General features: G+C 71.2%; 50 protein-coding genes, 1 tRNA gene and 1 pseudogene (1 of these 52 running past the window's edge). 34 read left to right on the top strand and 18 right to left on the bottom strand.

Features of this window, described 5'->3' with window-relative positions:
* Both N5D62_RS10985 and N5D62_RS10980 read right to left on the bottom strand, forming a co-directional pair.
* A protein-coding gene (locus N5D62_RS10985) for an alpha/beta hydrolase (RefSeq protein WP_279757778.1) crosses the window boundary here: on the bottom strand, positions 1-398 show its 5' portion. The gene continues 442 nt to the left of window position 1, outside the view; only the first 398 of its 840 coding nucleotides appear in the window; the start codon lies at positions 396-398; its stop codon lies off the left edge, out of view.
* Positions 399-620: 222 nt separating this feature from the next.
* Positions 621-1,409 carry a helix-turn-helix transcriptional regulator gene (locus N5D62_RS10980; protein ID WP_279757777.1) on the bottom strand — a complete coding sequence of 263 codons (789 nt, stop codon included), beginning with the start codon at positions 1,407-1,409 and terminating at the stop codon, positions 621-623.
* 145 nt (positions 1,410-1,554) lie between these two features.
* On the opposite strand from N5D62_RS10980, the gene N5D62_RS10975 reads away from it, so the two are divergent.
* The 8 genes from N5D62_RS10975 (at position 1,555) to N5D62_RS10940 (ending at position 13,502) form a co-directional block, all read left to right on the top strand.
* Complete coding sequence (locus N5D62_RS10975; RefSeq protein WP_279757776.1) at positions 1,555-2,820, top strand: MFS transporter; 1,266 nt, start codon at positions 1,555-1,557, stop codon at positions 2,818-2,820.
* A 119-nt stretch (positions 2,821-2,939) separates the two neighbouring features.
* The gene (locus tag N5D62_RS10970; RefSeq protein WP_279757774.1) at positions 2,940-3,437 is read left to right on the top strand and encodes an RNA polymerase sigma factor; all 498 of its coding nucleotides are present in this window, start codon (positions 2,940-2,942) and stop codon (positions 3,435-3,437) included.
* Between the two features lie 110 nt (positions 3,438-3,547).
* Positions 3,548-4,717: a FecR domain-containing protein gene (locus tag N5D62_RS10965; protein ID WP_279757772.1), complete on the top strand. Its 1,170-nt coding sequence runs from the start codon at positions 3,548-3,550 to the stop codon at positions 4,715-4,717.
* Between the two features lie 246 nt (positions 4,718-4,963).
* Positions 4,964-7,834, top strand: a complete 2,871-nt coding sequence (locus N5D62_RS10960; protein ID WP_279757771.1) for a TonB-dependent receptor — start codon at positions 4,964-4,966, stop codon at positions 7,832-7,834.
* Positions 7,835-7,882: 48 nt separating this feature from the next.
* Positions 7,883-10,300, top strand: a complete 2,418-nt coding sequence (locus N5D62_RS10955) for a PKD domain-containing protein (RefSeq protein WP_279757769.1) — start codon at positions 7,883-7,885, stop codon at positions 10,298-10,300.
* A 50-nt stretch (positions 10,301-10,350) separates the two neighbouring features.
* Positions 10,351-11,118, top strand: coding sequence for a hypothetical protein (locus N5D62_RS10950; RefSeq protein WP_279757767.1), 768 nt, complete (start codon positions 10,351-10,353; stop codon positions 11,116-11,118).
* Between the two features lie 53 nt (positions 11,119-11,171).
* Entirely contained in the window at positions 11,172-12,665 is a 1,494-nt protein-coding gene (locus N5D62_RS10945) for a surface lipoprotein assembly modifier (protein ID WP_279757766.1), read from the top strand.
* Positions 12,666-12,788: 123 nt separating this feature from the next.
* A complete protein-coding gene (locus N5D62_RS10940) occupies positions 12,789-13,502 on the top strand; it encodes a tetratricopeptide repeat protein (protein WP_279757764.1) in 714 nt (237 codons plus the stop codon).
* On the opposite strand, the gene N5D62_RS10935 is transcribed toward N5D62_RS10940, so the two are convergent.
* The gene (locus N5D62_RS10935) at positions 13,490-15,622 is read right to left on the bottom strand and encodes a TonB-dependent siderophore receptor (RefSeq protein WP_279757763.1); all 2,133 of its coding nucleotides are present in this window, start codon (positions 15,620-15,622) and stop codon (positions 13,490-13,492) included. The two genes, N5D62_RS10940 and N5D62_RS10935, sit on opposite strands and share 13 nt — an antisense overlap.
* 159 nt (positions 15,623-15,781) lie before the next feature.
* Between N5D62_RS10935 and N5D62_RS10930 the strand changes: the two genes are divergently transcribed.
* Positions 15,782-16,252, top strand: coding sequence for a GNAT family N-acetyltransferase (locus N5D62_RS10930; RefSeq protein WP_279757762.1), 471 nt, complete (start codon positions 15,782-15,784; stop codon positions 16,250-16,252).
* Between the two features lie 30 nt (positions 16,253-16,282).
* Here N5D62_RS10930 and N5D62_RS10925 read toward each other — a convergent pair whose 3' ends face one another.
* On the bottom strand, positions 16,283-16,882 hold the full coding sequence (locus N5D62_RS10925; RefSeq protein ID WP_279757761.1) for a CHRD domain-containing protein: 600 nt from the start codon (positions 16,880-16,882) through the stop codon (positions 16,283-16,285).
* Between the two features lie 233 nt (positions 16,883-17,115).
* Between N5D62_RS10925 and N5D62_RS10920 the strand changes: the two genes are divergently transcribed.
* Entirely contained in the window at positions 17,116-18,252 is a 1,137-nt protein-coding gene (locus tag N5D62_RS10920; protein WP_279757760.1) for an acyltransferase, read from the top strand.
* On the opposite strand, the gene N5D62_RS10915 is transcribed toward N5D62_RS10920, so the two are convergent.
* Positions 18,239-19,345 (bottom strand): Glu/Leu/Phe/Val dehydrogenase dimerization domain-containing protein, encoded by a 1,107-nt coding sequence (locus tag N5D62_RS10915; protein WP_279757759.1) that lies wholly within the window; start codon positions 19,343-19,345, stop codon positions 18,239-18,241. The genes N5D62_RS10920 and N5D62_RS10915 overlap by 14 nt on opposite strands.
* 230 nt (positions 19,346-19,575) lie before the next feature.
* Here N5D62_RS10915 and N5D62_RS10910 point away from each other — a divergent pair, with 230 nt between their 5' ends.
* Genes N5D62_RS10910 through N5D62_RS10900 form a run of 3 tightly spaced genes read left to right on the top strand, consistent with a single transcriptional unit; the run spans position 19,576 to position 22,684 of the window.
* The gene (locus N5D62_RS10910) at positions 19,576-21,027 is read left to right on the top strand and encodes a PAS domain S-box protein (protein WP_279757757.1); all 1,452 of its coding nucleotides are present in this window, start codon (positions 19,576-19,578) and stop codon (positions 21,025-21,027) included.
* Positions 21,024-21,449, top strand: a complete 426-nt coding sequence (locus N5D62_RS10905; RefSeq protein ID WP_279757756.1) for a response regulator — start codon at positions 21,024-21,026, stop codon at positions 21,447-21,449. Before N5D62_RS10910 ends, N5D62_RS10905 begins: the two co-directional genes overlap by 4 nt.
* Positions 21,446-22,684, top strand: a complete 1,239-nt coding sequence (locus tag N5D62_RS10900) for a hybrid sensor histidine kinase/response regulator (protein WP_279757755.1) — start codon at positions 21,446-21,448, stop codon at positions 22,682-22,684. The genes N5D62_RS10905 and N5D62_RS10900 overlap by 4 nt, the downstream gene beginning before the upstream one ends.
* Here the strand turns inward: N5D62_RS10900 and N5D62_RS10895 are convergent.
* Both N5D62_RS10895 and N5D62_RS10890 read right to left on the bottom strand, forming a co-directional pair.
* Entirely contained in the window at positions 22,671-23,417 is a 747-nt protein-coding gene (locus N5D62_RS10895) for a 2OG-Fe dioxygenase family protein (protein ID WP_279757754.1), read from the bottom strand. The genes N5D62_RS10900 and N5D62_RS10895 overlap by 14 nt on opposite strands.
* Positions 23,418-23,523: 106 nt before the next feature.
* On the bottom strand, positions 23,524-24,561 hold the full coding sequence (locus tag N5D62_RS10890; RefSeq protein WP_279757753.1) for a CDP-6-deoxy-delta-3,4-glucoseen reductase: 1,038 nt from the start codon (positions 24,559-24,561) through the stop codon (positions 23,524-23,526).
* Between the two features lie 124 nt (positions 24,562-24,685).
* Between N5D62_RS10890 and N5D62_RS10885 the strand changes: the two genes are divergently transcribed.
* A complete protein-coding gene (locus N5D62_RS10885; protein WP_279757752.1) occupies positions 24,686-25,609 on the top strand; it encodes an SDR family oxidoreductase in 924 nt (307 codons plus the stop codon).
* Between the two features lie 19 nt (positions 25,610-25,628).
* Here the strand turns inward: N5D62_RS10885 and N5D62_RS10880 are convergent, their stop codons facing one another.
* Entirely contained in the window at positions 25,629-26,216 is a 588-nt protein-coding gene (locus tag N5D62_RS10880; RefSeq protein WP_279757751.1) for a rhomboid family intramembrane serine protease, read from the bottom strand.
* Positions 26,217-26,459: 243 nt separating this feature from the next.
* A tRNA-Leu gene (locus tag N5D62_RS10875) sits at positions 26,460-26,544 on the bottom strand.
* A gap of 102 nt (positions 26,545-26,646) precedes the next feature.
* Between N5D62_RS10875 and cysM the strand changes: the two genes are divergently transcribed.
* From cysM to N5D62_RS10860, 3 genes are read left to right on the top strand one after another with little or no spacing between them, the layout of a single operon-like run.
* On the top strand, positions 26,647-27,576 hold the full coding sequence (gene cysM / locus N5D62_RS10870; RefSeq protein ID WP_279757750.1) for a cysteine synthase CysM: 930 nt from the start codon (positions 26,647-26,649) through the stop codon (positions 27,574-27,576).
* 43 nt (positions 27,577-27,619) lie between these two features.
* Positions 27,620-28,147, top strand: coding sequence for an NUDIX hydrolase (locus N5D62_RS10865; RefSeq protein ID WP_279757749.1), 528 nt, complete (start codon positions 27,620-27,622; stop codon positions 28,145-28,147).
* Positions 28,148-28,205: 58 nt separating this feature from the next.
* Positions 28,206-28,433: a sulfurtransferase TusA family protein gene (locus tag N5D62_RS10860; protein ID WP_279757748.1), complete on the top strand. Its 228-nt coding sequence runs from the start codon at positions 28,206-28,208 to the stop codon at positions 28,431-28,433.
* 107 nt (positions 28,434-28,540) lie between these two features.
* Here the strand turns inward: N5D62_RS10860 and galU are convergent, their stop codons facing one another.
* Positions 28,541-29,410 (bottom strand): UTP--glucose-1-phosphate uridylyltransferase GalU, encoded by an 870-nt coding sequence (gene galU / locus N5D62_RS10855; RefSeq protein WP_279757747.1) that lies wholly within the window; start codon positions 29,408-29,410, stop codon positions 28,541-28,543.
* 84 nt (positions 29,411-29,494) lie between these two features.
* Between galU and N5D62_RS10850 the strand changes: the two genes are divergently transcribed.
* On the top strand, positions 29,495-30,469 hold the full coding sequence (locus N5D62_RS10850; RefSeq protein ID WP_279757746.1) for an NAD(P)-dependent oxidoreductase: 975 nt from the start codon (positions 29,495-29,497) through the stop codon (positions 30,467-30,469).
* On the opposite strand, the gene N5D62_RS10845 is transcribed toward N5D62_RS10850, so the two are convergent.
* A complete protein-coding gene (locus N5D62_RS10845; RefSeq protein WP_279757745.1) occupies positions 30,411-33,269 on the bottom strand; it encodes a valine--tRNA ligase in 2,859 nt (952 codons plus the stop codon). The two genes, N5D62_RS10850 and N5D62_RS10845, sit on opposite strands and share 59 nt — an antisense overlap.
* A gap of 357 nt (positions 33,270-33,626) precedes the next feature.
* Between N5D62_RS10845 and N5D62_RS10840 the strand changes: the two genes are divergently transcribed.
* The 5 genes from N5D62_RS10840 to N5D62_RS10820 all read left to right on the top strand — a co-directional run bounded on the left by N5D62_RS10840 (position 33,627) and on the right by N5D62_RS10820 (position 37,459).
* The gene (locus N5D62_RS10840; RefSeq protein WP_279757744.1) at positions 33,627-34,307 is read left to right on the top strand and encodes a hypothetical protein; all 681 of its coding nucleotides are present in this window, start codon (positions 33,627-33,629) and stop codon (positions 34,305-34,307) included.
* Positions 34,307-34,666 (top strand): 4Fe-4S binding protein, encoded by a 360-nt coding sequence (locus tag N5D62_RS10835; protein ID WP_347881811.1) that lies wholly within the window; start codon positions 34,307-34,309, stop codon positions 34,664-34,666. The genes N5D62_RS10840 and N5D62_RS10835 overlap by 1 nt, the downstream gene beginning before the upstream one ends.
* Positions 34,644-35,363, top strand: coding sequence for a response regulator transcription factor (locus N5D62_RS10830; RefSeq protein ID WP_279757743.1), 720 nt, complete (start codon positions 34,644-34,646; stop codon positions 35,361-35,363). The genes N5D62_RS10835 and N5D62_RS10830 overlap by 23 nt, the downstream gene beginning before the upstream one ends.
* Positions 35,360-36,589, top strand: coding sequence for a HAMP domain-containing sensor histidine kinase (locus N5D62_RS10825; protein WP_279757742.1), 1,230 nt, complete (start codon positions 35,360-35,362; stop codon positions 36,587-36,589). Before N5D62_RS10830 ends, N5D62_RS10825 begins: the two co-directional genes overlap by 4 nt.
* Before the next feature lie 315 nt (positions 36,590-36,904).
* Positions 36,905-37,459, top strand: a complete 555-nt coding sequence (locus N5D62_RS10820; protein ID WP_279757740.1) for a hypothetical protein — start codon at positions 36,905-36,907, stop codon at positions 37,457-37,459.
* A 37-nt stretch (positions 37,460-37,496) separates the two neighbouring features.
* On the opposite strand, the gene N5D62_RS10815 is transcribed toward N5D62_RS10820, so the two are convergent.
* Positions 37,497-37,799: a hypothetical protein gene (locus N5D62_RS10815; protein WP_279757737.1), complete on the bottom strand. Its 303-nt coding sequence runs from the start codon at positions 37,797-37,799 to the stop codon at positions 37,497-37,499.
* A gap of 298 nt (positions 37,800-38,097) precedes the next feature.
* Between N5D62_RS10815 and N5D62_RS10810 the strand changes: the two genes are divergently transcribed.
* The 6 genes from N5D62_RS10810 to N5D62_RS10785 all read left to right on the top strand — a co-directional run bounded on the left by N5D62_RS10810 (position 38,098) and on the right by N5D62_RS10785 (position 42,614).
* The gene (locus N5D62_RS10810; RefSeq protein ID WP_279757736.1) at positions 38,098-38,961 is read left to right on the top strand and encodes a MipA/OmpV family protein; all 864 of its coding nucleotides are present in this window, start codon (positions 38,098-38,100) and stop codon (positions 38,959-38,961) included.
* Between the two features lie 11 nt (positions 38,962-38,972).
* A complete protein-coding gene (locus tag N5D62_RS10805) occupies positions 38,973-39,656 on the top strand; it encodes a response regulator transcription factor (RefSeq protein ID WP_279757735.1) in 684 nt (227 codons plus the stop codon).
* A complete protein-coding gene (locus tag N5D62_RS10800; RefSeq protein ID WP_279757734.1) occupies positions 39,640-41,130 on the top strand; it encodes an ATP-binding protein in 1,491 nt (496 codons plus the stop codon). Before N5D62_RS10805 ends, N5D62_RS10800 begins: the two co-directional genes overlap by 17 nt.
* Before the next feature lie 106 nt (positions 41,131-41,236).
* Entirely contained in the window at positions 41,237-41,689 is a 453-nt protein-coding gene (locus tag N5D62_RS10795) for a helix-turn-helix transcriptional regulator (protein ID WP_279757733.1), read from the top strand.
* 78 nt (positions 41,690-41,767) lie between these two features.
* Complete coding sequence (locus tag N5D62_RS10790) at positions 41,768-42,181, top strand: VOC family protein (protein ID WP_279757732.1); 414 nt, start codon at positions 41,768-41,770, stop codon at positions 42,179-42,181.
* 13 nt (positions 42,182-42,194) lie between these two features.
* Positions 42,195-42,614: a DUF1801 domain-containing protein gene (locus tag N5D62_RS10785; protein WP_279757731.1), complete on the top strand. Its 420-nt coding sequence runs from the start codon at positions 42,195-42,197 to the stop codon at positions 42,612-42,614.
* Between the two features lie 81 nt (positions 42,615-42,695).
* Here the strand turns inward: N5D62_RS10785 and N5D62_RS10780 are convergent, their stop codons facing one another.
* Positions 42,696-43,544, bottom strand: coding sequence for a hypothetical protein (locus N5D62_RS10780; protein WP_279757730.1), 849 nt, complete (start codon positions 43,542-43,544; stop codon positions 42,696-42,698).
* 177 nt (positions 43,545-43,721) lie between these two features.
* Here N5D62_RS10780 and N5D62_RS10775 point away from each other — a divergent pair, with 177 nt between their 5' ends.
* Positions 43,722-44,990, top strand: coding sequence for a hypothetical protein (locus N5D62_RS10775; protein WP_279757729.1), 1,269 nt, complete (start codon positions 43,722-43,724; stop codon positions 44,988-44,990).
* Positions 44,990-46,147 (top strand): lipid A deacylase LpxR family protein, encoded by a 1,158-nt coding sequence (locus tag N5D62_RS10770; protein ID WP_279757728.1) that lies wholly within the window; start codon positions 44,990-44,992, stop codon positions 46,145-46,147. Before N5D62_RS10775 ends, N5D62_RS10770 begins: the two co-directional genes overlap by 1 nt.
* A gap of 57 nt (positions 46,148-46,204) precedes the next feature.
* On the opposite strand, the gene N5D62_RS10765 is transcribed toward N5D62_RS10770, so the two are convergent.
* Entirely contained in the window at positions 46,205-46,810 is a 606-nt protein-coding gene (locus N5D62_RS10765; protein ID WP_279757727.1) for an alpha-ketoglutarate-dependent dioxygenase AlkB, read from the bottom strand.
* Positions 46,811-46,813: 3 nt separating this feature from the next.
* Positions 46,814-47,344 carry a gamma carbonic anhydrase family protein gene (locus N5D62_RS10760; protein ID WP_279757726.1) on the bottom strand — a complete coding sequence of 177 codons (531 nt, stop codon included), beginning with the start codon at positions 47,342-47,344 and terminating at the stop codon, positions 46,814-46,816.
* 178 nt (positions 47,345-47,522) lie between these two features.
* On the opposite strand from N5D62_RS10760, the pseudogene N5D62_RS10755 reads away from it, so the two are divergent.
* Positions 47,523-47,843 (top strand): annotated as a pseudogene (locus N5D62_RS10755) (hypothetical protein); the annotation flags it as partial.
* Positions 47,844-47,865: 22 nt separating this feature from the next.
* Here N5D62_RS10755 and N5D62_RS10750 read toward each other — a convergent pair.
* Both N5D62_RS10750 and N5D62_RS10745 read right to left on the bottom strand, forming a co-directional pair.
* Complete coding sequence (locus N5D62_RS10750; RefSeq protein WP_279757725.1) at positions 47,866-50,613, bottom strand: TonB-dependent receptor; 2,748 nt, start codon at positions 50,611-50,613, stop codon at positions 47,866-47,868.
* Between the two features lie 161 nt (positions 50,614-50,774).
* Entirely contained in the window at positions 50,775-51,551 is a 777-nt protein-coding gene (locus N5D62_RS10745; RefSeq protein ID WP_279757724.1) for a phosphatase PAP2 family protein, read from the bottom strand.
* A 155-nt stretch (positions 51,552-51,706) separates the two neighbouring features.
* Here N5D62_RS10745 and N5D62_RS10740 point away from each other — a divergent pair, with 155 nt between their 5' ends.
* Positions 51,707-52,579, top strand: a complete 873-nt coding sequence (locus N5D62_RS10740; RefSeq protein WP_279757722.1) for a DUF6502 family protein — start codon at positions 51,707-51,709, stop codon at positions 52,577-52,579.
* Between the two features lie 107 nt (positions 52,580-52,686).
* Positions 52,687-54,858 (top strand): prolyl oligopeptidase family serine peptidase, encoded by a 2,172-nt coding sequence (locus tag N5D62_RS10735; protein WP_279757721.1) that lies wholly within the window; start codon positions 52,687-52,689, stop codon positions 54,856-54,858.
* A gap of 130 nt (positions 54,859-54,988) precedes the next feature.
* On the opposite strand, the gene N5D62_RS10730 is transcribed toward N5D62_RS10735, so the two are convergent.
* Positions 54,989-55,655, bottom strand: a 667-nt coding sequence (locus N5D62_RS10730) for a hypothetical protein (RefSeq protein ID WP_279757720.1), incomplete at its 5' end; no start/stop codon positions are given.

Below are 55,655 nucleotides of genomic sequence, written 5' to 3'. Positions count from 1 at the left end.
CCGCCGACGCTGTGGCCGAGCACGACGAAGCGATCCAGCCCGAGCTGGTCCACGACGGACAGGAACGCGCCGCGCGCCTCGGCCGCGATGAAGTCGGCTTCCGGCAACGGGCCGAGCGCGCCCGACTGCCCGAACCCCGCGCGGTCGTAGGCGACGACCCGCCGCCCGGTCGCGATCGCGAGCGCCTCGGGGAAGCCGCGCCACAGGCTCACGCTCCCGAGCGAGTCGTGCATCAGCACGATCGGCGCGGCGCCCGCGCCCGCGCCTGTGCGCGTCGAAGCCGCGGCCGTCGGCGTCCAGGATCGCGCATGGATCGAGGCGCCGTCGTGGTGCAGCGCGTGGTCGGCGATCTGGAGGGCAGCCGGGGAGGGGACAGGCTCGCGAGTCATGGGCGTCATGGAGAAGGTGTCGGAGGGGGCGATCGGCGCTCGGCGTGCGGCGTGTGGCGTGTGGCGTGTGGCGTGTGGCGTGTGGCGTGCGGCGTGCGGCGTGCGGCGTGCGGCGTGCGGCGTGCGGCGTGCGGCGCGCCAGTATGTCGCCAGACGCGGCCGCCTTCCGCGGGAGGGAGCGATGCCCGCCGCGCCCCGGTGCGCGATGCGGCCCGGACATGGGCCAGGCGCCTAGCCGCCGCGCCCGCTGGCGTAGAAGCTCGACGGCGGCGCGCCGAAGTGCCGCCGGAACATCGCCGCGAACGCGCTCTGGCTCGCGTAGCCGCAATCGAGCGCGATGTCGATGACGCGGCTGCCCTCGGCGATCCGGCGCAGCGCGTACAGCAGCCGCGCCTGCTCGCGCCACTGCGCGAAGCTCATGCCGGTCTCCTTCTGGAACAGCCGGTGCACCGTCTTGGCCGCGACGCCCAGCCGCGCCGCCCAGTCTTGCGCGGTGGCCGGATCGGACGGCTTGCCGGCCAGCGCCTCGCAGATCGCCAGCAGCCGCGGATCGGTCGGCATCGGCAGGTGCAGCGGCAGCGTGGACGCGCCGCGGATCTCATGGACCAGCAGCGTCATCAGCGCGCCGTCGCGGCCGGAGGCGGCGTGGTCGATGGGCACCCGCACCGCCGCGACCATCAGCTCGCGCAGCAGCGGCGAGACGTTGAGCACGCAGGTCCGCTCCGGCAGCCCCTCGATGCGCGCGGCGTCGATGAAGGCGGTGCGCATCCGCACGGTGCCGGACATGCGCACGCTGTGCCGCACGCCCGCCGGCAGCCACAGCGCGCGGTTGGGCGGAATCACCCAGAAGCCGGCCGCCGAGTCCACCAGCATCACCCCCTCGATGGCGTACAGCAGCTGGCCGCGGGGGTGGCTGTGCCAGGGCGTGACCTCGCCCGAGGCGTAATCCGCCTCCATCGCGATCGAGGCCGGCGCCACGTCGTGGAAATCCTCGAACCGTCGTGCGTTGTTCGCGCTCATGTCCCAAAGTCTACAAGTCGTGTCACATCGGCGAGCGACGGACTTTCCCCGGGGACCTAGTCTTCAGGCTTTCCCGCCGGCATCGCTTCGACGCCGGCTCGCTGTCCCACCGACGTCGCCCCGCGACCCGTTCCCGAGCCCAGGCATGACCACCGACACCGCGACCCTCGCCAGTCCCGACGCGGCTCCGACCGCCGCCGCGCCGCATTCCCATCCGCCGGCCCCGGCCCACGCGCACGGCTTCCTGCTGCCGATCGTCGGCGCCGCCGCCTTCGCGCACCTGCTCAACGACCTGATCCAGGCGGTGCTGCCGTCGATCTACCCGATGCTCAAGGCGAACTACGCGCTGAGCTTCGCGCAGATCGGCTGGATCGCGCTGGTCTACCAGCTGACCGCGTCGCTGCTGCAGCCCTGGGTCGGGCTCTACACCGACAAGCATCCCAAGCCCTACCTGCTGCCGATGGGCATGGTGGCGACCTTCGTCGGCATCGGGCTGCTGGCGTTCTCGACCTCGTACGAGATGCTGTTGGTGGCGTCGGCGGTCGTGGGCATCGGCTCGGCGACCTTCCATCCGGAAGCCTCGCGCGTGGCGCGCATGGCCTCGGGCGGGCGCTTCGGCACCGCGCAGTCCTGCTTCCAGGTCGGCGGCAACGCCGGCTCCGCGGTCGGGCCGCTGCTGACCGCCGCGATCGTGATCCCGCACGGCCAGTCCGCGATCGCGTGGTTCATGCTGGTGGCGGCGCTGGCGATCTTCGTGCTGTCGCGCATCACCGGCTGGACGCTGCGTCACGGCCAGGCCAAGGTGAAGAGCCTGGCCGGCGCGCAGGCCGGCGGGCTGGCCAAGCCCGAGGTGATCCGCGCGATCGTCGTGATCTCGATCCTGATGTTCGCGAAGTTCGTCTACATCGCGTCGTTCACGAACTACTTCACCTTCTATCTGATCCAGCGCTTCGGCGTGTCGGTCCAGCAGAGCCAGGTCTACCTGTTCATCTTCCTGGCCGCGGTCGCCGCGGGCACCTTCTTCGGCGGACCGGTCGGCGACCGCATCGGGCGCAAGGCGGTGATCTGGGTGTCGTTCCTGGGCGTGGCGCCGTTCGCGCTGGCGCTGCCCTACGTCGGCCTGGCCTGGACCGCGATCCTGGCGATCGCGATCGGGCTGGTGATGTCCTCGGCCTTCGCCGCGCTGGTGGTCTACGCGCAGGAGGCGGTGCCGGGGCGCGTGGGCATGGTCTCGGGCGTGATGTTCGGGTTGATGTTCGGCATCGGCGGCATCGGCGCCGCCGGCCTGGGCCACCTGGCCGACGTGCACGGCATCGTCTGGGTCTACGGGCTGACCTCGTTCCTGCCGCTGCTGGGCCTGGCCACCGCGTTCCTGCCGGACACCCGCAAGGCGGCCGCCGCTCGGGGGTGACCCCGCGGACGAGCCCGGGCTGAGCCCCGGGCGAACTGGACCGGCTTCGGCGCAAAGCCCCGCGACTTGTCGGCGATGAGAATAATTCTCAACAAAGTGGCTACAGTCGCGGGCGCACCATGCTGGCCGACCCGCACTTCGTCTTCATCTCCCACCGCCGGGAACTCCTGGCGTGGCTCACCCATCGGGTGAGGGACGCGCACACCGCGCAGGACCTGGTGCAGGAGCTGTTCGTGCGGTTCCTGGAGGCGGCCGCGCGCCAGCCGGTCCAGGACGCGCGGGCCTACCTGTTCCAGATGGCGCGCAACCTGCTGGCGGACCAGGCCCGCCAGCACGACGCCCGCAAGACCACCGCGGTGGATCCGCAGGACCTGGTCGAGGTGCAGGACGGCGCGCCCGGCCCCGACCGCGCCCTGGCGGGACGCCAGCGGCTGGTCCAGCTGACGCAGGCGCTGCGCGAGTTGCCGGAGCTGACCCAGCGCATCTTCGTGATGGTCCGCGTCGAGGACCTGTCCTACCAGGAAGCCGCGGACCGCCTGGACCTGTCCACCAGCTCCGTGCAGAAACACCTGGCCCGCGCGCTGGCCCACGTGATGCTGCGCGTGCCGGAGCATTGACAATGCGCTCGCCGCCGATGCCCCTCGCCGCATTACCGGATCCGGGGGGCTCGAACGTCTCCTGTGGCAGCCGCTGCGGCGGCATCCTTCCTCCCGCCCAAGGCCCGCGCGTGACTGACCCCCGTTCCACCAGCGACCCAGGTTCGATCCCTTCCGGCGAGACGGGGCGCGGTCCCGACTCCCCGGAGATCGCCCGGCAGGCCGCCGAATGGGTGATCCGCCGGCAGGGGGAGGCGCACTCGGCGCAGGACGAGCGCGCGTGGGAACGATGGCGGTCGGCGGACCCGGCGCACGTGGCCGCGTACGCGCGCGCCGAACGGCTCTGGGCGGAACTCGGCGGGCTGAAGGAGGCGCCGGACCTCGTGCCGGAGACGGCGCCGGCCGTTGCCCCCGCCGTTGTTCCCGGTGTCGCCCGAGTCGCCACGCCGCGCGGCGCCGTGCCCCGGCGCCGGACCGGCATCGCGCGCCATGTCTGGGGCGGCGGCGGCCTGGCGGCGCTGGCCGCGATCGCGGTGTTCGCCGCGACCGGCGGGGAGCCGATGCTCGCGCTGCGGGCCGACCAGCGCACCGCCATCGGCGAGACCCGCGACATCGCGCTGCCCGATGGCAGCCGCGCGCGGCTGATGGCGGACTCCGCGATCGCCGTGCATTACTCGGCCGGCGAGCGCCGCGTCGAGCTGCTCAAGGGCGAGGCGATCTTCGACGCCCGTCCGATCGGCGCCTCCGGCACCCAGGCCGGCGTCTCGACCGCCGCGATCGCGGCCGCGACTGCGACTGCGACTGCGACCCCCGCCGAGGCCGCGGGCGGGAGCGGCGCGGAGAGCCGGCCCTTCGTCGTCACCGCCGCGACCGGCGCCATCCGCGCGCTGGGCACCCGCTTCCTCGTCGAGCGGCTGGCGACGCACACCCGCGTGGTCGGCATCGAGCATCGCGTCGCCGTGTCGATCGCCGTTGCGCCCAACGCGCCGACGACCGTGTCCGAGGGGCAGGTCCTGCGCTACGACGCGACCGCCGTCGGCGCGGTCGAGACCGCGTCGCCGACGCTGCTGGACGCCGAGGCCCGCGGCCAGCTGGTCTTCGAGCACCTGCGGCTGGACGACGTCGTCGCGCGGCTGAACCGCCACTACCCCGGCCACATCGCCGTGCGCGGCGAGGCGCTCGCGCGGCGCGAGGTGAGCGGCGTGTTCCCCGCCGCCGATGTCGACGGCGTCATCGCGGCGCTGCGCGATGAACTCGGCCTGCGCGTGCTGCGCCTGCCGGGCGTGGTGATCCTGTACTGAACCCCCGCTGATCTCGACCGGCCGCGCCCGGGCGCGGCGGCGCGCTTCGCCGCGCCCCTTCGCGCCGTCGCGCGAACATCGCACAGTCGTTGAGATTCATTCTCATCTCCGCTACTCGATCCCCTGGCCTGAATCGTCTTCTGAGGCAGCACGGCGGAGCGGGCGCGCGACAGCAGTCGCCCCCGCGTCCGGACCGTTCCGCAATTCACAGAGGACACGATGGCGAGAAGGGCGAGGGCCGCGGCGATGTCGGCGACGCTGGCATTGGCGAGCACGGCGATCCATGCGCAGGGCATGGAAGCAGGGAGGACGGGCGCGCATGGCGCGGCGCCGTCGGGCGCGGCGAGGGCCGACGCGGCGGGCCATGGCGTGGCTGGCAACGGCGTGGCTGGCGATAGCGCGGCGGGCGCGGGTGCCGCCACGGCCTTGCGCTTCGACGTGGCCGCGGGCGACCTCGACCGCGCGGTCGTGGCGGTCGGCGCGACGGCCGGCCTGCGGGTGCTCTTCGACCCGCGCCGGCTGCAGGGCCTGCGCGCGACGGCGCTCGCCGGCACCTTCACGCCGGACGAGGCCCTGGCGCGCCTGCTGCGCGGCAGCGGCTGGCGCGCCGTCTTCACCGGACCGGCGAGCGTGCGGCTCGAACCGGGCGAGGCGGCGGACGTCCCGGCGCATCGCGCGGCGGTCGCGGGCGACGCGCAGGCAAGTCCTGACCCCGTTCCCGATGTCGTGCTGCCGACGGTGCGCACGCGCGGCCGGTCCGAGCGCGACGCCCGCGACGAGCGCTATCGGAGCGCCGGCTCGCTGCACGTGCTGCGGCGCGAGGACATCGAGCGCTCGCGCGGCACCTCGGTGGGCGACATCTTCCAGGGACTGCCTGGCGTGCTCGTCGGCGAGAACCGCAACAGCGGCGGCCTGGACATCAACATCCGCGGGATGCAGGGGCAGGGCCGCGTGCCGGTGCTGGTCGACGGCGCCCGGCAGGAGACGACCGTGTACCGCGGCTACTCGGGCGTGGCCTCGCGCAGCTACGTCGATCCCGACCTGATCGGCGGCATCCAGATCGACAAGGGGCCGGTGCTGGGCGCGCAGGGCGCCGGCGCGGTCGGCGGGCTCGTCAGCATGCGCACGCTCAACGCGGAGGATGTCGTCCTCAACGGCCGGGAAACCGGCGTGCGGGTGCGCGCGCAGGCGATCGGCAACAACAGCGGCTCGCCCATCGCGCCCGGCACGCCGGCCGGGCTGTTCACCGGCAACTTCAGCGGCGCGGCGCCGGTCTACCGCGCCGACTGCGTCGACCCCGCGATCTGCGTGCCGCCGATGCCGGCGAACTGGGGCTACCCCGGCGGCCTGGACCGCCCCGGCACCTTCAAGCCCACCAGCTGGGCCGGCAGCATCGCCGGCGCGTTGCGGCTGGCGTCGGTGGACCTGGTCGCCGCCTACGCGCGGCGCGAGCAGGGCAACTACCACGCCGGCACGCACGGGCCGTCGGCCTGGGTGGACCTGTCGGACCGGCGCAAGCTGCCGTTCTATACCGAGGTGCGGCCGGCGATCCGCGGCGCCTCGCGCTTCCAGGCCGGCGAGCGCATTCCCGGCACCAACTTCGAGAGCGAATCCGCGCTGCTCAAGGCCCAGGCCTACCTGCCCGACGGGCAGGAGCTCGAGCTCAGCGTGCTGCGCTACGACAGCCGCTACGGCGAGATCATGCCGTCGCAGATCATCCGCTTCGGCAACTTCTTCCCGGTCTCGCAGCCGCGCGACAGCCAGGTCGCCGCCCAGACCTACAGCGGCCGCTATCGCTGGCATCCGGACGAGCATCCCTGGCTGGACCTGCGCGCCGCGCTCTGGCACACGCGCACCCGGGCGACCAACAACAGTCCCGACGAGTCCAACACCGCCGAGTACACCTACAACAACGAACGGGAGCGCTATCGCCGCACCGGCCTGGAGCTGAGCAACACCGCGCTGTTCACGCATCCGGCGGGGTGGGGCGAGAGCGAAGCGCGCATCGGGCTCGGGCTGCAGCGCGAGACCGTCGGCACCACGGCGCTGAGCGCCAACAACAACACGGGCGGCCGCAGCGGCGATCGCCACGAGGCCAACGTCTTCGCCGCCTGGCAATACCGGCCGGTGGACAGCGTCACGCTCGACGCCGGGCTGCGCCATACGCGCTTCCGTGCCGCCGACGACCGGCCCATCGTCGTCACCGACAAGGCCAGCCCGTCCTGCGTCGACCGCGATGGCGATGGCGCCTGCGACCCCATCCCCAATCGCAACCGCCGCAGCGGCACCGCGCCCATCGTCAGCATCAGCTGGGAGCCGCGCGTGGGCCTGCAGGTCTACTCGCGCTACGCCGAGGCCGACCGCATGCCCAGCCTGTTCGAGAGCACCTCGGGCTTCTCCTTCGTGGCCAAGCCCGACGTGATCCTGCGGCCCGAGCACGCCGTCAACAAGGAGATCGGCGTGAACCTGATGCGCGACGGCGTGCTGCGCCGGTCCGACCGGCTGCGGCTGAAGGTCTCCCACTTCCGCAACCACGTGAAGGACTACCTGACGCGCACCTCGCCCAACCTGTGGGAATCGGACGGGCAGATCAGCACCAACTTCACGCTGCGCAACATCGACAGCGTGCGCTTCGAGGGCATCGAGGCGTCCGGCGGCTACGACGCGGGCGTCGGCTACGTGGAGGTCGGCGCCACGCGCTACACCCGCATCCAGGTGTGCCATGCCGGCAGCTACCGCGTGAACGCCTGCAACGACTACGGCGTCGCCAACAGCTACATCAACAACATGGTGCCGCCGCGCTGGCACGGCAGCGCCACGCTCGGCGCGCGGCTGCTGGATCGCCGGCTGACCGTCGGCGCCCGCGCCACGCTGATGGGCCGTCGCACCCGCGCGCCGGCCTTCAACGACGACACCGCGCAGGGCCTGTTGCCGGTGGTGCCGTGGCACGGCTACCGCGTCGTCGACCTCTTCGCCGGCTATCGCGCCAGCGAGCGGCTGAGCATCGACCTCAACCTCGACAACCTGACCGACCGCTACTACCTCGACGCGCTCGGCCTGGGCCTGATCCCCGCGCCCGGCCGCACCGCGCGGCTCAGCGTGACCCTGCAGTTCTGACCGCCGATGTCCGCATCGCCCCTTCCTCCGTCCATGACACCGACCCCCATGACTTCCTCCCTGCGCACCCTGATGGCGAGCCTCGCCGGCTCGGCCGCGCTGCTGCTCGCCGCCTGCGGCGGCGGTGGCGGCGGCGGCGACGCCGCCCCGACGCCGCCCGTCGCGATCGTCAAGCCCAGCCAGGCCAGCGCGCCCATCGGCACGACGATCACGCTGGACGGCACCGGCAGCACCACGCCCAACGGCGGCACGCTGAGTTACGCCTGGACGCTGAGCACCAAGCCCGAGGGCAGCGCGGCCGTGCTGTCCGACGCCGCCGCCGCGGCACCGACCTTCGTCGCCGACAAGCCGGGGGACTACGTCGTCGACCTGGTCGTGAAGGACGCCAAGGCCGGCAGCCTCGCGTCGCGCGTGACGCTGAAGGTCACCAACCCCGATCCGGTCGCGGTGGTCTCGCCGGCGAGCCAGTCGGTGCTGCAGGGCACGACGGTGATCCTGGACGGCAGTGCCAGCCTGCCGCCGACCGGCGCCGCGGCCGCCGACCTGCGGTATGCGTGGACGCTCACCGAGCAGCCCGCGGGCTCGATCGCCACCGTGCTGGCCGACGCCACCTCGGCCAAGGCCAGCTTCCCGGCGGGCAAGCTGGGCACCTACCGCGCCACGCTGACCGTGCGCCATGGCGATCGCGTCAGCGTCGCCGCGACCGCCGAGGTGGCGGTGAACAACGGCAACAGCCGCCCGGTGGCCAGGATCACGACGCCCAGGACGGCCGTGCGCGGCAGCACCGTGGTGCTGGACGGCAGCACCAGCAGCGATGCCGACGGCGACGCGCTGCAGTACCGCTGGCGCTTCGCGCCCTTCGTGCCCAACAGCACGGCGCAGCCCCGGCCCGGCGCGTCGACCGCCACGATCAAGGACGCGACCGGCGCCAAGGCCACGCTCGTGCCGGACGCGGTGGGCCGCTACTACATCGACCTGACCGTCTACGACCGCAGCGTCGCCACGACGGAGCGGCTGATCCTGGACGTCACCCGGCCGGCGGACGCGCCCAACCTGCCGCCGACTGCCCGCATCGACAACGGCTTCCCCGCGGACGAGTGCGAGACCGGCGGCTACTGCGCGCAGACCTCCACCTCCCATGACGCCGACGGCGATCCGCTGACCGCCACCTGGACCTACTGGAACGTCGCGACGCCGGCGGACCGCAAGACCGAGGTCGGCCCGGCGCTGTACGCGTTGTCCAACCTGGCCGTCGGCGGGACCTGGCAGGTGCAGCTCGTCGTCAACGACGGCCAGGTCGACAGCGCGCCGGTCTCGACGGCGATCACGCTCAAGACCGGCGCCAACCGGCCGCCGATCGCCGACAGCGTGGTGGAGACCGGCACCGTGCTGGTGGGCCAGACGCTGTGGTTCGACGCCAGCAAGTCCAGCGACCGCGACGGCGATCCGCTGAGCTACGAATGGACCCTGGTCGACCGGCCCGACGGCAGCGCCGCCACGCTGCAGAACCCCGCCGCCGCGCGCAGCGGCGTGCTGACCGACAAGCCGGGCCTGTACCGCGTGCAGCTCAAGGTCAGCGATCCCAAGGGCAAGTTCCGACCGGCCGGCCAGCGCAACTTCGCGCAGGGTTTCGCCAAGGCGCAGAACAACGCGCCGGTGGTGGCGAACCTGCGGCTGCGGCCGATCGAGGCGACGGCGGACCAGCCGCTGGTGATCCGCGCGGTCACCGAGAACGGCGTGACCCGCACCGGCGTGGGCGTGAGCGTCGCGGCCTCGATCTTCGATCCCGACCTCGACGCGCCGCTGTACTACATCGTCACCGCGACGAAGTTCCCTGCCGGCAGCAGCTTCACGCCCTCGCTGTCGGGCCAGGTGGTCCAGGGCATCAGCGAGCCGGTCGACTACGGCGGCTTCTTCCTCACGCTGCCGGGCGACTACGAGTTCCAGGTCGTCGCCAGCGACGGCGCGGCGTACTCGGAGACGAAAAAGCTCAACGTCACCGTGGTGAAGGCGGAGAACTACCCGGGCCCGCTGCTGGAGGACGTGTCGCTCGGCCAGCAGGCCTGGCCCCACGCGCGGCCGATCGACGTCGGCGGCCTGAACTTCGATCCGGACACCGAGCCGCGCGTGGTCGGCAGCTACCGGCTGACCGCCACCGACGGCGACGTCACGATCGCCGACCTGGTGGCCAGCTCGACCGACGTCGCCCGTCCGGCCCGGTTCGCCGGGTTGCGGGATGGCCAGGTGATCCGCCGCGGCGACAGCGTGGAGTTCCAGCTGCTGCGTCCCGCGATCCCCGACGAACGCGCGCTGATGCAGGCCCTGTACGCGATGGACACGGGCAGCGAGGCCTTCAAGGCCGAGCAGGCCCGGCTGCAGAAGCGCTACGCGGACTACCGCTTCACGTGGTCCCTGCGCATCGCCGAGAAACCGGGCCGCGTGTTCCGCGTCGGCCCCCGCGACTGAACGAGATCTCAACCCGTGTGCGACGCACACATTTCCTTGGAGTGTTTGACATGAAGAAGACCTTCATCGCTGCCGCCTTGGTCGCCGCGTTCGGCGCCGCGCAGGCGTACGACTCGCAGGGCGGCACGACCGATGCCGGCATCATCAAGACCGGCGGCGCGACCGTGAGCTTCCACGGCCCGATCGGCGCGCCTGGCATCGCGCTGGACGGCACCAACTACATCAGCCTGCAGAGCATCGACGCCTTCAGCTACAAGGACAGCGCCACCACGTCGGGCGGCGTCGCTTTCCGCCGCTACCAGCTGCTGGGCTACACCCATGCCGGCCCGGGCGGCACGATCTCGACCGACCTGAACTGGTTCAAGGTGCCGACGATCAGCCAGAACGTCTACTTCGGCCTGGCGACCAACCCGGGCACGCCCAACCAGCACGCCGCGTTCTACGTCGGCGACCGCACCGGCTACGCGCTGCCGACCGCCACGACCAACTACGCCGCCGCCGGGCTGCTGGCCCTGCCGGCCACGACCGGCAGCGCGCCGGTGATCCTGACGGGCACGCTGCAATACAACACCGCCGCGGGCACGCTGAACACGACCGGTTCCGGGCTGACCGGCGGCGGCAACACGCTGGCGCTGGCGACCTCGGTGAACGCGGGCGCGGGCACCTTCGCCGGCACCGCGCTGCTCAACAGCACGGTGAGCGGCACGGCCGACGGCAAGTTCTTCGGCAGCGGCGCGACCAGCGCGGTGGCCGGCACCGCCAAGGGCGGCAGCGGCAGCAGCGCCTTCGTGGCCGGCTTCGGCGGCATCAAGAACTGAGCGTTTCCGCGCTCCGGGACCTGCCCTTGGGCAGGTCCCTTTTTCATGCAGTCATGAACGACCTTCACCGACGCGCGCGCCGTTCCGGCGCCGGCGCGATCGTCGCCATCGCCGGCCTGGCCAGCCTGATCGCGCCGGCCCCAGGCGGTGCCCGGGCGCAGCAGGATCCGCAGCAGCGGCTGTGGCAAGGGATGGAGCAGCAGCAGTCGCAGCAGCGATCGGCGCCCGCGCCGCTGCGCGAGGCGGTGGCGAGCCGCTCGCCGGACTCGCCGCTCGCGGCGATGGTGCAGCCGCCCGAGGACCGCCTGCAGCGCCAGCAGCTCGCGGTGCTCGACGCGGTGAACCGGCGCGACTGGTTCGGCGCCGACCGCCTGTTGCGCGAGTACCTGCGCATGCCGCGGCATTCGCCGGCGATGTCCGGATTCGTCGCGGCGAGCCGCGCGGCCGCGGCCGGCGAGCTCGGGCCCGCGGTGACGGGCTACGAGGCGGTGCTCGAGGCCGATCCGCGCTTCACGCGCGCCACGCTGGACCTGGCGCGCACGCTGTATGCCGACAACCGGGTGCGCGACGCCCGGGAGGCGTTCGACCGGCTGCGCACGCAGGCGCTGCCGCCCGAGGTGACGCGCCACATCGACGAGTACCTGCTGGCGATCGAGCGCCGCGTGCGGGCGCAATGGTCGCTGTCGGTGTCCGCGGTGCGCGAGGACAACGTCAACAGCGCCTCCACCGTCGTCGATCCCTGCGCGCTGGTGCTGTTCGACCAGTGCCTGGCCAACACGCCGGGCGACAAGCTGTCGGACACCGGCGTCTACGTCGAGGGCAGTGTCAGCCGCTGGTGGCCGCTGGCGGGGCATCACGGGCTGCTCGCGCGGGGGCTCGTGTACGGCAACCACTACGCGCGCCACGATGAATTCGACAACCTGGTCGCGGCGGTCTACGCCGGCTACCAGTACGCCTCCGCGAGCGCGCAGGTGCAGGTGCTGCCGCTGCTGGAGGTGGACCTCGAGGGCGGCCGCGAGATCTATCGGGCCTTCGGCGTGCGCGCGGCCTACACGCGGCCGCTGGGGCCGCGGGCGCAACTGGAAGCCAGCCTCGAGTACAAGGCGCGCCGCTTCGCGCCGCGCTTCGCGGCCAGCCTGGAGGGGGACGTGCGCAGCGCCTCGCTGTTCGGGCAGTACGTGCTGCCGGGCGGCTGGCTGGCGTTCGGGCACCTGATGTGGCGCGAGAGCGAGGCCCGCGAGACGGTCTTCGCGTTGCGCGAGCAGGTCGCCCGCGTGGGGATCAACAAGTCCTTCGCCGACCAGGCGTCGGTGAGCCTGGCCTACGGCCGGCGCGAGAAGCGCGCCGAGGCGGCCAACCTCGTCTTCGGCAAGCGCCAGCGGGATCACGAGGACAGCCTGTTCCTCAACGTCTCCGTGCCGCGCTGGGGCTGGCAAGGCCTGACCCCGACGCTGGGCTACGAGTACCGCAACAACCGCAGCAGCATCCCGCACGCCTACAACTACGAGAAGCACCGCCTGACGCTCGGCGTCAACGCGGTGTTCTGACCGGTGCCGCCCATGCGTTTCCTGTCGCCTTGGCCATCGCGTCCGTCATCGCGCGGTTCATCAAGCGACTCGTCGGACGGGCCGTCGCGCGGCCCCTCGCGCCGCCGCTGCTGCCGGCTGGTGGTGGCCGCGATCGTCGCGCAGGTGCTGCCGCTGGCCGGCGCCCGCGGCGCGCAGCCGCCGACGGTCGCCGCGCCGGCCGCGGTCGAGGACCTGTTTCGCGAGGCGCGCACGCTGACGGCGCGGGGCGACCTCGAGGGCGCGGCGCCGTGCTACCGACGCGCGATGGCGCTGCTGGAGGCCGAGTCACCGGACCACCCGGCGCTGGCCGAGCCCTTGAACGAACTCGCGCTCTGGCATGCCGCGCGCGACGAGCGCGCGCAGGCCGACGCGCTGCTGGCGCGCGCGCAGCGCCTGCTGGAAGGCGAGGGCGCCGCGCGGGAGGTGGCACTGGCCAGCGTGCTGGCCACGCGCGGGCGGATGAACGAGGCGCTGGGCCGCGAGGGCGACGCCCGCCGCTTCAACGAGCGCGCGCTCGCGCTCTACCGCGCCCACGCGGACGAGGGCGCGGCGGTGTGGGCGGCGGAATCGGGCGTGCTCAACGCGCTCGCCGGACAGCTGTACCGGCGGCGCCGGCTGCGCGAGGCGGAGGCGCTGTTCCTGCAGGCGCTGGACCGGCTGGAACAGGCCGTGGGCGCGGGCGACCCGCGCCTGCTGCCGCTGCTGGACAACCTGCAGGCGCTGCATCGCAGCCAGGGCCGGACGGAGGCCGCCGCGGCCCTCGCGCGCCGGGCGGCGGCCTTGCGCCGCCGCGGCGCGGACGATCAGAGCCGGTAGTCCAGCGACACGCCGTAGCTGCGCGGCGCGCCGTAGATCGCGCCGTAGGCCAGCCCGCCGACGTACTTCTTGTCGAACAGGTTGTTGACGTTCACGCGCAGCGTCGCGGCCGGCGTGAGCGCGTAGGACGCGAAGGCGTTGGCCACGAGGTACGCGCCCTGGCTGGCCCCGCCGTTCTTGCGCACCGCCGACTGCCAGCGCGCGCCCACGCCCAGGCGCAGCGCGGGCAGCATCGGCAGGCGCGTGTCGACGCGGACCTTCAGCGTGTCGCGGGGCACCCATTCGTAGGTGTCGTTGCCGTCCGGGCCGGTCAGGATCAGGCGGGTGTAGCCCAGCGAGACCTTGGTGTCGCGCGTGACGCGGCCGGTGACCTCGGCTTCCCAGCCCTTGGACTTCACGTCCTGGCCGAAGTACCAGCTCTTGCCGTCCAGCGGGCCGCCCGGGTCGGCGATGACGCCGCCCTCGGTCGCCAGGCCTTCCTGCTTGGAGCTGAACACCGCGACGGTGGTCATCAGCGCCTTGTCCAGCCACTCGGCCTTGACGCCGACCTCGGTGTTCACGCCCTTCATCGGCGCGAGGTACTCGCCCTTGGTGTCGGTCTGGTCCTGGTTCTGGAAGATGTCCGAGTAGGACACGTAGCCCAGCACGTCGGGCGTGAAGTCGTAGGTCAGGCCGAAGTACGGGCTGGTCTTCTTCGTGTCCGGGTAGACGGTGTTGGTGGCGGCGTTGCCGTAGATCGACGCGCCGTCGCGTTCCAGCTTCACCGCGTTGAGGCCGAGCACCGCGTGCAGCGCGTCGGTCACGGACAGCCGCGTGGCGGCGTAGAAGCGGGTCAGCGTCTGCGAGCCGCGGGTGCTGGGCGCGCGCGGGCCCCAGTCCGGCTGCGTGTACACGTCGCCGCCGTAGGGGAAGGCGGGCAGCGGGTCCCCGGCGTGGGTCAGCGCGGCGAAGGTGTCGACCGCGGTCTTCTCGCGCGAGCGGCTCAGGCCGGCCAGCAGCGTGTGCTCGCGGCCGAAGGCGGTGAACTTGCCGTTGACGTTGGCGTCCAGCACGTTGTTGTCGGAGCTGCCCAGGCTGCGGTAGGGCAGGCCGACCAGGCCGGTGTCGTCGGGGTTGAGGGCGCCGGTGAGCGAGTAGGCGTAGAAGATCCGCGTCGCGTCGTTGCCGTGGCGGTAGTTGTAGGTGAGCTTGGCTTCCCAGTCCTTGGACAGGCGGTGGGTGTACTCGGCGAACGCGTTGTAGGAGCGCGTGTTCCAGTAGGTCCAGTCCTGCGAGGTGGACGCGCCGACGGGGAAGTCCGCCTGCGAGCCGTCGGTGCGCTTGAGCGTCAGCGAGCCCCACATCGGCGAGTCCTGCTTCGAGTCCACCGTGGTGATGCCCACGGTCAGCACGCCGTCGGTGCCGATCTGGCCGTCGACGACGCCGTAGATCGAGGTGCGCTGGTCATGCAGCGCGCGCAGGTAGGAATCCTTGTCCTCGTGCGCGACGACGAAGCGGCCGGCCCAGGCGCCGTCCTGGGTCAGGACCTTGTTGTAGTCCAGCCCGACGCGTTTCTGGCCCCAGGAGCCGAAGGTGACGTTCACCTCGCCGCCGTCCTCGTTCTTGGGCCGCTTGCGGATGTAGTTGATCGTGCCGGAGGAGTTGCCGACGCCGGTCAGCAGGCCGTTGGCGCCGCGGATCAGCTCGATGCGCTCGAACAGGAAGGTGTCCTCGCGGCCGACGACGGTGCCCCAGGAGTTGGTCATGCCCAGGCCGTCGACCTGGGTGAGCTGGATCTCGAAGCCGCGGGAGTTGAAGGTGGCGCGGTTGGTCTCGTACTGCTCGACGTTGATGCCGGTGGCCATCGCCAGCGCCTCGTTGCTGCCGGTCAGGCCGAAGTTGGCCATGTCCTCCTGGTCGATCGAGCTGATCGACTGCGGCGTGTCCTTGATGTCCATGGGCAGGCCGGTGGCGCCCTTGGAGACGCGGTTGGCCCGCTTGCCGGTCACGACGATCTTCTCGAGCGTGGCGTCCTTGGCCGGGGACGAGGCGGCGTCGGTGGTGGACTGGGCCAGGGCGTGGCCGCCCATCGCGAGGGAAGCCGCCAGCGCGCCGGCGGTCATCAGGAATTGCTGCTTCATTCGAGTGGGGAGGAGAGTCGGTTCTAAACGCGGGTGCGACTCTATCGCGAATGCGAGCAATTCTCATTAGCGTACAGGATCAGCCGATGGGGCGTGGTAGCGATACCACATGGGCCGCCGGCGATAGAGTCGCGTGCTCCATCGCAGACGAATGCCGCCGTGACGACCCTCTCGAAACTTCCGCTGACCTGGACGGAGCGCCGCGCAAGTCCTTCCGACGCCGAGCAGATCGCCGCCCATGCGTGCTATCGAGAGGAAGACGCGCATCGCCGCGCCGGGTATGCCGAGTGGGTTCGTCCCCGGGTGGGAAGCGGGCGCTACATCGGGCTGCTGGCCGTGCACGAAGGGGCGGTGATCGGCGGCGCGGGCGTCGTGCTGCTGGACTGGGGGCCGACACGCGCCAACCCCGGCGGTGTCATGGGCCGGGTGGCGAACGTCTTCACCGCGGAGGGCTTCCGCGGCCAGGGCATCGCGCGATCGCTGGTCAGCGCGGCGATGACGCACTGCGAGGCGCTCGGCGTGCGCGAGTTCAACCTCGGCGCGACGCCGGAAGGGCGCGCGCTCTATCGGTCGCTGGGGTTCGTGGACTACCCGGCGGAAATGAGACGGAGATCGGTCGCGCCGGACTGACCGCGCCGGGCGAAGGACCTCCGCGCGGCATCAACCCGCTCGCCGCCGCCGGCTCATCACCCCCAACGCCAGCACGCCGCCGATCATCAGCGCGTAGGTCGAGGGCTCGGGCACCGCGCTGGCGACGAGGAAGCCGCGGATCTCGCCGCCCGGCGCGAAGGTCGAGTGCACGTTCAGGTAGGCCTTGCCGCCCGCCAGGCCCGTCGACAGCGCCGCGAACGCGCTCGAGATCGTCCCGCCGTTGGCGTTGATGAACGCGGTGTTCCAGCTGCTCATCTGCGTCATGTCGAAGATCCGGTCGTACGCCCCCGACGTCACGCCGAGCGGGAAGTCCGGGAAGGTCGGCGTCGTCGTCGCGACGCCCGCGTTGCCGGTGGCCGCGTCGGCGGTGCAGCAGTGGATGTGCGACGCGGTCGTCGTGCCGGTCAGCCCGGCGAAGCTCACCTGCACGCGCATCGTGAAGTCGTCGTCGTTGAAGGTCACCGTCGCCAGGCCGGTGCCCGCCGACGCATTGGGCGGGAACTCCGACGCGCCGCTCAACGGCGCGGTGTAGACGATGTCGTGCGCGAGCGCCGGCGCGGCCAGCGCGGCGCCAGCCAGTGCGATCGCCATCAGGGGCATGGACTTCATGGAGGCTCTCCTGGGTGTGGTCCCGCAGGGGCTGCGGAACTCAGGCGGCGTTCTACGCCGATGGCCAGGGGCTTCGCGCCGATCCGCGCCGTCGGGCAAGGGCTTGAACTCGCTTGCGGGGACGCGTCGCAACCGCGCTGGAATATTCCGGCACCACAGCGATGTAACGAGCTGTTGAGCCGGGCGAGTCGATTGCCTTGCGCCGGGGTTTTGCCCGCCACGCGAGGAGCCCCATGGAGCCATCGACCTTCCGCCTCGGACATCGTCCGGCCCTCGACGGACTGCGCGGCTTCGCCGTGCTGTGCGTGATGATCTTCCACGCGCACACCGGATTCCTCGAAGGCGGCGGCCTCGGCGTGGAGATCTTCTTCGTGCTCAGCGGCTTCCTCATCACGACGCTGCTGTGCGAGGAACTCGATCGTTACGGCAATGTCGACCTGAAGAATTTCTATGCGCGCCGCGCGTTGCGGCTCGCGCCGGCGCTGCTGCTGCTGGTCTTCGTCTACGCGGTGTGGAGCTGCCTGGCGCTGGACGGCGGCAAGGCCCGTCAGAACCTCTTCGAGGCCGGCATCGCGCTGACCTACACCTCGAACTGGGCGCGCGCCTTCTGGTGGAATCCGCCCGACCTGCTGGGCCACACCTGGTCGCTGTCGATCGAGGAGCAGTTCTACCTGCTGTGGCCGGTGATCCTGCTGGTCGCGAGCCGCTTCACCAGCGACCGGCGCAAGCTGGCGCTGCTCGCGCTGGGGCTGGCGGCGCTGTCGCTGGTCTGGCGCAACGTGCTGCTCGCGCATCACCGCGACGCCGAGCGGCTCTTCAACGGCCTGGACACCCGCGCCGACGCGCTGATGATCGGCTGCGCGCTCGCACTGGCCTTCAGCCGGCAATCCGTCGAGGTCCTGCGGCGCCGATGGGCGAGGGTGCTGGAGGTCGCGGGACCGCTGGCGCTGGTCTTCATCGCCGGCGTGATGCTGGTCAGCGCCAAGGAGGAATGGCGCGAGCCCTACATGTACCGCTGGGGCTTCGCCGCGGTGGAGCTCGCCGCCGCGGTGCTGATGGCGCATCTGCTGGTCAACGGGCAGGGCCTGCTCGCGCGCGGCTTCGGCGTCGCGGCGCTGCGCTGGTTCGGCGGCCTGTCCTATGGGCTGTACCTGTGGCACTACCCGGTCTACCGGATGCTGCGCGCCAACGGGGCCTCGCCGATGGAGATCCTCGTCGGCGGCTCGGTGATCACGATCCTCGTCGCGCTGGTGTCGTACCACGCGCTCGAGCAACCGGTGCTCACGCTCAAGAAGCATTTCGACCGACGCAAAAACGGCGCCCTGGAGGCGCCGTCGTCACGGGAAGCGGGGTCGGTCAGGCCGGCTTGACCAGCAGCGAGCGGGCCCAGGCGTCCGCCTCGCGGGCCGGGGTCTGGCCGCTGGCCTTGACGCGGTCCAGCAGCTCGGCGACGCGGCCGCGGATCTGGCCGACCTCGGCCATCACCGCGCCTTCCTCGCCTTCGTTGCGGTACTCGCGCGCCACGCTGATGATGCCGCCGGCGTTGACCAGGTAGTCCGGCAGGTAGGTGATGCCGCGGGCCTGCAGCGCGTCGCCGTCGGCGGCGGTCGCGAGCTGGTTGTTGGCGGCGCCGGCGATCAGCGCGGCCTTCAGCGCCGGGATCGACTGCGCGTTCAGCGTCGCGCCCAGCGCGCACGGCGCCACCACGTCGACATCGGCCGCCAGGATCTCGTTCACGCCGACCGCCTTGGCGCCCAGCTCGGTCTGCGCGCGCGCGACCTTCTCGGCGTTGACGTCGGCCACGACCAGCTTCGCGCCGGCCTGGTGCAGGAACTCGGCCAGGTGCCAGCCCACCGCGCCCAGCCCTTGCAGCGCCACGCGCACGCCCTCGAGCGAGTCGCGGCCCAGCACGCGCTTGACGCCTTCATCGATCGAGACGAACACGCCGTAGGCGGTCTTGGGGCTCGGGTCGCCGCCGAAGGCGCCGTCGCGCGGGATGCCCGACACGTAGGAGGTGTGGGCCATCATGCCCTTCATGTCGGCCGTGGTCGTGCCGACGTCCTCGGCGGTGATGTAGGCGCCTTGCAGCGACTGCACCGCGCGGCCGAAGGCCGCGAACAGCGCGGCGCGGTCGAACTCGCCCTGCGGCTTCAGGATCACCGCCTTGCCGCCGCCGAAGGGCAGGTTGGCCAGCGCGTTCTTCAGGCTCATGCCCTGGGACAGGCGCAGCGCGTCGTTCAGCGCGGCCAGCTCGTTGTCGTAGCTCCAGAAGCGGCAGCCGCCGAAGGCCGGGCCGCGCGCGGTGCTGTGCACCGCCAGGATCGCCTTCAGGCCGGTCACCGGATCGGCGGCCAGCAGCACGCGTTCGTGCGGGGCCTGGTCGGGCAGGCCGAAGAGCGAGGAGGGGAGGGAATCGGACGAGCCGGCGGCCAGCGCGCGGGCGATGTCGGTCAGGGCGTTCATGTGGGAGCCTGCACTTGTGATGCTTGATGAGAACCGGCCCCTTGCGGGCCGGCGGGGGTCCGCCACGCTTGTGGCGCGGCGGTGCGAGAGTGTAGTTCCGTCGGCTCCCCCCGCGCCCCCGGCCGTCCCTTGCCCGCGTGACCGGTGCTTGGCGCCGCCGGGCCGGCGTGCTACACCGGAGGCTTCGGAGAAGTACACGAGGCGAACTCAGATCGCCAGGGAGGCTCCGCATGTCCGCAGATCCCAGCGACGACCGGTTCCGGTCGATCGTGGAGGCGATCCCGAGCGCCATCGTCCTGGTGGGGCGGGATCGCCGCATCCGCCTGGTCAACCGCAAGGCCGAGGCCCTGTTCGGCTATGCCCGCGACGAACTCCTGGACGCGCCTGTCGAGCTGCTCATCCCGGAGCGCTTCCGCGCGGGCCACGCCACGCAGGTCGCCAGCTTCTTCGCCGCGCCGGAGACCCGCGCGATGGGCGCGGGGCGCGACCTCTTCGGGCGGCGCAAGAGCGGCGAGGAGGTTCCCATCGAGATCGGCCTGAGCCCCATCGACACCGCCGAGGGGCTGTGCACGCTGGCCTCCATCATCGACATCACCGAGCGCAGGCGCGCGCAGGAGCGCTTCGAGCTGGTGGTGGAGGCCTCGCCCAGCGCGATGATCATGATCGACGCCTCGCGCCGGATCCGGCTGGCCAACCGCCGCGCCGAGGAACTGTTCGGCTACGCCCGCGAGGAGTTCCTCGGCCAGCCGATCGAGATGCTGGTCCCCGAGCGCTACCGCCCCGGCCATCCGGCGCACGTGGCGCAGTTCTCGTCGCGGCCCGAGGCGCGGCCGATGGGCGCGGGCCGCGACCTCTTCGGGCTGCGCAAGGACGGCACCGAGGTGCCGGTGGAGATCGGGCTGACGCCGATCGACGCGCCGGACGGCCACTTCGTCGTCGCCAGCATCATCGACATCACGGAGCGCCGCCGCAGCGAGGACGAGCTGCGGCGCAGCAATGCCGAGCTTGAGCAGTTCGCCTACGTCGCCTCGCACGACCTGCAGGAGCCCTTGCGCATGGTGGCCAACTACACCGAGCTGCTGGCGCAGCGGTACGGCGGGCAGCTCGACGAGCGCGCCGACAAGTACATCCGCTATGCCTCCGACGGCGCCCGGCGCATGCAGCGCCTGGTGGCCGACCTGCTGGCGTACTCGCGGGTCGGCTCGCAGGGCAAGGCGCTGGCGCCGGTGGCCGCCGGCGAGGTGATGGCCGCGGTCACCCATGGCCTGCAGCGGCTGCTGCGGGAGGCCGGCGGCGCGGTGGAGACCGGCCCGCTGCCGCGCGTGATGGCCGACGAGGGGCAACTGCACCAGCTGCTGCAGAACCTCGTCAGCAACGCCATCAAGTTCCGCGCCGAGGCGCCGCCGCGGGTGCGCGTCGAGGCGCGGCCGGACGGCCTGCGCTGGATCTTCAGCGTGAGCGACAACGGCATCGGCATCGACATGCAGTACGCGCAACGGATCTTCCAGATGTTCCAGCGCCTGCACGAGCAGGGCCGCTACGAAGGCAGCGGCATCGGCCTGGCCATCGCCAAGCGCATCGTCGAGCGCCACGGCGGCACGATCTGGATCGACTCGGCGCCCGGGCGGGGCAGCACCGTGTCCTTCTCCCTGCCTGCCGCCCGCACGGAGGGCTCCGCATGACACAGCCCCTGAACGTCCTGCTGGTCGAGGACAACCCCGGCGACGCCGACCTGGTGGCGGAAACGCTGGAGACAGGCAAGCTGCGGCTGGACCTGAGCGTGGCCGTCGACGGCGCGCAGGCGCTGGCCCGGCTGCTGCGCCAGCCGCCCCACGAGCACGCCGCCACGCCCGACCTGATCCTGCTGGACCTCAACCTGCCCAAGGTCAGCGGGCGCGAGGTGCTCGCGCGCATCAAGCGCGAGCCGGCGCTCAAGGAGATCCCGGTGGTGGTGCTGACCTCGTCGGACGCCGAGCGCGACATCGTCCAGAGCTACCAGCTGGGCGCCAACTGCTACGTCACCAAGCCGGTCGGACTGGTCGCGTTCCAGTCGATCGTCCAGGCGATCGAGGGCTTCTGGTTCACCGTGGTGAAGCTCCCATGACGGCCCGGCTCGACGATGCAGGCCTCGAGGCCCGGCGCGCGCGCTGGCCGATCCTGTTGGTCGAGGACAACGACGGCGACGCGGACCTGATCGCCGACCTGATCGCCGAGGGCGGCAGCTCGCCGACGCGCGCGGTGCTGCGCGCGAGCCGGCTTGCCGAGGCCGTCGACACGCTGCGCCGCCAGCGCGTGGCCGCCGTGCTGCTGGACCTGCGGCTGCCCGACGCCGAGGGCCTCGAGTGCGTCAGCGCGGTGCGCTCGCAGGCGGGCGACGCGCCGATCGTGGTGCTGACCGGGATGGAGGACGACCAGTTGGCGCTGTCGTGCATGACCGCCGGCGCCCAGGACTACCTGTCCAAGCAGGACATCCGGCCGCGCGTGCTGGCGCGCGCCATCGACTACGCCATCGTCCGCGCCGGCGAAGCCCGGGAACGGCTGCGCGCGCAGGCACTGCGGCTGCGCAGCGCCGAGCTCGAGCTGGAGAACAAGCGCATCCTGGAGGACAGCCGGCGCAAGGGCCTGAACCTGGCCAACATGTCGCATGAGCTGCGCACGCCGCTGAACGCGATCATCGGGTTCTCGCAGCTGATGGTGGATGGCGCGCCCTCGCTGGAGGGCGCGGTCGTGCAGCGCTACGCCGGCCACATCCTGACCAGCGGCCGCCACCTGCTGGCGCTGATCAACGACGTGCTGGATCTCGCGCGGATCGAGGCCGCCGGGCTGGAACTGCATCCCTGCGCGACCGCCGTCGCGGAGGTGGCGCGCGAGGTGATCGACGTCGTGACCGGCAGCTTCACCGACAAGCCGATGCAGGTCGAGCTGGCGGTCGATCCGGCGCTCGGGCCGGTCTGGACCGATCCGCTGCGGCTGCGGCAGGTGCTCTACAACTACCTGTCCAACGCCTGGAAATTCACCCCGGCCAACGGCCGGCTGGTGGTGCGCGTCGGATCGGCCGGCGCGGGCCGCTTCCGCATCGAGGTCCAGGACACCGGGCCCGGCATCGGGCCCGCCGACCTGCGGCGGCTGTTCACCGAGTTCACGCAGCTGCCCTGCGAGGAACGCAGCCGCTATCGCGGCACGGGGCTCGGCCTGGCGTTGACCAAGCGCATCGTCGAGGCGCAGGGCGGCCACGTGGGCGCGCACAGCGTGCCGGGGCAAGGCGCCACCTTCTTCGCGGAACTGCCGGATCCGCCGCCGCCCGTCGAGGCGGCGGCCGCGCCGATCACTTGCCCATGAAGGCGTCCGCCCGCAGCGTCACCACCAGCGTGTCGCGGTGGCCGGCGTGGGCGGGCTCGATCGGCTGGATCGGCGTGGTCTCGTGGATGACGCGTTCGTCGTCGAGCAGCAGCAGCGTCCAGGGCTCCATCATCGTGAAGCGCTGGCCGCGCGGGCCGTCGGCCTCGAAGACGCGGGACTCGCCGCCCTTGATGCCGTGGCGCGCCAGCATGAACACCGCCACCAGGTCCACGCCGTCGCGATGCGCGCCCTCGGGCGTCGGGCGGCCGATGCCGCCGGCGGTGTCGATGCGGAACTGGTGGGCCTCGACGAACCAGGGCCGCGCGCCCTTGAGCCGGTCGGCCACGCCGGCCAGGCCCAGCAGCAGCCGCGGCCAGATCGGCAGGTCGGTCGCGGCGGGGTCCATCGGCTCGAACCAGCGCTCGAGCCCGCCGTGCAGCGCGTTGTAGTCGACCGGCTGCCAGTGCGCGCGATGCGGCGCCAGGCGCACCGAAGGATCGGCCTGCGAGTCGACGACGAAGCTCGCGTGGCGGCGGAAGCGGTAGCGGCCGCCGTCGCGCAGGTAGGCGTCGGGCGGCAGGTCGTTCCAGAACGCCTGCAGCCCGCGCAGGTCACCGGCCTGGCAGTGCAGCCAATGCGTCAGGCTCTCCGGCGCGATGACGGTGTGACCGAGATCCTGCAGTTGCTGCTCGAACTGCGCGGCGCTGGAGTAGGGCGGCGGGAAGTGCTTCATGCCCGCCAGTATGAGACGACACGCGCCCGATGGCGCATGTCACGCCCCGGAGCGAGGAAATCGCGGTGCGCTGGACGGAGGTACGACGACCGCCCGGGGCGCCGGCTCAGCCGCCGTGCTTGTCCGCTTCGGAGGTGAACGCGTCGGCGTAGAACTCCTCCGCCGGCAGGCCACATCGCGTGACGAAATCGCGCTGCGCCGACTCCACCATCACCGGCGCGCCGCAGGCGTAGACCTGGTGGCTCGACAGGTCCGGCAGGTCGGCCATCACGACCTGGTGGACGAAGCCGGTGCGGCCGGTCCAGCCGTCCTCCGGCTTGGGCTCGGACAGCACCGGCACGTAGGTCAGGCCCGGCATCGCCGCGGCGGCGGCCTCGGCCCAGTCGTGCAGGTACAGGTCGGCCTTGGAGCGGCAGCCCCAGTACAGCGTGACCGGCCGGGCGAGGCCCTGGTCCTGGATGCGTTCCAGGATCGCCTTGATCGGCGCGAAACCGGTGCCCGAGGCCAGCAGCACGATCGGCTTGTCGCTGTCCTCGCGCAGGAAGAAGGAGCCGAACGGCCCTTCCATGCGCAGGATGTCCTTTTCCTTCAGCGCGCCGAAGACGTGGTCGGTGAACTTGCCGCCGGGCATGTGGCGGATGTGCAGCTCGATGGCCGGCGGCGTGCCCAGGCGGCTGGGCGCGTTGGCCATCGAGTAGCTGCGGCGCGCGCCGTCGCGCAGGATGAATTCGACGTACTGGCCGGCGCGGTATTGCAGGTTCTGATTGGCCGGCAGCTGCAGCTTGACGACGGCGACATCGCCCGCGGGCTTCTCGACGGTGATGACGCGGCTGGGCAGCTTCAGCACCGGGAACTCGCCGGCGCCGGGCACGGTGCGGGCCTCGACCACGCAGTCTGTCTGCGGCCGGGCGCAGCAGGTCAGGATCATGCCGGCCGCCTCGTCCGCGGGCGGCAGCGCCTTGGACTGGTGTTCGCCATGCACGACCTGGCCCTCGACCAGCTTGCTCTTGCAGGAGCCGCAGGCCCCGTCCTTGCAGCCGTAGGGCAGGCCGATGCCCTGGCGGATGGCCGCGGCCAGCAGGGTTTCGTCGTCGTCGACGGTGAAGTTGCGGCCGGCGGGCAGGACGGTGACCTGGAAGCTCATGGTGCGAAGGCGAGGGAAAGGATCGGGGCGGAAGCGACACGGCCCGCGCGGTCCTGGGACCGGGCGCGAGCCGTACGAGCCGTAAACTGGCCCGCCATTTTGCCCCAGCCCGTCCCGCGTCCTCATGTCCGGCTCCAATCCCGCTTCGCCCGCCCGTCCTCGCCGCGCCCGCCGCGGCCGCCTGCTGATCGTCGGATGCGGGGACGTCGGCATGAGGGTGCTGCGCCAATTGGCCGGACGCTGGACGGTCTTCGCGCTGACCAGCAGCGCCGCGCGCGTGGACACGCTGCGGGCCGCCGGGGCGATTCCGCTGATCGGCAACCTCGACGACGCCGGCACGCTCGGCCGGCTGGCCGGGCTGGCGGACCGGGTGCTGCACCTGGCCCCGCCGGCGGCGCAGGGGCGTACCGACGAGCGCACCCGGCTGCTGCTGCAGGCGCTGTCGCGGTCGGCGTCGCCGCGTCACCTGGTCTACGCGAGCACCAGCGGCGTCTATGGCGACTGCGGCGGCGCGCGCATCGACGAGACGCGCCGCCCGGCGCCGTCCAACGACCGCGCCTGGCGCCGGGTCGACGCGGAGGGACAACTGCGCCAGTGGGGCCGCGCGACCGGCTGCCCGGTCACGATCCTGCGCGTGCCCGGCATCTACGCCTACGACCGCGAGGGCGGGCATCCGCGCGAGCGGCTCGGCAAGGGCCTGCCGGTGCTGGCGCGCGAGGACGACGTCTACACCAACCACATCCAGGCCGACGACCTGGCCCGGGCCTGCCTGCTGGCGCTGATGCGAGGGCCGTCGCAGCGGGTGATCCACGCCAGCGACGACAGCGAGCTGCTGATGGGCGACTACTTCGAGCTGGCCGCGGCGATGTGCGGCCTGCCGGCGCCGCGACGGATCGCGCGCGCGGAGGCCGCCGGCGTGTTCTCGCCGATGCAGATGAGCTTCATGAACGAATCGCGCCGCATGGCCAACGAACGCCTCAAGCGCGAACTGCGCCAGCGGCTGCGTTATCCGACACCGAAGGACGGCCTGCTGGCCGTCGAGGACTGAGCGCGGCGAGCGGCGGCGCTCAGCGTCTGGGGCCGCTGCGCCAGTGGTTGATCATCAGCCAGGCGCCGAGCATGCCGCCCAGGTGCGCGAAGTGCGCGATGCCGCCGCTGCCGGTGAAGCCCAGCACCAGTTCGATCGCGCCGAAGATGGCGACGAAGAACTTGGCCTTCATCGGGATCGGCGGGAACAGCGGCATGATGATCCGGTCCGGGAAGCGCAGCCCGTAGGCGAGCAGCAGCCCGAACAGCGCGCCCGAGGCGCCCACCGTCGGCGCGAAGGACCCGGTGATCAGCGTGAACACCAGCTGCGCCGCCGCGCCGGTCAGCGTGCTGGCCAGCAGCAGCAGCAGGTAGCGGTTGCGGCCGTAGATCACTTCCAGCTCGGAGCCGAACATCCACAGCCCCAGCATGTTGAAGAACAGGTGCAGCGCGTCGCCATGCAGGAAGGTGTAGGTGACGGGCTGCCACAGCTCGAAGTACCCCGAGTTCAGCGGCCACAGGGCCAGCAGCGTGATCACGGCCTGGCCGCCCGGGATCAAGGACAACAAACAGAACAGGCCCACGCAGAACAGCATGAGGGCCTTGGTGACCGGCGGGATGGTGGGCATGGATCGGCGTCTTCAGAAGGCGCCGCCGGGCGGCGCGGGGGAAGGCGCAATGGACATGTCTGCCCATGCGTGCGGGCGAGTGTACCGGCGCGTCGGGCTCGTCCGGCCCGGGAAACTGAGGACGGCCTGAGGCGCGGCCTCCGGCGATGTGCGCATGCCGCCGGAAGGCGCGCGAGCGAGGCAAGGCCTGACCCGCCGCGGCGATCGCGGAACGAAGGAAGAGGGGGAGAAGTGCGCTGAGAGTGGTGCCCGGAGCCGGACTCGAACCGGCACACCTTGCGGCGGGGGATTTTGAGTCCCCTGCGTCTACCGATTTCGCCATCCGGGCTCATCAGCGAAGCGGCCCTTCGTCTGCAGGAGAGGCGAGGGGCCGCGAAAGAAAAGCATTATGCCACGCACTGCCTTGTCGCCGCTGAGAGAATCCCGTCCCATGAGTGAATCCAGCGCCTTCGACCCCAAGAGCTATCCGACCCTGGAGGACGTGATCGGCAACACGCCGCTGGTGCGGCTGCAACGCGTGCTCGGGCCCGAGCTGGCGGCGCGCGGCAACGTGCTGCTGGCCAAGCTCGAGGGGAACAACCCGGCCGGCTCGGTCAAGGACCGCCCGGCGATCAGCATGATCCGGCGCGCCGAGGAGCGCGGCGAGATCAAGCCCGGCGACACCCTGATCGAGGCCACCTCCGGCAACACCGGCATCGCGCTGGCGATGGCAGCGGCGATCCGGGGCTACCGCATGGTGCTGATCATGCCGGAGGACCTGTCGGTCGAGCGCGCGCAGACGATGAAGGCCTTCGGCGCCGAACTGATCCTGACGCCGCGCTCCGGCGGCATGGAATACGCCCGCGACCTCGCCGAACAGATGCAGCGCGACGGCAAGGGCCGCGTGCTCGACCAGTTCGCCAACAGCGACAACCCGCGCATCCATTACGAGACCACCGGTCCCGAGATCTGGCGCGACACCGGCGGCCGCATCACCCACTTCGTCAGCGCGATGGGCACGACCGGCACCATCACCGGCGTCTCGCGCTTCCTGAAGGAAAAGAACCCCGAGGTGCGCATCGTCGGCGCGCAGCCGGCCGAAGGCTCGCGCATCCCCGGCATCCGCAAGTGGCCCACGGCCTACCTGCCCAAGATCTACCGGCCCGAGACCGTCGACGAGCTGGTGCTGGTCGGCCAGTCCGACGCCGAGGACATGGCCCGGCGCCTGGCGCGCGAGGAAGGGCTGTTCGGTGGCATCTCGGCCGCAGGCGCCTGCTGGGTGGCGATGCAGATCGCGCGCCAGGTCTCGAACGCCACCATCGTGTTCGTCGTCTGCGACCGCGGCGACCGCTACCTGTCGACCGGCGTCTTTCCCGCCTGATCGGGCGGCCCGACATCCGAACCCGGCCCCACGGAGACCGCGCATGACCTTCCGCTTCTGCCCGCAATGCGCCTCGGAACTCGCCTGGATCGAGCTGCCCGAGGACGGCGGTCCCAAGACCCGTTTGCGTTGCCCGAACTGCGACTTCACGCACTGGAACAACCCGACGCCGGTGCTGGCCGCCGTCGTCGAGTGCGTCGACCGCGAGGGCCAGGTCTTGCTTGCCCGCAACGCGGCGTGGCCGGGACCGTTCTTCGGCCTGATCACCGGCTTCATGGAGGCCGGCGAGTCGCCCGAGGAGGGCATCCGGCGCGAGGTGCTGGAGGAGACGTCGCTGGAGGCGCTCGGCGCGACGCTGATCGGCGTCTACGACTTCCAGAAGAAGAACCAGGTCATCATCGCCTACCACGTGCCCGCGCGCGGCGAGGTCGTGCTGTCGCCGGAGCTGGCCGAGTACTCGCTGACGCCGCCCGAGCAGCTCGAATGCTGGCCCGCCGGCACCGGCCAGGCGCTGGCCGACTGGCTGCGCGGGCGCGGCATCGCGCCGAAGTGGATGCCGCCGCGCGGCTGAAGCGGCTGACTAGAATTCCGCCTCATCGCCCCCGGTCATCGGCGGCAAGGACGCTCACATGGACATTCACAAGGAACTCGACACCCGCGGCCTGAACTGCCCGCTGCCCATCCTCAAGGCCAAGAAGGCGCTGGCGGAGATGGAAAGCGGCCAGTTGCTGAAGGTGGTCGCGACGGACCCGGGCTCGACGCGCGACTTCCAGGCCTTCGCCCGCCAGACCGGCAACGAGCTGGTCGAGCAGAGCGCCAGCGGCGACGAGTTCATCCACGTGCTGCGACGCCGCTGATCCGCAGCGGCGTTCCACAAGGACAAAGGCCACGCAGTGCGTGGCCTTTGTCCTTCATGACGGGACGGTGAAGGGAAGTCCTGCCGTCAGAACTTCCGCGCGTGTCGTCAGATCTCCAGTCCCTTGAGGTACTCGCGGAAGCTGGCGCCGAGTTGCGGGTGGTCCAGCGCGAGCTCGACGTTGGCCTGCAGGAACCCTTCCTTGCTGCCGCAGTCGTAGCGCTTGCCTTCGTAGCGGAAGGCGAAGACCTTCTCGCGGCGCATCAGCGCGGCGATGCCGTCGGTCAGCTGGATCTCGCCGCCGACGCCGCGCGGCTGGGTGGCGATCTCGCGGAACACGCCCGGCGTCAGGATGTAGCGGCCGGCCACGCCCAGGCGCGACGGGGCGTCCTCGGGATTGGGCTTCTCCACCATGTGGGTCAGGTCCATCAGCCGGTCGCTGATGGCCGCGCCGGCGACGATGCCGTAGCGCTTGGTGTGCTCGGCCGGCACTTCCTGGACAGCCAGGATGGAGGCCTGCCATTCGGAGAACTGGTCCACCATCTGCTTGAGCACCGGCGGCTTGCCGACCATCAGGTCGTCGGCCAGCAGCACGGCGAAGGGCTCGTTCACCACCACGCACTGCGCGCACAGCACCGCGTGGCCCAGGCCCAGGGCCTTGGGCTGGCGGATGTAGATGCACTCCATGTCGTCGGGCTTGATGGAATGCACCAGCGCGAGCAGTTCCTTCTTGCCGGCGGCTTCGAGTTCGGTCTCGAGCTCGAAGGCGGTGTCGAAGTGATCGGGGATGGCGCGCTTGTTACGGCCGTTCACGAAAATCATCTGGCGGATGCCCGCCGCGTAGGCTTCCTCCACCGCGTACTGGATCAGCGGCTTGTCGACCACCGGGAGCATCTCCTTGGGCTGCGCCTTGGTGGCCGGCAGGAAGCGCGTGCCGAGTCCAGCAACCGGGAAGATTGCCTTGTTGATGAGGGCCATTTACGTACACTCCAACGGTAATTGCGCCGGCATTCTTGCATGGCGCTACTGAAAGAAAATCAAACAATCCTCTCCAAACCCCTCATGTCAGTGCTAGTCCTGGAACCGCTGGAGGCTGACGTCCTGGAATGGCTGGCGGAACGTCACGCCCTCCAGGCGGCACCCGATCTGGCGCTGGCACCGACAGCCCTGAGGGAGCATGTTGCGCAGGCCCAGGCAATTTTCCTGCCCGCCTCCCTGGCGCTGGATGCCGACACCGTCCGCCGCGCCCCGCGGCTGCGCGCGGTGGGCCGCATCGGCGCGGGTGCCGAGAACATCGACCTGGAAGCCTGCCGCGCCGCCAACATCGAGGTCGTGCGCGCGCCCACCGCGGCCGCGTCGGCCGAGGCGGAGTTCGTCATCGGCGCCTTGCTGGCGCTGCTGCGCCGCGTGCCGGTGCAGGGGGCGGACGGCAACTGGGTCGGCCGGGAACTCGGATGCGCGACCGTCGGCCTGGTGGGCCTGACGCCCTCGGCGCGCCAGCTCGCGACGCTGCTGCCGGTTTTCGGTGCGCGGGTCATCGGTTACGACCCCAGCCTGCACCATGCCGATCCGCTGTGGGCGCAATGGGGCATCGAGCCCTACGGCCTGCGCGAGCTGATGCAGGCCGCCGACGCGGTGAGCGTGCAGCTGGCCTACTTCCCGCGGTATCGCGGGCTGATCGGGGAGCGGGTGCTGAACTTCTGCAAGCCGTCGCAGGTGCTGGTGTCGACCTCGCACTCGGCGCTGTTCGACGAGCAGGCGCTCGCCGACGCGCTGCATGGCGGCCGGCTGCTGGCGGCCTGGCTGGACCTGATGGAGCCCGGCCTGATGGAAAGCGGGCGCCCGTTGCATGGGGCGCCCGGCTTGCAGGTCACGCCGCGCGTGGCGGCGACGACGAGGGAGTCACGGATGCGCGCCGCCTGGAGCGTGGCGCGGCGGATCTCGGAGATCCTGTCCGCGCCCGCGGCGCAGCCTGAATTCAGGCCGACGCACCCAGCCGCGCTGCCTGATCTTTTAGCCGAGCCACGGTGGCGCTGAAGTCGGCGATGCGCTGACGCTCCTGCGCCACCACGGCCGCCGGCGCGCGCGCGACGAAGCTTTCGTTGCCCAGCTTGGCCTCGGCCTTCGACACCTCGCCCTCCAGCCGCGCGATCTCCTTGGCGATGCGCGCGCGTTCGGCCTCGACGTCGATCTCGACCTTCAGCGCCAGGCGCGCCGCGCCATGCACCAGCACCGGCGACATCGCGCTTTGCTGGTTGAAGGCGGCCTCGTCCTCGATCAGCTCGACGCTCTGCAGCTTGGCCAGCACCTTCAGCGCGGGCGCGGCCTCGCGCAGGAAGGACAGGTCGCCGCCGGCCAGCAGCGGCACGCGGTCGGACGGGCTCAGGCCCATCTCGCCACGCAGGCTGCGGCAGGTGCCGACGACCGACTTCAGCTGCTCGACCCAGGCGACGGCCGGCGCGTCGATGCGCTCCGGCTGCGCGACCGGGTAGGGCGCGGTCACCAGGTAATCGGTGGCCTTGCGGTCGGCGATCGGCGCGACGGTCTGCCAGAGTTCCTCGGTGATGAAGGGCGCGATCGGATGCAGCAGGCGCAGGATCGTCTCCAGCACGCGGATCAGCGTGCGGCGCGTGCCGCGCTGCGCGGCCTCGTCGCCGGCGGCCTGCGCGGTCTGCAGCTGCACCTTGGCCAGCTCCAGGTACCAGTCGCAGTACTCGTCCCACACGAAGGAATAGATCGCGTTGGCGACCAGGTCCAGGCGGTAGTCCGCGAAGCCCTGCGCCACCGCCTGCTCGACCTTCTGGAGCTCGCTGACGATCCAGCGGTCGGCCTGCGAGAAGGTCAGGTAGCCGTGCGCCTTGCCGCCGGGCGCGCAGTCTTCCTTCGCGTGCTCGACCAGGCCGCAGTCCTGGCCCTCGGTGTTCATCAGCACGAAGCGGGTGGCGTTCCACAGCTTGTTGCAGAAGTTCCGATAACCCTCGCAGCGCTTGCTGTCGAAGTTGACGCTGCGGCCCAGCGTCGCCATCGCGGCGAAGGTGAAACGCAGCGCGTCGGCGCCGTAGCCGGGAATGCCCTCGGGGAATTCCTTCTCGGTGGCCTTGCGGACCTTGGGCGCGGTCTCGGGCTTGCGCAGGCCTTGCGTGCGCTTGTCCAGCAGCGGGGCCAGCTCGATGCCGTCGATCAGGTCGACCGGGTCGAGCACGTTGCCCTCGGACTTGCTCATCTTCTTGCCCTGCGCGTCCAGCACCAGGCCGTGGATGTAGACATGCTTGAAGGGCACCTGGCCGGTGAAGTGCGTCGTCATCATGATCATCCGGGCGACCCAGAAGAAGATGATGTCGTAGCCGGTCACCAGCACCGACGACGGCAGGAACAGGTCCTGCTCGATCGTCTTGGCCGGCCAGCCCAGCGTCGAGAACGGCACCAGCGCCGCCGAGTACCAGGTGTCCAGCACGTCGGTGTCGCGGGTCAGCGCGCCGGTGTAGCCGGCGGCCGCGGCCTTGGCCTGCGCCTCGGCCTCGTCATGGGCGACGAAGATCTCGCCGCCGCTGCCGTACCAGGCCGGGATCTGGTGGCCCCACCAGAGCTGGCGCGAGATGCACCAGTCCTGGATGTTGTTCATCCACTGGTTGTAGGTGTTGACCCAGTTCTCGGGCACGAACTTCACCTCGCCGCTGGCGACGACGTCGATCGCCTTCTGCGCGATGGACTTGCCGTCCTTGCCCGGCTTGCTGGTGGCGACGAACCACTGGTCGGTCAGCATCGGCTCGACGATCTGGCCGGTGCGGGTGCAGCGCGGCACCATCAGCTTGTGCTTCTTGATCTCGACCAGCAGGCCCTGGTCCTCCAGCGACTTGACGATCGCCTTGCGCGCGGCGAAGCGGTCCTGGCCGCGGTACTCGGCCGGGATCTCGTCCATCGTGTCCACGACGGTCGCGTCCAGCGTGAAGATCGTCAGCATCGGCAGCTGGTGGCGCAGGCCGACCTGGTAGTCGTTCGTGTCGTGCGCCGGCGTGACCTTGACGACGCCGGTGCCGAACGCCTTGTCCACGTACTCGTCGGCGATCACCGGCACCAGGCGGCCGGTGATGGGCAGCTTGACCTGCTTGCCGATCAGGTGGCGGTAGCGCTCGTCCTCCGGATGGACCATCACGGCGGTGTCGCCGAGCATCGTCTCCGGACGCGTGGTCGCCACGACCAGCGATTCCCCGCCCTCGGCCAGCGGATAGCGGATGTGCCACAGCGAGCCTTCTTCCTCCTCGCTCTCGACCTCGAGGTCGGAGACGGCGGACTTCAGGATCGGGTCCCAGCTGACCAGGCGCTTGCCGCGATAGATCAGGCCCTCGTCGAAGAGCTTGACGAAGGTGTCGACGACGACGGGCGAGAGCTTCTCGTCCATCGTGAAGTACTCGTGCTGCCAGGAGACCGAGTCGCCCATGCGGCGCATCTGCTGCGTGATGGTCGAGCCCGACTGCTGCTTCCACTCCCAGACGCGGGCGACGAAGTTCTTGCGGCCGAGGTCGTGGCGGCTCAGGCCCTCGCCCTGCAGCTGGCGCTCCACGACGATCTGCGTGGCGATGCCGGCGTGGTCGGTGCCCGGAACCCACAGCGTGTTGTGACCGCGCATCCGGTGGTAGCGGGTCAGCGAATCCATGATCGTCTGGTTGAACGCATGCCCCATGTGCAGCGTGCCCGTGACGTTGGGCGGCGGCAGCTGGATGCTGAACGACGGCTTGGCCGGATCGAGCGTCGGCTCGTAGAGTCCCTTGGACTCCCACAGCGGGCCCCAATGGGCTTCCAGAGAGGCGGGTTCGAAGGACTTGGCGAGTTCGGTCATGGGGGCGCTCCGCCGCGAGGCGGTGTCATCTAGGCGAGGGACACGGAGCCGGCGATTGTAGAGGGCACGGGCCTCGCGGCGCCTCTGGGGCGGCGCCCCGGGAAGAGGGACACCGGGGGGCACCAGGGGGAGGGAAGCGAGGCGGCCGGATGGGGGATGTCGAAAACCGACTCCCTGACGCGTCGTGTCAGCAGAGGTGTCGTCTCCCCCCTCGGAGGCATTCCGTCGGACAGGGCGGGGGCGATACAAAACGAAAAACAGCGATACCGCGGTGAGATGCCCCGGCGAGGGGGCATGGGAATCATGGCGACATGGATTCACCGCCCGGACACCCGGGCTTTACCGAGGAATTGCACCATGCACCTGTTTCGACGCTGGAGCCACCACCATGAACGTCAGCACGCTCACTTCGGCCACGATGGTCGTTTCGGTCCTTTCGGCCCTGTGTGTGACGATGGCTTCTACGGCCCGCTGCCCGTCCACGGACCCTGGTTCCGTTTCGGCGGCTTCGGCGGTTTCCCCCATGGCTGGGGCGGTCTCGGACGCGGGCACGGTCGCCACGGCCACCACGGTCGCCATGGTCACCACGGCGGTGATGGGTGGGGCGGCTTCGGCGGGGGCCTGGGACCCGATGCCCACGCCGGCCGCGGCCAGAGGCTGCAAGCCCGGGCCCGCGCCTTTCTGGACCTGAGCGACCGCCAGGCCGAGCTGCTCGCGCAACTGGTCGACCGGCTCGGCACCGCGCGGCGCGCGCTCAAGGCGCTGGCCCGCGGGCCGGAGGTCGCCAGGCTGGTCGAGACCGAGAACTTCCGCCGCGAGGAGGCGCAGGAGCTGTTCGACGGCCAGGTCGAGGCGCTGCGGGCGACCGGCCCGACGCTGGTGGCCGCCTTCGGCGACTTCTTCGACGCGCTGGACTTCGAGCAGCAGCAGATGCTGCGTTTCCTGCTGCGCCGGATGCGCAAGCGGGCCGGGCGCGAGGAGCGCGGCGACCGCGGCGATCGTCCGGACGGCGACGCGCGCGACGGCCGGGGCCGCTGATGGACAGCCGTGACTGCCGGCAGCCGCCAGGGCTGCTGCGGCCGGTCGTCGACCGCAACCGTTGCGAAGGCAAGGGCGATTGCGTCGAGGTCTGCCCGTACGGCGTGTTCTCGGTCGGCACGCTGCCGGTCGACCGCCGCAAGGAGCTGAGCCTGTTCGGCAAGCTGCGCGGCTACGCGCACGGCTGGCAGCAGGCGTTCACGCCGAACGCCGACGTCTGCCGCGCCTGCGGCCATTGCGTGAAGGCCTGCCCCGAGCGCGCGATCACGCTGGTGCGCCACACGCGCGTCCCCGGCCAGGGCCCGGGCGCGGGCGCTGGGCACAATGGACGCCACGATGCATCGACTGCTGCTGATTGACGACGACGAGGCGCTGGCCGCGCCGCTGGCGAGCTACCTGGCGCGTTTCGACTTCGCGCTGAGCGCGGTGACGCGGCCCAGCGCCGCGCTGGCGCGCCTGGCCGAGGAGCGCTTCGACGCGCTGATCCTGGACGGCATGCTGCCGGAGATGGACGGCTTCGCGTTCTGCAAGCAGGTCCGTGGCGGGCAGGACCCGTGGCGGGAGATCCCGATCCTGATGCTGACCGCGCGCGGCGACCTGACCGACCGCGTGGTCGGGCTGGAACTGGGGGCGGACGACTACCTGGCCAAGCCGTTCGAGCCGCGCGAGCTGGCGGCGCGGCTGCAGACGATCCTGCGGCGCGCGCGGCTGGCGCCGACGACCGCGGCGCCGGCGACGCTGCTGCGCTTCGAAGGCCTGGAGATCGACACCGCGCGCCGCGTGGTGACGGCGGCGGGCGCGCCGGTCGAGCTGACCAGCACCGAGTACGAGCTGCTGCTGATGCTGGCCAAGGAGCCGGGGCGGGTGTTCTCGCGCGACGAGATCCTGAACCGCCTGCGCGGCCAGGAGGCCGACCTGTTCACGCGCGCGGTCGACATCCTGGTCAGCCGGATGCGCCGCAAGCTCGAGCCGCTGGAGGCGCTGAAGACCTTGCGCAACGCGGGTTACTGCTTCGCGCTGCCGCCGGCCGGCGAGCGCGGGGAGGGCGCGTCGTGAAGGGGCCGCGCCATCCTTACGACCACTGGCGCGGCCCGCGCGGTCCCGGCGGTCCCGAGCCCGGCGACGACCCGCGCCGCCGCGATCCGCGCTGGCACGCGCGCCGTGATGCCTGGTGGCTGCGGATGCACGAGGAGCGGCTCAAGGAACACCAGCGCCGGCTGGCGAAGATGCGCCGCTGGGCCGAGATGGAAGCCGGCGCGATGCCGTTCCCGCGCCGGCGCGGCTGGCGCTGGCACCTGCGGGCGCGCAACCGCTGGCACCAGCGCTGGCATCGCCATCACGCGATGTTCCGGCACTCGCTGGGGGCGCGGCTGATCGCGATCTTCGTCGTGCTGGCGTGCGTGGGCAGCGGCATCCTGTGGGGGGCGATGAACATCGAGTACGGCCTGCTGTGGGCGCTGCCGCTGTTGCTGCTGGTGACCGGCGTCGCGTACGGCGGCATCCGCCACATGGTCGGTCCGCTGCACCAGCTGGCGCTGGGCGCCGAGGCCTTCGGGCGCGGCGACCTGTCGCACCGCATCCTCGTGCATCACGACGACGAGATCGGCGACCTGGCGATGCGCTTCAACCAGATGGCCGAGGACATCCAGGGGATGCTCGACGGCAAGCGGGCGCTGCTGCTGGCGATCAGCCACGAGCTGCGCAGCCCGCTGACGCGGGCGCGGCTGCACGCGGAACTGGTCGACGAGGGGCCGTCGAAGGAGGCCTTGCTCGAGGAGTTGGCGCAGATGCGGGAGCTGATCTCGGCGCTGCTGGAGAGCGAGCGCCTGGGCAGCGGGCATCGCGCGCTGCAGGTCGACGACTGCGACCTGGGCGCGCTGGCGCGCGAGCAGGGTCAGCCGGGCGTGGCGCTGCGCGTGGATCGCGACCTGCCGCTGCTCAAGCTCGACCGCATGCGGGTGCAGCTGCTGCTGCGCAACCTGGTGAGCAATGCCTTGCGGCACAACGAGCCGGACGCCGGCCCGGTGATGGTGTCGGTCGAGCGGGACGGCGAGGGCGTGAAGCTCACCGTGCGCGATCACGGACCGGGCGTGCCGGCGGAGGCGCTGCCGCAGCTCGGCCAGCCGTTCTACCGTCCCGACGAGGCACGCGCGCGCAGCGAGGGCGGCGTGGGGCTGGGCCTGTCGCTGTGCCGGCTGGTGGCCGAGGCCCACGGCAGCCGGCTCGAGCTGCGCAACGCGCAGCCGGGGTTCGAGGCGGTGGTGAGGTTTCCGCTGACGTAGGCAGCGTCGTTCGACATCGCTGTGAGGCCGTACGAGGCCGCCGAGCCCTTGGGGTTCGGCGGCCATTTTTTTGCCCGCGCATTCCAAGATCGAGTGGCACGCGTCGGGTCGGCTACCGGGACAAGTCGGTCCGCTTCCGAGAACCCGTGTGGCGTCGACGCCGACGATTTCATCGAATCGATTTCATTGATTTTTTCGTGCCGGCGCGCGCGCCGGGGACGCTGATCATCCGTTCCCCGCGCCCCTCAGCGCGGTCCGTCGTCATCCCATTGAAGGTGATGCTTATGCGTTGATCCGATCCGAATGGAGTTGTCCATGTCCCCGATGTCCCACCCCAGCGCCGGCGCGTCCGGCAATCCCGCCGCCATCCATCTCCCCGGCTTCGAGCCCGACGAGGACCTCGACCTCGGCGCGCCGCCCGTCCCGCCCAAGGCGGCGACGCCGCGACCCGCGAAGACGCTGTTCATGCAGCGCCTGCTGCGGGAGGTCCGTCCGCTGCAGCGGATGACGCACGAGGAATTCGAAGCCTTCCTCTACATCTCCCGGATGTACCCGTCGCTGAGCCGCTTCGAACCCGGCAGCGTCGAGTACTTCGTCCCGCGCCGCGACATCACCGTCGGCCTGGCGATGAAGACGCTGCGCGAGCGCATCGAGCACGCCGCGGTCATCGCCGAGCTGGTGTGCCGCCTCAAGCGCGACGACGAGGAAGAGGGCGCGCTGTGCAACGACGACGAGGCGGTCGTCGCCTCCGCCGCGATCCGCGACGACCTGCGCGAGGCGCTGGGCATGCTCGGCGTCTTCGAGCAGGCCATCCGCGACGGCGTCGCCGTCGTGCAGTACCACGAGGCGGTGCCGGCCGAGGTGGACTGAGGCCGAACGATCACGGGCGCCGGCGTGGCGCCCGTGATCACTGCCCGGCGCGGGCCAGCGTGACGAACTCGGCGACTCGCAACGGCGTGTCGATCTCACCGAAAGCCATGACCGTGGCCTGATCGGGCGGACGCAGTCCAAGCTCTTCCAGGACCGCCAGGATCAGGTCTTCGTCCTTGTCCTCTTCGGCGAGCCCGAAGACGCGCAGCAGGCTGTCGCCGGGATGCGGCGTGAAGCCAGGCTCATCGACCAACACCATCAGCTTCGCGCGGATCAGCGGCGCCGCGAGCGCATCGCCTCCTTCGGCCTCGATCGCTCGCGCGAAGGATGTTTCGTCCATCGACGGTCGTCCGGACATCAGATCCCTCTGACGCCGACGCAACGACAACGAGCGCACACCTGAGAGGACGGCTTTCAACATTTGGCGGGGGATCTCGAGTCCATCGATGTGGTCCTCCTTGGAGACGCCGCCGGAAGCGGCGCGCGAGGAGACCCATCAGCATTTTTCGGGGCGATTTATACCTTGTGCGACTCGTGACGCGGCCATGGACGGATCGGGCCTCCCAGCCCCTCCCGGTAAGACGCGGGTAAGTCGACCGCCCGGACCATCCGCCCCGTCTTCACTTGGAGTTGCCTCGATGGCCGCCTCTCTGTCGCCTCTGTCCACCGTGCTTTCCCACGTCCCCGCGCCCCGCTCGACCATCCCCGTCCATCCCGTGCGCCTCGGCGCCGCGCTGCTCGCGCTGTCGCTGGCCGCGCTCGCCGCGCCGGTCCGCGCGCAGGCCTTCGGCGATGCCGATCCCGAGGTGTCGTCCTCCACCCAATGGGGCCTGGGCATCGGCTTCGCCAGCCGCCAGCGGCCTTACGCCGAGGCCGACCGCAAGAACAGCGTGATCCCCGTCCTCTACGTCGAGAACCGCTGGTTCCGCCTGGCCGGCGGCAGCGCCGACGCCAAGCTGTGGCGCCATCAGTTCGCCCCGGGCAACAGCCTGAGCGCCAGCCTGCGCCTGAAGTACGACGACGAGGGCTACAAGGCCAGCGACTCGCCGCTGCTGGCCGGCATGGACAAGCGCAAGGCCTCGTTCCTGGGCGGCGGCGCGCTGACCTGGACCACCCCCTGGGTCGAGCTCGGCGCCGAATGGCTGAGCGACGTCTCCAGCGAGAGCAAGGGCCAGAAGCTCAGCCTGCAGGCCGAGCACCGCTTCGGCGTCGGCGAGTTCGGCGTGAGGCCGCGGGTCAAGGCGCAGTGGCTCGACAAGAAGTACGTCGACTACTACTACGGCGTCCGCGCCCATGAGGTCGCGCCCGGCCGTGCGCTGTACACCGGCGAGTCCGCCATGACCACCGAGCTGGGATTGCGTGTGGATTACGCGATCGCCCGCAGGCATGTGGTGTTCATCGATGCTAGTGTCACGCGCCTGCCCGACGAGATCCGGCAGAGCCCCATCGTGTCGCGCAAGAACACCTCGCGCGTCGCGCTCGGCTACCTGTACCGCTTCTGATCCCGCCCTCCATGAATCGAATCGCCCTGGTCGAGGACCATGTCCGGCTCGCCGGACTGATCCGGCAGGCCCTGCAGGCCGCCGGCATCCCGACCGATGTCTTCCACGCGATGGAGGCCGCCTGGGTCGCCCATCGCGAGGTGGGCTACGCCGCGCTGGTGGTCGACCGCGGGCTGCCGGATGGCGATGGGCTGACCCTGGTCAAGCGCCTGCGCGCCGAGCATCAAGGCACGCCGTGCCTGATGCTCACCGCGCGCGACGCGCTGCACGACCGGATCGAGGGCCTCGAATCGGGCGCGGACGACTACCTCGCCAAGCCGTTCCCGATGGAGGAGCTGGTCGCCCGCGTCCGCGCGCTGATGCGGCGCCCGGCCGCGGTGCGGCCGCCGCGCGCCGTCTACGGCGACGTGGAGGTGGTCGTGGAGGAAGCGCTGCTGCGGCGCGGCGAGGTGTCGGTGGCGCTGGCCCCGGCGGAACTGCAGATCGCGATCACGCTGGTGCAGCAGCAGGGCCGCACCGTGCGCCGGGCCGCCCTCGAGGCCGCGGCCTGGGGGCTGTCCGACGCGGTGACGCCCAATGCGCTGGACGTCGCGCTGCACCGGCTGCGCAAGAAGCTGGCCTCGCTCGGCTCGGGGCTGCGCATCGTCAACCTCAGGAACCACGGGTATGCGCTTCAAGATGCGATGGCCGAATAGCCTGCGCAACCGGGTGCTGGCGGTCTTCGCCGCCAGCATGGCGCTGAGCGCGGTGCTCGTGGGCGCGGCTTCCACCGTGTTCTGGGAACCGTTTACGCGCTGGGTGCTGCGCGACCAGATCGAGGACAACGGCGAGGCGCTGGCCCGGCATCTGCGCTTCGACGCGCGCGGCTGGCCCGTCGGCATCGACGAGAAGATCGAGCCCTGGCTCTTTGAAAGCCTGCGCTCCGAGGTGATGCTGCGCGTGGCCGATGTCGATGGCCACGTCGCCTACGCCACCGACGGCGTGGACGCGGTGATCGTGCGCGATGGCCGGCTGTTCGAGCCGGTGCGGCAGTCCTTCGTCTTCACTCGGAACGGCATCGCGCTGCACGGCGCCACCGTGCCCTACGACCATGCCGGCCGGCGCTGGTACGTGCAGTTCGCCTTCACCGACCGCATCGTGCTGAGCATGCGGGAGTCCATCGGCTTCGACGTGCTGAAGCAAGGGATGCTGGCGCTGGGCGCGACCTTCGTGCTGGTGTTCCTGGTGACGCTGCACCTAGCGCTGCGCCAGGCGCTGCAGCCGGTGCGCACGGCCTCCAGCACCGCGCGGCGGATCTCGCCGCGCACGCTGGCCGAGCGGCTGCCCGCCGCCGACCAGCCGCGCGAGCTGCGGCCGCTGGTGGAAGCCTTCAACGCCGCGCTGGACCGCTTGCAGGGCGGCTTCAAGACGCAGCAGGCCTTCCTGTCGAATGCCGCGCATGAACTGAAGACGCCGCTGGCGCTGATCCGCGCCCAGGTGGAGCTGGCTGAGCCCGGCGTCTGGCGCGAGCAGATCCTGGAGGACGTCGACCGCGTCGCGCGCCAGGTGCAGCAGCTGTTGCTGCTGGCCGAGGCGAGCGAGCAGCGCAACTACCGCGTCGAGTCCATCGATCCCCGGCCTGCCGTGCGCGAGGTCTTCGACTTCATGGAGCGGGTGGCCGCGCGCCGCGGCGTGACGCTGGGGCTGCGGCTGAGCCCGTCGCTGCGCTTCTGGCAGGCCGACCGCGGCGGGCTGTTCACGCTGCTGAAGAACCTGCTGGAGAACGCGATCCAGCACAGCCCGCCGGACAGCGTCGTCACGCTGACGGCCGGTCCGGAGGGCTTCTCGGTGTCGGACCAGGGCAAGGGCGTGGCGGAGCAGGACCTGCCGCGCATCTTCGAGCGCTTCTGGCGCGGCGCCGACCGCCGGGAGCAGGGCGCCGGCCTCGGGCTGGCGATCTGCACCGAGATCGCCGCGGCACATGGCTGGCGGCTGAGCGCGCATCGGCGCACGCCGGGCCTGGAGCTGCGTTGCGACATGCATCCGGGCTCTGCGCCCCCGCCGCAGGCCCGCGAGCCCGAAGCGGCGCGGGAGATCGGCGATGCGCCGCCGAGCGCGCCCGCGACGGCGCCCTCGGGCGGCGGCTTCCAGGCCGGTTACTCGCAGGCGGTGCGGCGCGCGCTGTTCTGACACGGCCATCCCGGCGCGGTCGGCTGACTTCCGGCATCCCCGTTCTCCGGGATCGTCCCGAGGTTTCAGCCCGGTTCCCTCCTGGGGGGCTGGGTAGGATGCCGCGATGCCCGCCGCCCCGACTGCCGACACCCCCGACACCCGCCTGCGCGATTTGGCGCGCCTGCGCCGCGTGCGCGACCGCATCGACCGCGAGTACGCCCAGCCGCTGGACGTGGAGGCGCTGGCGCAGGGCGTGCACATGTCGGCGGGGCACCTGAGCCGGCAGTTCCGGCTCGCCTACGGCGAGTCCGTCTATGCCTACCTGATGACGCGGCGCATCGAGCGCGCGATGGCGCTGCTGCGCCGGGGCGACCTGAGCGTGACCGAGGTCTGCTTCGAGGTGGGTTGCGCGTCGCTGGGCACCTTCAGCACCCGGTTCACCGAGCTGGTCGGCGTGTCGCCGAGCGTGTACCGGCGCGACAACGCCGCGGAGGCCGAGGGCATCCCGTCCTGCGTCGCGCGGCAGGTGACGCGACCGATCAGGAATCGAGAAGCGCCGGAAAAGTCGTCGACCTAGACTGCGCCGCATGGGACCGGATCCCGGCGGCGACGGCCGCCGACCTCAGCGATCGATACCTCACTTTTGGAGACTGACATGGACATCACCATCCACTCGACCTTCCTGCCGCACACCGACCCCGAGGCCTCGCTGGCCTTCTACCGCGACGGCCTGGATTTCGAGATCCGCAAGGACGTCGCCTTCGGCGGCAACCGCTGGATCACGATCGGGCCCAAGGGCAAGCCGGAGACCTCGATCGTGCTGTTCCCGCCGAACGCCACGCCCGGCGTCACCGACGAGGAGAAGCGCACCATCGCCGAGATGATGGCCAAGGGCACCTTCGCGATGCTGCTGCTCGGGGCGAAGGACCTGGACGCGACCTTCGAGCGGCTGCAGTCGCGCGACGCGGAGATCGTGCAGGAGCCCACCGACCAGCCCTATGGCGTGCGCGACTTCGGCGTGCGCGACCCGGCGGGCAACATGATCCGTATCCAGCAACTGAAGAACTGAGCGGAGGCCGCGCATGCCCACCACGACCGCGACGGCCGATGCCGTCAATGCCGCCGAGAAGATCGATGCCCGCATCGCCGAGCTGGGCGACTGGCGCGGGGAGATGCTGGCGCGGCTGCGTCGGCTGATGAAGGAGGCGGTGCCCGGCGTCGAGGAGACGTGGAAGTGGCGGGGCACGCCGGTGTGGGAGAGCAACGGCCAGATCTGCACCGGCGAGACCTACAAGGAGGTCGTGAAGATGACCTTCGCGAAGGGCGCGAAGCTGGCGGATCCGGCCAAGCTGTTCAATTCCAGCCTGGACGGCAACGCACGCCGCGCCATCGACATCCGCCAGGGCGACAAGATCGACGAGGCGGCGTTGAAGGCGCTGTTCAAGGCCGCCGCGGCGCTGAATGACGCGGGGGCGAAGGCGAAGAAGGCGAAGGCCACGTAAGGCGCACGGCGCGCCGGGCATCGAACAGATGCATGGCGCGTCGCACGTCCTCTACCTCGGATGGCCATGGTCCACCCCATGTCAGTGGGCGGAGAGCGCTTCCCATCGCTGGTGGCGGACGTCGTCTTCGATCCGATCCACGGCGGCCTGGGCCGCCAGCTGTTGCTCCGGATTGAGTCCGCTGAGCCCGGCGCACCGCAACTGGACGGCGCAGCGACTCAGCGCGGTGACTGAAGCCGCCGAGGTGCCGCCAAGCAAGCGGGTGGAGAGTTCCTCCACGACGAATGCGGTGGCATCGGCGTTGCCGCGCAACTCGACCGGAAGCGAGCGAGACGCGATCTCTTCGATCCACAACTCCGCGGACGCGGCATAGCGCTGTGGAGAGGCGAGAACGACCGGCAGCCATTGAAGTCGCTCCGACGGGCTCCCCGATGTCGTCGTGCGGCTGTTGGGACCGATCGCGCCCAACTGGAATCGCTTGCTTCGGACGCCTGCCAGGTAGTCCTGGCCGTCCCCGGAGGCACAGAACCGCTGCAGCCGCTCATGTGCCGCCCTCGCTGCCGTCGCGACCGCGCGCTTGCGCGCTTCCGAGCCGCTGACGCTGACCGCCACAGATTCGTCCGAGACCGGTCGATCGGGCAATGACACGCAGAGGGCCGAAATCCGCATGGCCACCCACCGGTCGTAGTCGTCCGCCGAATTGGCCGCGCCTTCCAGCAGGTCCGAGAGGCGGCTTCGATCCGGATCGATCGGCCATGAACCCGGCAGCGCGCGCGTCGGCATGCCGCTCGCGGGTGCGGATGCGGCGGGGGCGATGGACACCGAGCTCGAATGTGCCGGTGCAGTTGCGGCGGCATTCCGCGCAAGCTGAACGGCGACACGATCGTGGTTGGCATCCCGCGTGAAGCTGAGGATCGCCACCACGACCATGGCCGTCGAAAGAGCCGCGAAGGCCCATGAGCGTCGTCTCATCCGCTGCACTGATCAGAAGTCCTCCGGCAGACAGGGCTCGAACGGCTCGCGGACGCACCGGCGCGAAACACCATGCCGGCGAAGCCTCTCAATGTCTTCATGTTGCTCCCTTGCAAGTGGCGACCGAGCATATGAATGAAGACTGGTCGCACCATCGAAGGGTTGCTTCTATCGACGCATGCCTTTCGCATCTGGTTGATCGACGCCCGCATCGCCGAGCTGGGCAACTGGGGTCGGGACGGCTCCTCAATCCATACGATGACGACGGGCGGGGGCAGGTCTAGCCTGGATGGGCAACCGGACAACGCCATGACGCTCGCCAGTCCTCGCTCGCTGCTGCCACCGCTTCCCGCGCTGCTGGCGTTCTCCCTTCTTGCTGGCTGCGCCGGCCTGGAGAGTCGCCGGGAGACGGATATCGACCGCGTCCGAGGGGTCGCGTACTACATGCCGATGCGGTACTTCCAGCTGACGGTGACCAAGGCGCAAGGCGCCATCACCAAGCTGGAATGGTCGGCGTCGGAACCGTTCGCGGACCTGTCTCATACCTACAGCCTGCGTTTCAATCCGCATTGGATCGGCAAGACGACAGTGAGCGTGGTGGTGGGGCAGAACGGCCTGATGGGAAGCGCCAACACGAAGACGACAGACGCGATCGCGGAGCTCGCCACCGTCACGCCGAATCCCGTTGACAAGGGGGCGAAGATGATGCTCGCCCGCAGGCCCGACGAGCTCGCTGAGGTGACCTGCGGGGACGGAATCCTCGTGTTTCTTTTCCTGGAGGCCACGAGCGGGGACGCGCCCCAGGCCGTGTGCGGTGGCGACGTGCAGTTTCGGATCGCACGCACCGGGATGACTGGCGCGAACTCCTGGCCGGAGGGAGCGCGAGACAATGCCGCCGCGATTGCGCCCGGCGATGCGTCGGTCGCGGGCGTGTATTACCGGGTGAATCGTCCCTATCTGGCCTCGGCGTGGGCGATCAACCGGACGTCGGGCGCGCCAGCGGGCGAGACCCCATCACTCGGCCAGGTGACGACACGGGTCCTTCTCGTGCCCAACGAATCGCCCACGATGCTCCTGCCCTTCGGTCGCACCTTGCTCGCCGAGAACGACGGCAAGATGACTTTCCAGGACGGCACCCTCACGAATTACACCCAGGCGGACCAGGGCGAGCTGGTGGCACTGCTCAAGTTCCCCGCGGTCATCCTCGAGGCGTACTTCGCCGCCATCGGCAACGTGTTCAACGCGTTCAGCAGCAGGAACGCGAAGGAGACGGAACTGGCGATCAAGGAACTCAGGCTGGACATGCTGCGGTTCCAGATCGAGAAGTGCAGGGAGGCGCTGGACAAGAAGGACACGGCCGCCTACGACGCCCTGCAATGCGGCAACCTCAGGAGCGCTTCCTGATGCGCCGCGATCGCCGCCGCGGCCTGGCCCGCGTCCCGGCTCGCACGGGGGCGATGCTGGTCCTGCTGATGGTCTGCGGCCTCGCGGCCGCCGAGGATCCGACGACGGCGTTCCCGGACGACGGCGCCTGGTCGTTCCAGGTCGAGAACGACCTCTTCGCAAAGGGGCAGACGGACCGCTACTACAGCAATGGCTTGCGCGTCGTGCGCTCAGGCGCGATGCAGTCGCTGAACAAGGCGAACGACGGATCCTGGTCCTCGAGGTCCGCCCATTGGATCGGCGACCTGCTCTGCCGGTGGAGCCGTTGCAATCACGACGAGGCCTGGGTCGCCGCTGACTTCCACGGCGGACAGAACATGTACACGCCGCAGGAATTGCGCCGCCCGACACCGTATCCCTACGACCGTGCTTACGCCGGCTGGCTCTACCTGGGGCAACGCATCCACCTGGCCGATCAACCTGATGAGCGAGGCGAGGCGTCCCGCCTGCAGAGCCTGGACATCATCGTCGGTGTGGTCGGGCCGGCGGCCGGCGCCGGCAAGGTGCAGCGGGCGTGGCATCGGCTCATCGATGCGACGCGGCCCGAGGGATGGGGCAACCAGCTTCGCAACGAACCCACTTTGCAGGTCAGCTACACGCGAATGCATCGCCTCGGCCTCGCGACCCACGTGGACACCTTGCCCTATGGGCGGATCGTGGCGGGCAACGTGTTCTCGCATGTCGCGATCGGCACCCATGTGCGCGTGGGGACCGGGCTCGGCGGATTCGCGAGCTTCGATCCCGCGCCTGCGGCCATCACGACGATGATGCGGCGTCGCGCCTCGGACCGGCAGGCGCAGCCGTTGGCCGCGTCCAGCCGCGGCCTGGGGGATTGGCACGTCTTCGCCGCCGTCGAAGGCCGCGCGGTGGCCCGCAACATCTTCATCGACGGCAATACCTTCCGGGACTTCCCGGACCCCAGCTACATCTCGCGTCGGGCGTTCGTCGGCGACCTGTCGATGGGCTTTTCGGTGCGCTTCCTGGACCGTTGGCGGCTGACCTACGGCCAGGTTTGGCGCTCCAGGGAGTTTTCTCTCGACCAGCAGCCGCCTCGCGGGACCGCGCCAACTTCGGATGTGCAGCGCTATGGCGTCATCCAGTTGCAGTACGAGAACTGACGAACGTGGTGGCGCCGGATGCGACGGGAGGGGTCGGGCCCTCGGGCGATCCCCCGTTCAACGCGATGCCCGCCCCGTCCTGAACGTCACCGACCACCGTAGCCGCTCGACCGGCGCGACGCTGTGCTGCCAGTCCCAGCGCGACGGTCCGCGCAGCGCGTAGACCGAGCGCGGCTCGACGGTGAGCTTCAGGACATCCGCGCGCTTGGGCGCATCAGGCGGGTAGGGGCGAAACCGCAGCACCGCCGGCGCGCCGAGCGATACGCCGAAGACCTCCTCGAAGTCGGGCACGTCGCGGTGCCAGCCCAGCGGCGTGCCGGGCGCGTACTCCGCGACCAGCGCGTGCACCAGCGTCTCCGGCGCGATGCCGGCCCACTCGGCGACGCGGGCGCGCAGCGGATGCAGCGCGTCGATCAGCGGCTGCGCGGGGCGCAGCCGGTTGCTGTCGTAGTCGAAGCTGCCGCCGTAGCTGACGACCCGCCGCCGCGCGGTGTACTGCTTGTACTGCGCCGCCTCCAGCGGCAACGCGCGGACCAGCGCGATCAGTGCCGCTTCCTCGTCGGCCGACAGGAAACCCGAGCGATACGCCATGCCCTCGGGCAATGCGTCGGCGGGCGGGTCGAGGTCGTCGAAGAGCGAGCCTTGATCGGCGTTGGCGGGCATGCATCAGCCTCGCAGGTAGTTGTCCTTCACCCGGACGTAATGCTCGGCGGAGTAGCGCAGGTAGGCGATCTCCTCGGCGGTCAGTTCACGCACCGCGACCGCCGGCCGGCCGACGTAGAGATGGCCGCTCTTGAGCACCTTGCCCGGCGACACCAGGCTGCCCGCGCCCACCATCACGCGGTCCTCGACGACCACGTCGTCCATCACGATCGAGCCCATGCCGATCAGGCACTCGTTGCCGATGCGGCAGCCATGCAGGATCACCGAATGGCCGATCGTCACGTGGTCGCCGATGATCAGCGGCGAGCCGTCCGGCTTCTTCGGGTGCCTGTGCGACACATGCCCCATCGTGAAGTCCTGAACGTTGCTGCCGGTGCCGATGACAATCCGGTTCACGTCGCCGCGCAGCACGGTGTTGCACCAGATCGAGCTGTCCGCGCCGACGGTCACGTCGCCGATCACCTGGGCGGATTCATGGACGTACACGCGCTCGCCCAGCACCGGGGCGGCATCGAGGTAAGAGGACAACGGCATGGCGGTCAGCGGCAAGCAGCGGAACAAGCGGACGATTGTCGCGGCAGGCGACGCGCCCGCCGACGCCAGTTCGCCCAAACCGGCCAGGGCCGCGAAGGCCAAAGCCGCGAAGTCCACGGCCAAGGCCCCGGCCGCGAAGACCTCGAAGGCCGCCAAGCCGGCCAAGGCGCCGCGCGAGAAGCGCCATCACCACCATGTCTACGTCGTCGAGCTCGCCGACCAGGTCTGGAACGAGCCGCGCTTTCGCAAGGCCAATCCGGACTACCGGCTCGGCATGCCCTTCGTCTACGTCGGCATGACCGGCCTGGACCCCGACCTGCGCTTCGACAAGCACAAGGCCGGCATCCAGGCCAACCGCTTCGTCTTCGACTACGGGCTGCGTTTGCTCCCGCGGCTGTACGAGGTCTACAACCCGATGCCCTACGAGGCCGCGCGCGAGATGGAGGTCGAACTCGCGATCGGCCTGCGCGAGGCCGGCTACGGCGTCTGGCAGGCCTGACGCCGCGGCCGGCGTCCGCCCATCAGAACTCGTACGACGCGTTGACCGACAGGTAACGGCCGTAGGCGTTGGCGATGCTGCCGGACACGCCGACGTCGGTCTCGTTGGGATCCAGCGCCGGGCGCGAGTCCGCCAGGTTGCGCACCGTCGCGCTCAGCCGGATGCCCTGGAAGCCCTTGTAGCTGACCGCCAGGTCCAGCGTGCGCCACGGCTTCATCCGGCACAGGTCGGCGCGGCCGCCCGACACCAGCGTCGAATCGCAGCTGGCGCCCGCGTCGAAGCTCTGGAAGCCGCTCTGCACGTTGCCGGTCAGCGTCAGCGACCAGTCGTCGCGGCTCCAGCCCGCGCTGATCGCCGCCTTGCTGCGCGGCACCTTGTAGAAGCCCAGCGTCGACACCTCCGGCTGGCCCGCCTCGTCCTGCTGCTTGCGCGTCAGCATCCGCGTGCCGCGCAGGCTCAGCTTGAGCTTGCCCCACTCGCCGGACTCGCCCAGCGTGAAGCGCTGCGACAGGTCGTAGTCCACGCCCGAGGTGCGCGTCTTGGCCAGGTTCTGGTAAGGCCGGCGCACCTGGTACACCTGGCCCACGCTGCCGTCCGTGGTCGGCAGCCGCATCACCATGCCGGGGAACTGCGCCTCGCGGTTCAGGATGTCCTGCGCGCCCAGGCGGTCGACCTCGCCGCGGCGCTCGATGTACCAGCCGTCGACGATGACCTCGGTCGTCGGCGTCGGCGAGAACAGCAGGCCCAGCGTGTAGGAATCGGACTTCTCCGGCTTCAGCTCCGGATTGGCCAGCGACACCGTCGACAGGCTCAGCGAGCAGTTGTTGTTGCTCGAGTTCACCACCGGGCACAGCACCGGATCGCGATAGCCCGAGCTGAACGAGAACACCGACGACTTGCTGATCTGCGACAGCGACGGCGCCCGGAACCCGTTGGCCCAGCTGCCGCGCAGCGAGACGGTGTCGGTCACCTTGTACTTGGCGCCGACCTTGGCCGTCACCGCGTTGCCGAAGTCGGTGTAGTGCTCCACGCGCAGCGCCGTCTGCGTCTCCAGGCCCTTGACCAGCGGCAGCTGCACCTCGGCATAGGCCGCGGCCACGTTGCGCGAGCCGCTGGCCTCGCCGATGCCCCGGCCGATGATGTCGCCCGCGGCCGTGCGCGGATCGGCGCCGACCTCGAAGCTCTCATGCCGGAACTCGCCGCCCAGGCCCAGCATCGCCGCGCCGCCGGCCAGCTGGCCGATCTCGCGCGAGCCGCGCAGGTCGGCCGAGCTCGTCGCCGCCTTGCCCCAGTCGTGCAGGTCGGGCGCCATGGTCGCCAGCGTCTGCGCGCTGTTGGCGCCGCCGAACACGTAGCTGCCGTCGTTGACGACCTGGTTCAGCCCGGACAGGCTCAGCCGGCCGTGCAGGTCCTTCGTGTTGCGCTGGTAGTGATGCAGCAGCCCGCCGTCCAGGTCCCAGCCGTTCCACTCGGTCGTGCCGCTGACCACCAGCCGGGCGTTGTCCGCCTGCGTGCTGTAGCCGTAGGGGATGTCGGCGAAGCGGTAGCGCAGGCCCAGCACCGTCGGCTTGGTGTAGGTCGTCGTGGTGCCGCTGCTGTTGGGCAGTTTGACCGGGTTGGCCGTGGTGGCCCCGCGGGTCGGGTTCTGCGGGTGGTTGGCCGGCAGCGCCAGGCCCAGGTACTGGATCGTCTTGCCCTGCGAGTCGCCCCAGGTCGTCAGCGATTCGCCGCGGCTGGTGGGCGAGTCGTTGTATTCGTTCTTCACCGTGGAGACCATCAACTCCGCCGACAGCGTCGTGACCGCGTTGACCCGCAGCGAGCCGCGCGCGAACACCGAGCCGCGCTTCTGGTCGCCGACGTAGCTGGCGTAGCGCGTGGAGTCCCACAGGCAGCGCGGCGTGGCCACCGTCGACGAGTAGGGCGCCTGCGTCTCGCAATCCTTGGACAGCATGCCGCGGAAGCTGCCGGCCAGGCCGTTGTTGTAGGTGTAGAGGTTGCCGGGGTAGGACGAGGTGGAGCTCGGCACCAGGCGGTTGTAGAGCCGGGTCAGCTCGTCGCCGCGCACGCGGTCCGGCGCCTCCTGGATGCCGACGCCGTCGCGCAGGAAGACCTCCGCGCCGACCATCACGTTGTAGCCGTCCCGGGCGATGTCGCCGAAGCCGACCATGCCGTTGACGGTCTGGCTCTTGAACAGGCCGTCGAAGCGCTGCTTGGCGTTCACCTCGATCAGCTGGCCGGTGTAGTCGTTGCGCAGGATCACGTTGACCACGCCCGCCAGCGCGTCCGAGCCGTACAGCGACGACGCGCCCGACTTCAGGATCTCCACGCGCTCGATCGCCGACATCGGGATCGCGTTGACGTTGAACACCGTCGACTGGCCGCTGTTGGGATCGACGACGCCGGCCGGCGCGATGCGGCGGCCGTTGATCAGCACCAGCGTCGCCGCCGAGCCCATGCCGCGCATCGAGATCGACGCGGTGCCGGCCGCGAAGCCGTTGCCCGAGCCGAGGTCGTCCAGCCCGCCGGCGCCGGTGGACGGGTCCATGCGCAGCAGCTCGTCCAGCGAGGTGGCGCCGCTGCGCAGGATGTCCTCGCGCTTGAGGATGGTCACCGGCGCGGGCGTCTCGGCGTCGAGCCGCTTGATCATCGTGCCGGTCACCTCGACCTTCTCGAGCTTCTTGGCATCGTCGCCGGGTGCGGCGGTCTGCGCGCCGGCCGGCAGGGTGGCGGCCAGGCAGGCGAGGGCGATCAGGGAAAGACGGGTCTTCATGGGGAGGCCTGTGTGGAGTCGATGGGGGACCGCGCCCGCCGGGAACGCTGGCGGGAACGACGTGAACAGCGGGAACGGCGGGAAGGGCGGAGCCGGCCGGGCGGCGCATGGCCGCGTCGGCGAAGGCTCGGTGGGCCGCGCGGGCGGCCAGGGGCGTCAGCTCAGCGCGCGGCGGCCAGTTCGGCCCGGGCGCGCAGGAGGTCCTGCTGGAACTCGGGGTTCAAGTCCAGCTGCGACACGACGGCGGTCGCGAGCTGTCGGCCCGCTTCCACGTCGCTGGGAAAGTGCATGCCGCAGATGAGGCGGCTCTCGGCGTAGTCGCGGGCCCGCGCCAGCAGCGCCGGCGCCCGGTCCGGCGCGACGCGCGCCAGCACCAGCGCCGTCGTCCAGCCGTAGGTCGAATGGCCCGAGGGGTAGGAGGTGCGCTGCTGCGCGTCCGGATCCGGCGCCGAGCGGCCGCTGCGGCCGCAGACGTGATCCAGGCTCAGCCGCTGGTAGGGACGCAGCCGCTTGTAGAGCGTCTTGGCGGCGAAGGCCGGCTGCCCGGCCTGGCGCACCGACCGGTTCAGCAGCGCGATCAGCGCCGGGAAGCGCTCGCGGCGCAGCTCGATGCCCAGCAGCGGCGCGAAGCGGTCGTAGAGCTGGTCGCCGTCGGCCTCGGCGCTCGCGCGGCGGGCCGCGTCGACCTGCTGCCGCGCCAGCACCGCGGCCACGTCGTCGCGGTCGTCCCGCGAGCCCTCGGCTGGCGGCGCCGGCAGCGTCACCGCCTGCAGCGCGGTCACGTCCACGTAGGGCTTCACGTCCTTGTGGCTGGTGGCCGGCATCTCCCACTCCGGCGACGCCGCGCGCACCGCGTCGGCGCCGAGCGCCAGCAGCGCGGTCAGGAAGAACAGCGCCGAGGCGCCGCGCCGGGAACGGGGGGAGGGGGCGTTCTGCATGTTGCGCATTGTTGAGTTGTGCGAAAAATTCGCAAATCGAGACTAACCCGCATCACGGGCGAGCCGCGATCGGGGACAGTCCGGGCATCGGCGCGGCACGGCGTCATGGCGCTGGGGCATGATCCGGCCCGCCTGCCGCGCCGGTGGAGACTTCGATGAATGCCAACACACAAGAACAGTCCCTTCATATCGCCACGCTGCTGATGCGGCCGCTGATCCGGCTGCTGGTGCGCGAAGGGGTCGGCGTGGCCGAGCTGGTCGAGCTGTCCAAGCGCGTCTACATCGAGCAGGCCGCGGCGCAGCTCGAGGACGAGGGCCGGCGGCTGACCGACGCGGCGCTGAGCACGCTGACCGGCGTGCACCGCAAGGACGTCAAGCGCATCGGCGCGGAGGCGCCGCTGGCGCAGACCGAGCGCCGGCGCAAGAGCCTGCTGGACGCGGTGATGTCGCTGTGGAGCGGCGACGCGCGCTTCATCGACGAGCGCGGCGCGCCGCGGCCGCTGGAGCGCCGCAGCACCGCCCGCGAGACCGCGCGCGAGACCTTCGAGGACCTGATCGAGGAGATCACCAAGGGCGTGCCGCCCAAGGCGCTGCTCGATGCCTGGCTGCAGCAGGGCGCGGTGCGGCTCGACGACGCCGGGCTGGTGTGCTGGGCCAAGCCCGAGCGCGCCGCCGGCGAGGAACTGCAGAGCCTGACCCGCAGCGCGCGCATCGCCGCGGACCGCATGCAGGCGGCCTGGGAGAAGCTCCAGCACGACGACGTGGGGCACTTCCTGTTCTCGGTGCGCGGCGAGCGGCTGCTCGACGAGGACGTCGAGCGCCTGCACGGGCTGGTGCGGCGCTGGGGACGGCGCTTCGCCGACCGGCTCAACCGCGAGGTCACGCTGGCGCAGGCCCGCGGGCGCAAGGCGGGCGGGGCGCAGCGCTACAGCTTCGGCTTGCAGAGCTACGCGGAGCCGGTGCGGCCCGATGCGCCGCTGATCGACGAGACGACCGCGCTGCGCAAGGCGGTGGCGGCGCCGACCTGATGACGGGCCGCCATCGGCGCTCCGGCGCCCGCGAGCCGCTCGCGGATGCCGGCCTCGCGATCGCGCGGGCCAGCGCCTTTCCTGACCTCCTTCCTGACACTCCGACGATGACCCTCGATCCCACGATGAACCGGCGCGGCTGGCTGCGCCTGAGCGGCGGCGCGCTCGCGGCCCTGGCGCCCTGGCTCCCGGCCGGTGCCGGGGCGGCCCCGGCGCGGCTCGGCGCGCACATGACCGCCGATGGCATCCCGGGCTTCGAGTTCCGCGCGCTCGGCGGCGAGCGCGAGGCGCCGGCGATGCGCTTCGCCGGCTGGCATCCGATCAAGCCGGAGATGCTGGTGCTGACCCGCCGCGGGGCGAGCGTGCAACTGCACCGGCTGACCGGGCCGGGCCGCGCACCGGAGCCGCTGACCGAAGGCCGCGACGGCGTCGGCGGCGCGGCCTGGGAGCCCCGGCGCGGGGAGTACCTGGTCTTCACCCGCGACCAGGGCGGCAACGAGGCCTACCGGCTGTATCGCCTCGACGCGGATGCCGACGGCGGCGTGATCGGCGCCCCGGTGGCGCTGACGCCCGAGGGCGAACGCGTCAGCGACTACGCCTTCCTGCCCGACGGCAAGGGCCTGGTCTACCTGCAGGAACGGCTCGATCGCCGCGCCGCGGCCGAGCCGCCGGAGTCGCCGATCGAGGACGACGACGAGCGCGATCCGGCCGTCGGCACCGGCCGGGCCGGCGCTGGCGCTGGCACTGGCACTGGCACTGGCACTGGCACTGGCACTGGCACTGGCGTGGGCGTGGGCGAAGGCGCGGCCACCGGCGTCGGGGTTGGCCGGATCAGCCCGGTCGGGCAGGCCAGCCCGGCCTTGAGCAACCTCTGGTGGGCCGATCCGCGCCGGCCTGGCGAGCGGCGGCTGCTCGGCGCCACGAACGGGCGGCTGGCCGGCTTGCGCGTCAGCCCTGGCGGCCTCGTGCTGGCGACGCTCATGCACGACGGCCGCGGCCAGGCGCTGGTGTATTCGATCGACGGCAGCGGCACCCGGTCGCCCGGCGCTGGCGCCGCGCGGCTCGGCCTGCCGCGCGAGCGCACGGAAGACATCGTCTGGCGCCGCCAGGCGGTGGAGGGCGAGTTCCGCCATCTGGTGCGGGCCGACGTGGTCGCCGGCCGCGCGCGCAACGAGCTGGTCGACATCGCCGCCGACCTCGAGGACATCGCCGCGCCGCCGCCCGACGGCGGCCGGCCGCTGGCGCTGGTCTACAACGTCGCCGGCGTGTCCTCGCTGCGGCTGTACCGGCCCGGCGGCCGGCCGGTCGAGATCGCGCGGGACCTCGCCCCGGGCGTGATCCGCTCCCCGGCCTGGCATCCGACGCTGCCGCTGCTGGGCTTCGACCAGGTGTCGTCGGAGAGCCCGGGGCAGCTGTTCGCGCATGCGCTGGACGACGGCACCACGACGCCCTGGAGCGCCGCCGCCGAGGGCCCCGGCCTGCGGACCGCCGTGCTGCGCTGGAAGAGCTTCGACGGCCTGGAGATCACCGGCCTGCACATCGCGCCGCCGGCGCGCTTCACCGGCCCGCGTCCGGTCTACATCAGCCTGCACGGCGGACCGTCGTCGCAGGCGCGGCCCGGCTACGTGGCCGGCGTCCTGCGGGCGCTGGTGGAGCGGCTGGGCATGCACGTGGTGATGCCCAACGTGCGCGGCTCCGACGGCTTCGGCAAGACCTTCCTGAAGCTCGACAACGGCCGGCTGCGCGAGGACGCCACCCGCGACGTCAGCGCGCTGCTGGACCTGGTGGCGGGCCGCGCGGACATGGACGCGGCGCGCGTCGTGGTGGCCGGCGGCAGCTATGGCGGCTACCTGTCGCTGTCGGTGGCGACGCGGGAGTCGGCGCGGCTGGCCGGCAGCATCTGTCGCGTCGGGATCGCCAACTTCGTCAGCTTCCTGGAACACACCGAGAGCTATCGCCGCGACAACCGGCGCGCCGAGTACGGCGACGAGCGCGATCCGGCGATGCGGGAGTTCCTGACCGCGATCTCGCCGCTGACGCATGCGGCGGCGGTGCGCAAGCCGCTGATGGTCGTGCACGGCCGCAACGACCCGCGCGTGCCCTTCGGCGAGGCGCAGGCGATGGTGGCCGCGGTGCGCGCGCAAGGCACGCCGGTCTGGTTCCTCAGCGCCACCGACGAGGGCCACAGCTTCACCAAGGCCGACAACCGCGCCTACCTGAACCAGGCGACCTTCGAGTTCGTGCGGCGCGTCGTCGAGGGCGTCCGGCTGGATCGCTGAGCCGGAGCGATCCGGAGCCGCCGCATCGTCGGCGTTCGCCGTCGCCGTCGTTCGTCGTTCGTCGTGGTCTGCCGTCGTCCGCCAGGCCCACCGCGTTTCCGCCCGTGCCGGCGTCGAGGCCGCCGCGCGTTCAGGCCGGCGGCTTCAGGAAGCGGTCGACGTCGCGCGCGAGCACCGCGTCGCGCAGCCGCGCCACCCACGCCTGCAGCGCCGCGCGGCGCCCGGGCTCATCGGCGATGCCGAGCGACTCGACGACGGCCTCGGCGCGCGTCGCGGCCTGGCAATCGCCGTCCGCCACGCACGGGCCCCAGACGAACGGGTCGCGCGAGTCGCACACCAGGCCGAGGGCGCAAGGCAGCAGCAGCGTCGCGGCCTCGAGCAGGCGACGGTCCTCGCCGCCCAGGCGTCGCCCGTCGAAGACGAGGTCCTCGCCGTCGCGTCGGAGCAGGGCGGGACCCAGCTCGGCCAGCATCAGCGGATCGGGCCGCGACAGGATCTTCGCCAGGCGCTCGCGCGCTCCGGCGCTCCCGGCATCGGTTTCGGCTCCAGCTCCGGCTCCGGCTCCGGCTCCGGCTCCGGCCCCGGCCCCGGCGTTTGCGCCTGAGCCTGCGCTTGCACCTGCGCCTGCGCTGGCGGACGCGTCGACCAGCGCGATGAGCGGATCGATCGCGCCCGGCGGCACGTTCATCGCCTCCCGCAGGTCGTCGGGCTGGAGCTGCGAACACCCCGCGGCCAGCTGCGCGCGCCACGCCGCCGCGCGCTGAGCGCCGGGGGTATTGGCGTCCGCCACGGGCGGC

The sequence above is a fragment of the Mitsuaria sp. GD03876 genome, assembly GCF_029840635.1.
Taxonomy (GTDB): domain Bacteria; phylum Pseudomonadota; class Gammaproteobacteria; order Burkholderiales; family Burkholderiaceae_C; genus Roseateles.
This window is presented reverse-complemented; position numbering and strand designations above follow the sequence as displayed.

Excerpts from the sequence above, each read along its gene's own strand:
- N5D62_RS10980 (WP_279757777.1), bottom strand. The coding sequence starts at position 1,409 with ATGAGCGCGAACAACGCACGACGGTTCGAGGATTTCCACGACGTGGCG.
- N5D62_RS10975 (WP_279757776.1), top strand. The coding sequence starts at position 1,555 with ATGACCACCGACACCGCGACCCTCGCCAGTCCCGACGCGGCTCCGACC.
- N5D62_RS10970 (WP_279757774.1), top strand. The coding sequence starts at position 2,940 with ATGCTGGCCGACCCGCACTTCGTCTTCATCTCCCACCGCCGGGAACTC.
- N5D62_RS10960 (WP_279757771.1), top strand. The coding sequence starts at position 4,964 with ATGTCGGCGACGCTGGCATTGGCGAGCACGGCGATCCATGCGCAGGGC.
- N5D62_RS10955 (WP_279757769.1), top strand. The coding sequence starts at position 7,883 with ATGACTTCCTCCCTGCGCACCCTGATGGCGAGCCTCGCCGGCTCGGCC.
- N5D62_RS10950 (WP_279757767.1), top strand. The coding sequence starts at position 10,351 with ATGAAGAAGACCTTCATCGCTGCCGCCTTGGTCGCCGCGTTCGGCGCC.
- N5D62_RS10945 (WP_279757766.1), top strand. The coding sequence starts at position 11,172 with ATGAACGACCTTCACCGACGCGCGCGCCGTTCCGGCGCCGGCGCGATC.
- N5D62_RS10935 (WP_279757763.1), bottom strand. The coding sequence starts at position 15,622 with ATGAAGCAGCAATTCCTGATGACCGCCGGCGCGCTGGCGGCTTCCCTC.
- N5D62_RS10925 (WP_279757761.1), bottom strand. The coding sequence starts at position 16,882 with ATGAAGTCCATGCCCCTGATGGCGATCGCACTGGCTGGCGCCGCGCTG.
- N5D62_RS10920 (WP_279757760.1), top strand. The coding sequence starts at position 17,116 with ATGGAGCCATCGACCTTCCGCCTCGGACATCGTCCGGCCCTCGACGGA.
- N5D62_RS10915 (WP_279757759.1), bottom strand. The coding sequence starts at position 19,345 with ATGAACGCCCTGACCGACATCGCCCGCGCGCTGGCCGCCGGCTCGTCC.
- N5D62_RS10910 (WP_279757757.1), top strand. The coding sequence starts at position 19,576 with ATGTCCGCAGATCCCAGCGACGACCGGTTCCGGTCGATCGTGGAGGCG.
- N5D62_RS10905 (WP_279757756.1), top strand. The coding sequence starts at position 21,024 with ATGACACAGCCCCTGAACGTCCTGCTGGTCGAGGACAACCCCGGCGAC.
- N5D62_RS10900 (WP_279757755.1), top strand. The coding sequence starts at position 21,446 with ATGACGGCCCGGCTCGACGATGCAGGCCTCGAGGCCCGGCGCGCGCGC.
- N5D62_RS10895 (WP_279757754.1), bottom strand. The coding sequence starts at position 23,417 with ATGAAGCACTTCCCGCCGCCCTACTCCAGCGCCGCGCAGTTCGAGCAG.
- N5D62_RS10890 (WP_279757753.1), bottom strand. The coding sequence starts at position 24,561 with ATGAGCTTCCAGGTCACCGTCCTGCCCGCCGGCCGCAACTTCACCGTC.
- N5D62_RS10885 (WP_279757752.1), top strand. The coding sequence starts at position 24,686 with ATGTCCGGCTCCAATCCCGCTTCGCCCGCCCGTCCTCGCCGCGCCCGC.
- N5D62_RS10880 (WP_279757751.1), bottom strand. The coding sequence starts at position 26,216 with ATGCCCACCATCCCGCCGGTCACCAAGGCCCTCATGCTGTTCTGCGTG.
- cysM (WP_279757750.1), top strand. The coding sequence starts at position 26,647 with ATGAGTGAATCCAGCGCCTTCGACCCCAAGAGCTATCCGACCCTGGAG.
- N5D62_RS10865 (WP_279757749.1), top strand. The coding sequence starts at position 27,620 with ATGACCTTCCGCTTCTGCCCGCAATGCGCCTCGGAACTCGCCTGGATC.
- N5D62_RS10860 (WP_279757748.1), top strand. The coding sequence starts at position 28,206 with ATGGACATTCACAAGGAACTCGACACCCGCGGCCTGAACTGCCCGCTG.
- galU (WP_279757747.1), bottom strand. The coding sequence starts at position 29,410 with ATGGCCCTCATCAACAAGGCAATCTTCCCGGTTGCTGGACTCGGCACG.
- N5D62_RS10850 (WP_279757746.1), top strand. The coding sequence starts at position 29,495 with ATGTCAGTGCTAGTCCTGGAACCGCTGGAGGCTGACGTCCTGGAATGG.
- N5D62_RS10845 (WP_279757745.1), bottom strand. The coding sequence starts at position 33,269 with ATGACCGAACTCGCCAAGTCCTTCGAACCCGCCTCTCTGGAAGCCCAT.
- N5D62_RS10840 (WP_279757744.1), top strand. The coding sequence starts at position 33,627 with ATGCACCTGTTTCGACGCTGGAGCCACCACCATGAACGTCAGCACGCT.
- N5D62_RS10835 (WP_347881811.1), top strand. The coding sequence starts at position 34,307 with ATGGACAGCCGTGACTGCCGGCAGCCGCCAGGGCTGCTGCGGCCGGTC.
- N5D62_RS10830 (WP_279757743.1), top strand. The coding sequence starts at position 34,644 with ATGCATCGACTGCTGCTGATTGACGACGACGAGGCGCTGGCCGCGCCG.
- N5D62_RS10820 (WP_279757740.1), top strand. The coding sequence starts at position 36,905 with ATGTCCCCGATGTCCCACCCCAGCGCCGGCGCGTCCGGCAATCCCGCC.
- N5D62_RS10815 (WP_279757737.1), bottom strand. The coding sequence starts at position 37,799 with ATGGACGAAACATCCTTCGCGCGAGCGATCGAGGCCGAAGGAGGCGAT.
- N5D62_RS10810 (WP_279757736.1), top strand. The coding sequence starts at position 38,098 with ATGGCCGCCTCTCTGTCGCCTCTGTCCACCGTGCTTTCCCACGTCCCC.
- N5D62_RS10805 (WP_279757735.1), top strand. The coding sequence starts at position 38,973 with ATGAATCGAATCGCCCTGGTCGAGGACCATGTCCGGCTCGCCGGACTG.
- N5D62_RS10800 (WP_279757734.1), top strand. The coding sequence starts at position 39,640 with ATGCGATGGCCGAATAGCCTGCGCAACCGGGTGCTGGCGGTCTTCGCC.
- N5D62_RS10795 (WP_279757733.1), top strand. The coding sequence starts at position 41,237 with ATGCCCGCCGCCCCGACTGCCGACACCCCCGACACCCGCCTGCGCGAT.
- N5D62_RS10790 (WP_279757732.1), top strand. The coding sequence starts at position 41,768 with ATGGACATCACCATCCACTCGACCTTCCTGCCGCACACCGACCCCGAG.
- N5D62_RS10785 (WP_279757731.1), top strand. The coding sequence starts at position 42,195 with ATGCCCACCACGACCGCGACGGCCGATGCCGTCAATGCCGCCGAGAAG.
- N5D62_RS10780 (WP_279757730.1), bottom strand. The coding sequence starts at position 43,544 with ATGGTCGTGGTGGCGATCCTCAGCTTCACGCGGGATGCCAACCACGAT.
- N5D62_RS10775 (WP_279757729.1), top strand. The coding sequence starts at position 43,722 with ATGAAGACTGGTCGCACCATCGAAGGGTTGCTTCTATCGACGCATGCC.
- N5D62_RS10770 (WP_279757728.1), top strand. The coding sequence starts at position 44,990 with ATGCGCCGCGATCGCCGCCGCGGCCTGGCCCGCGTCCCGGCTCGCACG.
- N5D62_RS10765 (WP_279757727.1), bottom strand. The coding sequence starts at position 46,810 with ATGCCCGCCAACGCCGATCAAGGCTCGCTCTTCGACGACCTCGACCCG.
- N5D62_RS10760 (WP_279757726.1), bottom strand. The coding sequence starts at position 47,344 with ATGCCGTTGTCCTCTTACCTCGATGCCGCCCCGGTGCTGGGCGAGCGC.
- N5D62_RS10750 (WP_279757725.1), bottom strand. The coding sequence starts at position 50,613 with ATGAAGACCCGTCTTTCCCTGATCGCCCTCGCCTGCCTGGCCGCCACC.
- N5D62_RS10745 (WP_279757724.1), bottom strand. The coding sequence starts at position 51,551 with ATGCAGAACGCCCCCTCCCCCCGTTCCCGGCGCGGCGCCTCGGCGCTG.
- N5D62_RS10740 (WP_279757722.1), top strand. The coding sequence starts at position 51,707 with ATGAATGCCAACACACAAGAACAGTCCCTTCATATCGCCACGCTGCTG.
- N5D62_RS10735 (WP_279757721.1), top strand. The coding sequence starts at position 52,687 with ATGACCCTCGATCCCACGATGAACCGGCGCGGCTGGCTGCGCCTGAGC.